The following is a 54,912-nucleotide window of genomic DNA, read 5'->3' as shown; positions in this document are numbered from 1 at the left end:
CTCCGGCGCCAAGAGATGGAGCCAGGCGAAGCGGCGCGCGTTCGCCAACGACCTCAGCCGCCCCGAGCTGGTCGTGGTGAGCCACTCCGTCAACATGGCCAAGGGAGGCCAGGGACCGCAGAGCTGGCGTCCGCCGCGTCGTGCCTACTGGTGCCGCTACGCGACCTCGTGGATCACGGTGAAGCACCACTACAGGCTCCTCGTGACCCGTGCGGAGAAGGTCGCCCTGCTCAACATGCTCCGCACCTGCGGCAGGTGAACGGACCTGGCGGCGCCGGCCGCGGGCCTGCCCCGAGGTCAGCCGCCGCTCGCGGCGCGGGCCTGCTGGATGACCTTGCGGAGGGCCGGCGCCGCCGGGCCGCCGCGTTCGGCCAGCAGGGCGATGCGCTGCTTGTGGGCCCGTCGTCTGGCTCGCGGGAGGATCGTCCCGAGCTCTCCCGCGGCGGCCAGGCCGACAAGGGCCGCCTCCCGATCCCCCACCCGGGAGACCGGGCCGTTGAGAGCGGCGGTGACCTGCGTCGTGAGCCGTTTCACCACACGCGTGTCGCGTACGCGTACGTGGCTCCTGTTGAAGATCAGGAACGGCTGGCGCAGCTCCACCCTGACCCAGCGTCCCGTCTCCAGTTCGTCGCGGACCGCCCGGACCGTCGCGCGGCCGTCCTTGCTGATCCAGTGCCGCCACGGCCAGGGCCTCGACTGGGCGATCTGGTGCAGCAGGCCGTCGAGGACCGGGTCGGCGAGCCGGTCCTCCGACACCACGCGCACCTTGCCCCCGTCGTCGGCGATCCGGCCGGCGAGTAGCAGATCGGTGAGCGCGGCCGCGCGCAGCAGGTAGGGGAAGCGGTAGTTCGTGACCACCCGCTCCTTGCGGGGGTCGTAGGCCAGCAGGTAGAGCTGGGCCGGCAGGGAGCCGGGGATCTCCACGGGACTGCCTTCCTCTCAGTCGTCGGGTGGGTCGGCGGTGGGAGCTTCCGGAGGCGGGGACTCCTTCTTGGCGGGCCGGCCGCGCCGGGGGATGCGGCCGGCGTTGCCCGGGAGCCGTCCCGCCTCCGACAGCGCCCGGCGCAGCAGGAACTCGATCTGGGCGTTGGTGCTGCGCAGCTCGTCACCGGCCCAGCGGGCCAGCGCGTCGTGCACCGCCGGGTCCAGCCGCAACAGGATGCTCTTTCTCTCGGTCGCCACAATCTGCTCGGTCGCCTACGGCCTAGTGGTACAGAGAGCCGGTGTTCACCACGGGCTGCACGTCGCGGTCGCCGCACAGGACGACGAGCAGGTTGCTGACCATGGTGGCCTTGCGCTCCTCGTCGAGCTCGATCACGTCGTGCTCGTCCAGGCGGGCCAGGGCGGCCTCGACCATGCCGACGGCGCCGTCCACGATCCGCTGGCGGGCCGCGACGACCGCTCCGGCCTGCTGGCGGCGCAGCATCGCCTGTGCGATCTCGGGAGCGTACGCCAGGCGGGTGATGCGCGACTCGATGACGCTGACTCCCGCCGACGCCACCCGGGCCTGGATCTCGGCCGTCAGGCGGCCGGTGATCTCGTCCGCGTTCTGACGCAGTGACAGCATGTCGTCGTGCCCGTCGTACGGGTAGCTGCCGGCGATGTGACGGACCGCGGTCTCGGTCTGGAAGGCGACGAACTCCACGAAGTCGTCGACTTCGAAGACGGCCTTCGCCGTGTCCTCGACCTGCCACACCACCACGGCGGCCATCTCGATCGGGTTGCCGTCGGCGTCGTTGACCTTGGCGACGTCGGTCTCGTGGTTGCGGATCCGGGTCGAGACCCGGCGCTTCTGCGTGAAGGGCACCACGAACCGGAGGCCGGGCGTGCGGACCGTGCCCACGTAGCGGCCGAGCAACTGGATCACCCGCGCCTCACCGGGGGCGACCGCGGTGAGCCCGGTCAGGACGACGAGGGCCGCCAGGAAGAGCAGCGCCCCGACGGCGATCAGGGCGGCTCCGGGGCCGCCGCTGCCGTCGGCCGCGAGGCCGGCTCCGATCGGGATCAGCGCGGCCGGGCTCAGCAGGCCCAGCAGGCCCAGGATCAGCATCGGCCACCCCGAGGCCGCTCGCGCCGCGCGCTCGTGGGTCTGGGGGGCCGGCATGTCGACGGCGATCTGCAGGTCAGTCATGTCTTCTCCTCGGTGTCTAGCACGAGACTAGCAAAGTGATATCACTTTTTGCCAGACCCCGAGGACCTGGGCCGCAACCGAGCCCTCAGTCGTTCCCAAGTGGGGATCGATAGCTTCCCGCCATGAGAAAGCGATCTGTCGCCGTGGCCGCGCTCGCGGGGCTGGCCGTCCTCGCCGCTCCCGCCGCTGCCTCCGCGGAAGCCCTGACCACCATCTCCGGCTCGTCGGCTTCGGGTTCCAAGACCTTCGCCTTCCGCGGGATGAACCTGAGGATCCCGGCAAGCTGGAAGGTGCACCGCAAGGGGGACGAGGTCGTGGTGACGACCGGCGCGTGCAAGCGGCCGGAAGCCTTCGCCACGAACTGCCGGTCGTTCTGGGTGCTCGGCCCCAAGGCGTTCACCGACGTGCCGGTCGGGGGTGGCTCCTTCACCTACACGGGCAAGTACCAGTGGTATCCCTTCAGTGGCCTGGTGCCCTGCCCGTTCGACGCCAAGACCGGCTGGAACACCGGGGACAAGGCCGGCGCGAGAGGTCTGTTCCAGATCGGGAAGGGTCACAAGGCGAAGTACGTCGCCTGGCCCAACGAGTGCGTGACGAACAACGGCGGCCGCCGGACGAAGAGCTTCACGGCACGGGAATGGTTCCTGCCCTCGTCCAAGATTCTGATCATCGACGTCTGGAACACGCCGGGGCTGTCGAAGGTGCTCAAGGGCGCGACCTGGAGCTGACCGCACGCCGCGTGCCGGACCTGGGCGTGCGGCACGCGGCGTTGCCCTCAGGCGTCGGTCTCCAGGCCGCCGCGCAGGAGCGCGGTGAGCCGCCGGGCGTGGGCCACGTCGGTTCCGGTGAGCGCCGCGCCGCCGACGAGGGCCAGCAGGTCGGTTACGGTGAGTCCGGGACGTACGGCACCGGCGGCCTGTGCTCGCTCAAGCAGGCGCGACGCGGTGGTGTGGATCGACGTGTGCCACTGGTCGAACAACGCGCTACGACGGCCGGTGGGGCCCTCCGTGGCCGTGAGGGCGAGCGGCCGCTTCGTCGCGACGTGCACGACGAACGCGTCGAGCCAGGAGAAGAGCGCGTCGGCCGGAGACGGATCCGCCAGCAGGTCGGCGCCCTGACGGCACAACTCCGCCACCTCGTCCGCATACACGGCGACGAGCAGCTCGGCCCGCGTGGGGAAGTGCCGATACAGGGTCGCGTTGCCGACGCCGGCGCGCCGCGCCACCTCGTCCAACGCGACGTCGGGCCCTGAACTGTCGATGAGCTCGCGCGCGGCGGCGAGCAGCAGCGCGGCGTTGCGTGAGGCGTCCGCTCTGCGCGTACGGCCGGGCGGTGCGGGCTCGGAACCACTCGACGTCATCCGCGCTCCCTTCCCTTGTCATCCGATCCCTTGCTATCTGGGGAGTTCCCCGTTTACGGTAACAGCTCGAAACGGGGAACTCCCCAGTTTGAGGAATGGTGGAAGACACATGCCCTTGACTCCCGATGACCGCACGGCCATCACGGACCTGATCAACCTGCACGGTCACCTGACAGACAGCGGCGACTTCGACGCACTGCACGAGGTGTTCGTGCCCGACGTGGTCTACGACGTCGGCGATCTCGGTGGTGGGGTGATCGTCGGGCTCGCGGCGCTGCGCGACGCCGCGCTCGCCCTGGGCGAGGCGAACCCCGTCGCGCATCACGTCACCAACATCGTCGTCACGGACGTGGCCGGCGGCCGGGCGAGGGCTGTGTCGAAGGGCATCGGGGTCAACGTGGACGGGACCACGGGCAGCGTGACCTACGAGGACGCGCTCGTGTGTGGCGACCAGGGCTGGCGGATCAGCCACCGCGTGGTCCGGGCCCGCCGGATCCCCCTGACTCGCTGAGGGGGTCACATCGTGACGACGACCTTGCCGGCGGGGTGTCCTTCGGTGAGGTGGCGGATAGCGTCGGGCGCTTCGCTCAGGGGATAGGCGCGGTCGATCAGGGGGGTGACGGCGCCCGACTCGATGAGCCGCGTGAGCTCCTCCAGGTGCTCGGCGCGCTCCCTGCTCATCACCGGGCGCAGCCGCTGACCGACGAACATCGACAGCAGTGGCGCCCGGAACGTGCGTCCCATGCCCCCGGTGAAGCGGTATGCCGTGTGCCCGCCGCCGACGATGACCAGCGTCCCGCGCGGGGTCAGGGCGCGGCGCAGCAGGGACAGCGGCCGGTTGCCGGCGGTGTCGACGACGACGTCGTAACGTGGCCCGTCCCGGTCGATCTCCTCGCGGGCGTAGTCGATGACGTCGTCGACGCCGAGCGATCGGACGAGCCCGGCCTTCGCCGCCGAGCACACGCCGGTGACGCGCGCGCCGTACGCCTTGGCGATCTGCACGGCGAACGACCCCACGCCCCCCGCCGCGCCGATGACCAGCGCCCGCTGTCCCGGCCGGACGCGGGCGACGTCGCGGACGGCCTGCAGCGCGGTCATGCCGGAGACCGGCACCGCGGCGGCCTGCTCGAATGTGAGACCGGCCGGCTTCGGCGCGAGGCGTCCCTGCCGCGCGCTCGCGTACTCCGCGAACGAGCCGCTCTCGCAGGTGCCGTACACCTCCTGGCCCTGCTGGAATCGGGTCACGCGGGCGCCGACGGCCGCCACCACCCCGGCCACGTCACGGCCCCGGACCGCGACCTTGGGCCGGCGCAGCCCGAAGCCCGCGAGGCGCATGAGGTACGGACGGCCGGTCATGAGGACCCACACGCCGGGATCCACCGCGGCGGCGCGGACCTCGACGAGCACCTCCTCGTCGCCGATCGAGGGGCGGTCGACGTCGCGCAGGCGGAGCACGTCGGCCGGGCCGTACGCGTCCTGGACGATGGCTTTCACGGCGTTCCTTCCGGAAGGTCGGGGTACTGGAACACGTCGTCGAGCGGAACACCGAACACCCGGGCGATCCTGAACGCCATCTCCAGAGACGGCGAGTATCGCCCCTGTTCGATGGCGATGAGGGTCTGCCTGGTCACGCCGATGCGTTCGGCGAGCTCGGCCTGGGTCATCTCGTCGTGGGCGAACCGCAGCGCGCGGATGCGGTTCGTCACGCGTGTGGGCTTCACCACTCCGGAAGGCTCCTGCGATAGACGATGATCTTGGTTATTCCGCCGAGGACCGCCGACAGCACGAAGCACAGGTAGACCACGTTCGCGATCCAGAACCGGTCCCACCCGGCCATGGCCATGAGCATCGCCGCGAGCGCGCCGATGACGACGAACGCCTGACCGGTGTGGTCGCCGAGCCGCCCGATCTCCCGGTCGCGGACGTCGGCGACCCGCGAGGCCCGGGGGTTGACGATCGACATCCCGATCTCGGCCACGATCGACGCGGCGACGGCTCCGCCGACCGACCACAGGAGGGCGGCGGTGTACGGCACGTCGGGTAACGGGCCTCCGTCCGCCCGTCTGAGCACGGCGACGACGTACGCGGCGTAGGCGAGCACGGCGACGACGAGCCTGATCCAGGCGCGCTTCTCCACGTGAGTCATGATCGATACCTTCCCGATGTACAAAATCTTTGACATCACAAAGGTAGCGAATCTTTGACCTCGTGTACAGAATCTTTTACATCGGCCGGACGGTCAGACGTCGGCGGACACCTGCTCGGCGCCGATGACCTTGAGGAACCGGAGGGACTCGTAGGCCGGGGACCCGGGCTCGGCGGTGAAGATGACCACCTGCTGCTCCTGGTCGGGCACGGTCAGCACGTCGAAGTCCAGCTCGATCGGCCCGACGCGCGGGTGCCGCACGGTCTGGCGCAGGTGGCGCTCGATGTGGAACCGCTGGGAGTTCCACAGGCGGGCGAAGTCCTCGCTCCCGGCCAGCAGCTCCTCGACCAGGTTCTTCAGCTCACGGCTCTCGGGATAACGGGTGACGGCGACGCGTAGGTAGCTGACCGCCGTGACGACGAACCGCTCCGGGCTGCCCATGCCGTAGTGCCGCCGCTCGGGGTCGGGGTGCAGGAAGTAGCGCCGGATGACGTTGCGCTCCTCGCCCGCGAGTGCGGAGAAGTCCTCGAACAGGGCCGCCGCCAGCGGGTTCCAGGCCAGCACGCGGCAGGTGTCGTCCACGACGATCGCGGCGGCGTCGGTCAGCCGGTTGACCAGGTTCATCGTGCTCGGCCGCACCTCGCGTGCGGGCTCGGCGGCGTGGCCGTCCTCCCGCTCCCCGGCCAGGTGGAACAGGTGGGCCCGTTCCTGGTCCGACAGGCGCAGGGCGCGGGCGATGCCGTCGAGCACGCGCCGTGACGGGTGCCGGCCCCGCGCCTGCTCCAGCCGCGTGTAGTGGTCCACCGAGATGTACGCGAGCTGGGCGACCTCCTCGCGCCGCAGCCCGGGGGTGCGGCGGCGGCGTCCCTCGGGCAGGCCGACGTCGGCGGGGGTGACCTGCTCACGCTTGCCGCGCAGGAACTTCGCCAGGCCAAGCTTGTCCATGCCTGTGACCGTACGTCGGAAATCGAACGCACGGACCCCGCAGCCATGGACTCCTGGTCCCTGGTTGTGCGGGACGGCCCGGGGCGACGGTGGGGTTGGCACGGACCGGCGAGCGCCGGTCACGGACCTCACGGAAGGCATACGATCATGCGGATTCTCATCACGGGTGCGAGCGGCTACGTCGGCGGAGTCGTGGCCGAGCACCTCGTCAGGGCCGGCCACGAGGTGGTCGCCCTGGCCCGCTCGGACAAGGCGCGTGAGCGGGTCGAAGGGCTGGGGGCCAAGGCGGTGCCCGGCAGCCTGCGGGACCTCGACGTCCTGCGCGGCGCGGCCGCGGCGGCCGAGGCCGTGGTCCACACCGCCGTGGACTACGCCGATCCTGAGATGGGCGACATCGAACGCGACGCCCTCGCGGCGCTGCTGGGCGGGCTGAACGACGGCGGCGCGTTCGTCTACACCAGCACCGGCCTGGTCTACCCCGACCGGCAGGGCGCCACGGTGGACGAGGACCACCCCGTCACCCCCGAGGCGTCGCCGCAGCCGTACAAGGTCCTCGGCGAGCGGCAGGTTCTGGAAGCCGGCCACGTGGCGGGCATGGTGATCCGGGCGGCGCTGGTCTACGGGCGCGGCGGGTCGGGCCTGCTCCAGGGGCTCATCGGCGCCGGCAGGCAGAACGGGACGGTGCCCTACATCGGCGACGGCGCCAACGAGTGGTCGTCGGTGCACGTCGACGACCTCGCCGCGCTGTACGTGGCCGCGGTCGAGCGCCGTGAGCCCGGGACCGTCGTCAACGCCGCCTCGGCCGAGCGGACCCCGTTCCGGCGGCTCGCCGAGACCGTCGCCGAGCTGACCGGCGCCCAGGCCGTGTCGCTGACGCTGGAGCAGGCGGTCGCCGCGATGGGGCCGCTCGCCGCTACGCTCACCCGTTCGGCGCCGCTCGACGCGTCACGGGCGCGGCGGCTGTTCGGCTGGAACCCCGTGGCGCCCGGACTGCTGGAGGAGCTGACGACCGGCTCCTACGCACAGTCCTGATCAACGGCGCAGGCGGCGCCGTACGCGGGGGCCGTGCCTGCGCCACCACGCCCACAGCAACGTCAGCGTCGCCGGCAGCGTCACGGTGAACGCCACCGCCAGGCAGGCCGCGGTGCCCGCGACCAGCAGCACCGCGTACGCCCTGAGGCTGCGGCGCTCCCGGCGCGGCAGGTCGGCGAGCGGATCGGGGGAGGGGCGGCGCAGCAGCCGCAGCGCCAGGTGGCGGGCGTAGGCGGAGGCGTCGCCGTACATGTTGCGGCACCCGGTCAGGTCCTGCAGCAGGAAGTAGACGTCGGTGCGCATGAACACGAGGAACTGCGTGGCCGGCATGCCGAGCGAGGTCAGCGCGACCAGCGACAGCGCGGGATGGCGCCCCAGGACGGCGGTCAGGAGGAGCGCGGCGGAACAGGCCGCCGCGTCCGTCGCCATCCCGGCGAGGTAGACCGTCAGGCGGACGCGCCGCCCGGCCAGCCACACCCCGGACACCTCGGTCTGGACGGCCAGGAACTGCAGCCGGATGCCGAGCCTGATCCTGTCCGGCACCCCGGCGGCCCTGGCGGTCGACAGGTGGGCCATCTCGTGCAGGAGGATCAGCGCCCAGCCGACGGCGATCTGCGAGGCGAGCACGAGCGATCCGCGCTCGCTCCACAGCAGGTCGCGCCAGCCCGGCAGCGTCCCCCGCCGCACGACCGCCGTCGCGACGCCGGCGGCGATCAGGCCGGCGACCAGCAGGTGGAGCAGCGGGTGCAGCGTCCACCGCACGTGCCGGGGGCGCAGCCAGGGAAAGGCCGGCGGCCCCGCGGGGGTGGCAGGCCCGCCCGGCTCCTCCAGGAAGCCCAGCTCGCCCAGGGCGCGGACGAAGTCGCGGACGTCGAGATCGGCGCCGGTCTCGGCGCGCAGTCGCCGTTCCGCCTCCTCGACCGTGGCGCCCGCCGACAGCAGCCTGATGGCCCGCATCCCCTCCTGCGGCACGGCGACGAACCGGTCCCCGTCCGGGCGGCCGACGATCCACTGGGAGCCGTCCCGCCGGAACGCGAGGGCGCGCAGCCGGACCACTGTCGCATCCCCCAACGTGGGCCTCCAGACGCGGGGTCAGGGGCGGAAGGTCCCGGTGTGGTGGGAGTAGCCGGGCAGGAGGCCGCGCGTCCGGTCGGAGATCACGGGCGGCGGCAGCGGGGCGACCTCCCGCTCGACGTACGCCCGCACGTCCTCTCCCCGGCCGTAGAGTTCCTTGATCGCGCTCAGGCAGGGGGCGACGAGGCCGGGATCGGTGATCCGCCGGGCGCCCACGTGGGCGCCGACCTCGTCGTACAGCACCTCGTAGAGCAGCGCGGGGCCCAGCACGACGATCTCGGGCAGCGGCGCGGTGTGCTCCAGCTCCCGCACCGCGTCCGCGTGCAGCACCCGGGGGCGCTCGCCCGCCGTCGCCCGTACGGCCAGGACGTGGAGCTCCCACTGGAGGTAGGGGGTGAGCGGCGTCTCCACGATGCGGACCCGGCGGGCCTCGGGCCGGGTCCGGTAGTAGTCGAGGAGGAACTCCCGCAGCTCCTCCAGCATGGCGAGCGACCCTTCCCAGTCGCCGGCCATCATCGCCCGCCAGCTCGCCACGTCGGGCTCGAAGAACTCCTGGGCGCGTTCGAGCTTCCACACCCCTTCCGAGGCCCGCTCGAACTCCTCGGTGAACTCGGCCTGGTAGGCGTCGGGGGACAGGACCCGCGCCTCGGCCTGCCGTATGTCGTCGAAGATGGTGCCGGCGTTTGCCACCCTTCCCTCCCTGGGCTCCGGAGATGGTGCTGGCGCTTCGTCAGTTGCCGACGCTGTTGCTGCTGGTCGTGGTCTCGATCTTGTCGAGCAGCCGGATGACGATCTTCGTCTTCGGCGGCACGGCGGCCTCGTCGACGGGTTCGATCTCGAGCTCGTTCGTGTTCATCCGGTTCCTCTCTCTGGAGGGGAGGGGACATGGATGTTCTCGCGAGAACCCGTTCATGATTCGTCCATTGATCGCAGAGAGTCAAGGCTTTCGTCATTCATTCAGCCGGCCTCTGTTTCGGTCATTCGCCGCGACGAATTGTGCTCCGGTCCGCCGGCCTGGGAGCGGGCCCGCGTCCCGCACACCGGGCAGCCGGGACGCGGCGGATGCCGGACCCACACGTGGTGGTCCGCGGCGATCAGGTTGACCCCCTGGATGGTGCCGACGGGCGGCACGGGCACGCCGGTCAGCAGCCCCAGCAACGCGTGGGCGACGAGCTGGCCGGACACGCCCGCCGAGGTGGCGATCACGCCGGGCCCCCCGAGGTCCACCGGTGTGCCGGGGCGGCGCCGCGCCTCCTCGCCGCTGCTGAGGCACTCGTAGCAGGCGCCCGCTCCCGGTGCGAAACACCCCACGGTGACCAGCGGCCCGCTGTATCCGCCGCCGGCCCAGGGGATGTCCGCTGCGGCGCAGGCGCGGTTGGCCCACACCCTGATGCGGTGCCCGCTCGGCCGGTCCGCGCAGAGGGCGAGCGCGTCGTAGCCCGCGATCAGGTCGTCCAGCTCGCGCCTGCTGCCGATGTGGCGGCGTTCGCCGGTGACGAAGACGTCGGAGTTGACGGTCCTGAGCCGCGCCACGGCCGCCTCCGCCTTCGGCCGCCCGACGTCGCACTCGCCGTAGAGCACCTGGCGGTTGAGGTTGGACAGCTCGACCAGGTCGGGATCGACACAGTGGATCGTGCCGACGCCGACGGCGGCGAGCGCCCAGGCCGCGTGGCCGCCCGTGCCGCCCAGGCCGAGCACCACGACCCGCGCGGCCTTCAGCCGGAGCTGGGTCTCCCAGCCGTGGGCGCGCGGCATGGCGTCGACCGCGCGGAAGAACGCGTGGTTCCTGCTGTAGCGGTCGAGTTCGCGCTCGCTCAGCCCGGCGGGCGGCACCGCCGCGGCGTCCTCCACGTATCGGGTGGCGACCAGTTGATCGACGATCGACGCGGCGTCCGGCAGCTCCGGATGGGCCAGGCGCAGCCGCTCGGCGATCTCGTCGCGAGAACGGGTGCCGTCCATCAGAGTGAGGGCCGTCCACACCCAGCCGTACGGGTCCGCGATTTCGGCGGCGATCCCGTAAATCTCACCGCCGATGCGAATGGTGCCGTCCTCGTACCGGTGGGGCCGGTGCTCGAATTTCACGCGGGGCAGTCGCACCTGATGACGATTACTGTGCCATAACTGGGCGAGTCAACACCGAATTGTGCGGGAGGGAGAAAAGGGGTCGGCCGTAAAACGTTCCCGCCTCGCCGGCGCCGCTTCGACGCGAAGAGGGCATGGAACGTCACCGCTGGGCATACGTTGGGGACGATGAACGATCAGCCTGCCGTGATCTCAACGCCGACGCCGCGCCGTACGGTGCTGGCCGCCGCGCTCGCCGCCGTGGTCGTCCCGCTCTCGGGCTGCGGGGGCTCAGTGGGCGAGGCCGCCTCGGTCGCTCCCTCGGCCGCTCCTCTCGGGAGCGTGACCGCGCCCGCGCCGGGACGCCCCTCCGCGAGCCCGGAGGGGCCGACGCCCGAGCCGTCCGCACGGGACCTCCCCGCGCCGGACGAGGCGATCCCCAAGGACCCCGAGCGCCTGGCCGACGCCCTCACCCGTACGGCGGGGCGGCTGCGCGACGCGATCGACGACTGGAGGCGTACGGGTGACCCCGCGAAGGGAGAGGCGCCCGAGCCGGTGGTCCTGCTGTCCCTGTACGAGCAGCGCGTCTACCGCTATCTCGCCCGCAATCCCAAGGTCGCGTCCCGCACGTACGGCAGGCTGCCGAAGGAGGCGGCCGCGCGGGCCCGGGACAACGTGACGGCCATCCGCGACCTGCTCTCCCTCGCCCATCCCGTCAGCGGGCCCATCAAGATCAAGGTCGAGTCGCCGGAGCCCGCCGACGCCCTGCTCGCCGACTTCCGGCGCGCCGAGCGCCGGTTCGGCGTCGAGTGGGAGGTGCTGGCGGCGGTGATGCTCGTCGAGACCAAGTTCGGCCGGGTGCGCTCGCCGAGCTACGTGGGCGCCAAGGGGCCGATGCAGTTCATGCCGGGCACCTGGAAGGCGTACGGCATGGGCGGCGACATCAACGACACCCGCGACGCCCTGCTCGCCGCGGCCAACTACCTCCACGCGTCGGGCGCGCCCCGCGACTACCGGCGCGCGCTGTACGCCTACAACCACTCCCAGGCGTACGTCGACGCGGTCCTGCTGCATGCGCGTCAGATGAAACAGGACATCAGGAACTACTACGCCTACTACACCTGGCAGGTCTACGTGATCACCACGAAGGGCGAACGTCGCCTGACCGGCCCCTGACCCGCACACCGGGCCGGCCGAAGCGTTTCTGGTCCGCAGGCGTCCGAGGACGAAGGTTCGGCACCCGCGCGGGCCGGGCGAGCGGTCCGGTGGAAGCGGACCGCCCGCCCGCGCTCCGCACACGCCACGCGACGGATGACATCAGCCCGATGGCCCCTGATGGGGACGCTGTTGCTCGGGCGGCCTCTGTTGGGGGCCCTGTTGCCCCGGGGGCCTCTGTTGGGGGCCCTGTTGCTCGGGGGGCCTCCGGTACGGGGTCGTATGCCCCGGGCTCGGCGTCTTCTTCGGGGTCTTCTGCGGGCTCGGCGTGACGCTGGGGCTCGGGCTCGGCGTGACGCTGGGGCCCGGGCTCGGCGTGACGCCACCACCGGGAGCCGGCGGCACCCCGCCCGGTGGGACTGCCGGTCCTTGCTGCGGCGGGATCGATTCCGCGCCGGCGCCGAGGATGACTACCGCCTTCGGCGGGTTGTCCCGGGTGCTGATCACCCGGACTTTGTCACCCGTCGCGATGTCCTCCAGTTTCTTGGAGTCCATACAGACTCGGGTCGTCCCGTCGATCACGTAGGTCTGGGTCGTGCCGTTGCCGCTGATCGAGATGGAGCCGCTCTGAACCGACGTCACGGTGCCGGTCCGGCTGTTGAGGGTCTCGTCCCCTTCTTGAAGTTCGCTCTGCCCGGCGCGGAGGGCCATCGCGTGTCCCGGCGCGGCGGGTGCGGGCTGGATCGCAGAGGGGACCTCCACGGCCAGGCCCACGCCTGAGGCGACCACCAATGCCGTAGTCGCCCGAAGCAGACAGCGGTGGCGGACCTTCCGCCGTGTTCGCCTGTCCAACGGGTTGCTCGATAACGAGCTGTGTTCGGAATCGGTCATCGGAGAGATCTCCCTTCGCTCGCCGACACGCAGCCGCTCGCTCGACCTGGCCATGGCGACACTGCACCGTCGCACGGCCTTGCGGCATGGACCACACGGCATGACGACTGGGCTCGCAGCCGATCAGATGAGGACCGTTCGCTGCGGCGGCTCATGGCCCGCGGTTCGACTGAGGTCACTCGCCATCTGGGCCCGGCCATAGAGGCCGGTGTGAACAGCATCTGGCGCGTGATAAGTCGGCACAGCCGGCCCTACCCCACGCAAACCAGGCAACTCATCGTTCCCCGGAAAGTTGGGGCACCAGGTGGGCCCGTCCGGTTCCGCCGAGGAGGCGATCCTGCACGACGCGAAGTGAGGTCGCGCCGTAACCAACGCCGCTTTCCACGCGACTCATCCTTTGGGAGTCGATCGCGGAGGGAGGTCGGCGGTGTGGCGGCTGACGAGTGGTGTGGGGACGGAGCCCGGTGCGGCGCGGATCGAAGCCGTGGTCCTGAAGAGCTTCAAAGGCGTGGTCCCCGGTGTGGTGGTGCTCGTCTGCGCGGTGCTCGTCTGCGCGGCGGCCCTGGGCCCGCGTCCGGCGCTCGCGGACGAGGTGGCCTGCGGGTTCGGGCCTCCGCGCTCCTCCTGGGTGGAGACGTCCGTGACCGTCGTGGAACGCGGCCACGACACTCCCGTGATGACGAGCACGACACGGGTCGGCGTGCCCCGCGACTGGCCGGGGGCCACGGCCCTGCTCGGCGACCGGAGCGCCGCCGGCTGCCTGCTGCCGGACGGCGGCACCCCGAGCGTCACGATGTCGGCCGACGGCGCCGAAGTCGTGGTCCAGAGCACCCAGGAGACCCGGCTGGAGCTGTACGACACCCCGTGGGGCGCGGAGTCCGCCGGGCTGTGGTCGAGCCGTGCGTCCGGCGGGACCCGTTTCGTCGCGCTGCTGCCCCCGCCCACGGGCCTGCCGTCCGGGCTGGCCGGAGCACGCTGGCGGACCGTGGTCGTCAAGCTGCCGGGGTCCGAAGTGCGCGGCGTGACGCCCCTGCCGTCGGAGGTGCTCCCCGGCGGCACCTATGTCTGGCGGGACGGTGCCGTCCCGCCGCGCGTCGAGGTCGCCCTGCCGTTGTCCGCGCGGGCGGCGTTCCAGCGCTGGACGGGACTGCGGGGGCAGAACGTGCTCACGGTCGCGACCTACCTGGGCTTCGCGCTGCCCTACCTGCTGCTGGCCGGGCTGCTCGCGCTGCTCCGTCGGCGTTCGGCCGACCGGGACGAGCGCGTGCTCGTCAGGATCACCCTCGGCGCCCTCGCGGTGATCACAGCGGCGGAGACCGTGCTGCTCGCCGGCGCGCTGACCGGCACGTTCTTCATGGCAGGCCTGCTCGGTGTGCTCGACACGCTGGCGATCCTCGTCGTGGCGGCACCGCTCTGCCTGGCGGTGTGGGGGCTGTCGCGCACCGGTCTCAGGCGGGGTGGTCCCGTGCTCGTCGCAGCGGTGCTCGCCGTCACCGGCGGGCTGGCGCTCCTGGCCGCCCGATACGTTCACGCCGACGAGCCGGGGCCCATGGGGGTCGCGCCGGCCGTCGCCACGGCGCTGCTACTCACCGGGGCGGCGTGGGCGATCGCGGCCCGCGCCGCCCGCGTGCGGGGCAGGACGCCGCGGGCCGTGCGCGTCCTGCTGTGCTGGAGCGTCCCCGGCCTCGCGCTGCTGACCCTGGCGTACGTGGCCCACGCGGCCGTCACCGGACTGCGCACGGGCGTCCTGCCGCAGGCGGCGACGTCGCCCTTCTTCCTCCTGCGCGGCCTCGCGTACCTGATGTGGCCGCTGGTGGTGCTCCTGCTTCTTCTGCTGCTGCGCCTGCACGGGCGGCGTACGGACTCCGTCGGGCCGTCCACCGTATGGCTCCTGGTGTTCCTGTTCGTCGTGGGCACGATCAGGTGGCTCAACACGTACGCGGGGATGCCCTTCCCGCTCGCCGGGCTTGTGGGGCTGGCCGCGCTGCCCCTGCTGCTGCGGCTCACGCGACGGGCCGAGGTCGCCGACCCGGGCGTGTCACGCCGCCGGCTCGCGATGATCGTGGACGAGTACCGGGACCTGGAGGAGAGGGAGAAGGGGCTGCGCCGGCGCTGGGCGGCGGGGGAGATCGACGACGCGGAACACACCAGGGAGAACGGGCCGGTCGTCGACCGCATCCGCCGGCTCCGGACGGAGATCGGCCTCGATCCCGACAGGGAGGACGGGCTCAGCCCGCTCGATGTGGCGCTGTCGCGCGGCCCGGGTGTGACGTGGTGGGCGAACGCGAGGCTCGCCGCCCGGTACGCGTCCTACGTGGGCGCGCCCGCCGCCGTGTTCCTCATCTGGGCCACCTGGAGCACCGACAGCCGGGGACACGACGGCTGGCTCGACCGGCTCCGCGACCCCAACGGCTTCTACGGCCTGGCCGGCGACCTGATCGGCGGGCTGCTGATCTGGCCGGTGGCGGGGTTCGTGCTGGGCGCGCTGTGGCGCCGCCTGCCCGGCAGGCGCGGCTATCTCAAGGGCGTCGTGCCGGTCCTGGCGTACGCCGCGGCGACGGGGGCCCATGCCGTGCTGAACAACGTCATCGGCCAGGCCCCCGTGCGCGGCTCGCTCGTGCGGGTCCTGCTGCTGTTCCTGGTCCTCACCGTCGTCGCCGTCCTCATGGACGCGCGCACCCTCCAGACCCGCCCGGGTGGTCTCGCCTCGCGCCTCACCCCCGTGGCCGTCGTCTACCGGCTCGGCACGGCCGGCAGCGGGATCGCGCTCATCGTCGCGCAGGCGGCGGCCGTCCTCGGCCTCTGGAGCCAGCTCAGGAACGGCATCGACATCACCTCGCAGGTGGACACCTCCGCCCAGGGGTCGCTTCCCGCCGACGCGCAGGTGCTCCTCGGGCGCGTGGACAGGTAGGGCTCACAGCGCGGGGTACGCGTTGTTCACCAGCATCACGAACTGCTCGTGGTGCCAGTCGCCCGCCAGCGGCGCGTTGGGGAGGGCGCCGGTCGGCCGGAACCCGTCCGACCAGGGCCTGAGGGAGCCGTTGGGGTCGCACGTGGGGTCGAGCAGCCGGTCGGAGCCCTCGGGCAGGATCGGTCCGCCCGCGCCGTCCGACTCGCCGGGCCGTTTGACCCATAGGTAGGCGTCGACGCCGGGGACGGGCGCGGCGACCGGGCGTGTCCCCAGCCCCGCGCCCTTCTGGTTGCACATGGCGTCCCGCGACGGACGCCGGTCGACGCGGCTCTGGTCCACGTATGTGTTGAGGTCGTGGGAGGTGCTCACCGCGGTGGGCCGGTCCGGCCCTCCCCAGCCGTCGCGGGAGGTGTCGACGACCACGCCCAGCGAGCTGGAGAAGCCCTTGGCGATCAGGGCGTCGCGTATCGCGACGGCGTAGTCCCTTTCGTTCAGGTACGGGTTCCAGTCGACGAACCTGCTCGAGAGGATCGACTGTCCGGCCACGGTCTGCTCCGGGTCGGTCAGGAAGGGCTCCTCCAGGGGGACGTAGTCCGCGACGTTCGTGGCGATGCCGTCGAGGCTGTTCAGGCCCGCCGTCGTGCCGCGCACGGTCTCGGTGACGGAGGTCGCGAGCGCGGCGAAGTTCGTCTCCCAGCCGGCCCATCCCGCGCTGCCCGCGTCGAGGTACGTGTAGACGTTGGGCAGGGGGGAGAGCCTGTCGAGGGCGTAGCGGATGCCCATCACGTACACGCCCGACCCCGCCGCCTGGTGACACGGGTAGGTGTCCACGCCTCCCACGATGAGGTCGGTCAGGGCCCGCGGCTCGACGACGGCCGCGACGCGCAGGTTGCGATACTCGGGCCTGGCCAGGAGGGCGGCGACGGGGTCCACGAACTCCGCCTTGTAGCGGTTGAGGCCGTTCTCCTGCTCGTGCAGCTCGGCGGTGGAGACCAGCGACCGGCAGTCGCGGTCGGGCAGGTCGTGGAGGACGAGCGTGATGTAGCCGGCACCCTGCTTGACAGCGGTGTCGAGGTGGTCCTTCAGCGTTCGGGCGACCCCCGAGCCACCGGTGACGTCCGCGATCCGGTTCAGCCAGACCGCGGTGGGCGTCTTCTTCAGGCCGCGCATCTTCTGCGCGGTCGCGTCGTCCACCTTCGCGGCGGACGACTCCACGTCGGCCGCCCAGTCCGGGTCGACGTACCCCTTGGCCCCGATGAACGGGTTGTCCACCGGGACGTCCCCGCTCGGGCTCGGTGACGGACCGGCGGTGCCGGGCGACGGGCTCGTGCTGGGGCTCGTGCTGGGGCTCATACTCGGGCTCGTGCTGGGGCCGGCGGACGGGCTCGGCGAGGTGCTCGGCCCGGTGACCTGGCAGGGCACGCCGTTGACGGCGAAGTCCGCGGGCGGCGGGTTGCTTCCGGTCCAGGTGCCGATGAATCCGAGCTGGAAGGACCCGCCGGACGCCACCGCGCCGTTCCAGGACTCGTTCTCGGCGACGACGTGGTCGGCGACCTGGGTCCACCGGGCCGACCAGCCCTGCGTGAGCTTCTGCGAGCCGGGGAACGTGAACGTCAGTTTCCAGCCGGTCAGCGTTTCGCCGGTGTTCCTGACCGTGATCCCGGCCGTGAAGCCGCCCGAATTCGTTCCCCACTGGGTGCTCGCGTAGGTCACCTGGCAGGTGACCGCGGCGTCGGCGGACGCCGCGCCCAGGACCGGTCCCGCCGCGGCCGGCGCCGCGATGGGGACGACCGCCGCGGCGGCCGTCAGGATCCTGCGGACAAACCGTCGGTGGCCGAAGGGCATGGGCGATCGTCTCCAGGGTGAGGTGACCGGCTCTGGCATGCCGGTGCCCATTCCGGTTCGCGCATGGGGGCCGACGCTCCCCAGATTCGGCAATCGCCCGGCCCATGTACACGATTCGCCGAAGTGGAAATATCCCTTTCCATAACAAATTTGCCGGAATCGTGCGGCACCTCGGGAAACGCCGTGCGAGATCGGCCGGCCGGCGCCGAATTCCGTGAAATATTCAGCGCCCCGCAGGGCTTCAGCAGCGGCTCGAACAGAGCCGCCGGCCGGCGGCCGGTTGGAGACTTCCTCGCGGACGGCCGGTTATGAGTCGTCGCCGAAACAGAGGTAGCCGCCGATCTGGGCAGCCATCTCCAGCTGGTCGTAGAAGAGCCGGTGGCTGAGGATCAGCCCGTCCTCCACCGTGGAGAAGCTGCACGAGCGCACGAGGATGGACCGGCCGGTCCCCTCGAGCACGTCCCCGCCGGGGACGAGCAGCGGCCCCTTGTGCGTGCCGCTGATGGTGAACTCGGCCGCCACCGTGTCCCCGAACATGGTGACCGACTGCGGCGTGATCACCATATTGGGGAACGCCTCCATCCACTCGCCGTAGTAGGAGGCGATCTCCTCCCTGTTCTCCGCGACGCCGTCCGGGGCCACCAGCACGGCCCGATTGTCGAAGCACTGCGCCAGGGCGTCGAGGTCATGGCGGTTGATGGCCTGTCTCAGCTTGTCCACGGCACGGAGCACTTCGGACATCGGACGTTCCCTTCCCCCGACGAGAGCGGCCGTACGGTGCGCCTGCGCCGTGACCGGTATGGCGAGGTCCGGACATCGGCGGCATTTTCACGATAACGCAGCTCACGGGGCTCTCAGCTGGCCGTGTGAGTTCCGTGACGGGACTCAGGGCTCGTCGGCGGGAAGGGCGAACATGCGGATGTACAGGGGCCGCGCGCCGGGCGGGGCGTCCTGCGCCCTGTGGCTGTCCCCGAGCAGCAGAGCGACGTAGGCGTCGAAGAACTCGGCGAACTCCTCCTTCGTCATCCGGCCGAGACCGCGCGAGCCCTTGGCCCAGTCGGGATCGCGCCGGCAGGCCTCGGGGAAGCGTTCCAGGAGCGCCCGATCCTCCTCGAAGCCGACGCGGTGGAACTCCTCCGGCACCGGGCGGCCGCCGCTGGCGAGCACCTCGGGCCCCGCGCCCGAGCAGGCGACGCCCACCGTGCCGGTGGACCGTCCGGCGCCGTGGGAGCCGGCCCCCGTGGTCCCTCTACTGGGGCCTGCTGCTCCCGTGACCCGGGGTCCGGCCAAGGCGGGCGAGGATCTGGTCGAAGCGGGAGGCCTCCGGGGCGGCGGGCACGCTCGGCGCGAACGCGGCGCCCGGCCTCTCGCGATACTCGCCGTCCGGCACCGCCAGGGCGATCGGCCAGGCGGCCTCGGCCAGGTCCGGGTCGGGGTCGTAGGCGATCCCCAGCGTGCGGGCGACGTCCCACCCGTGGACCAGGTAGTCGACGAAGTGGAAGCCGATGGCGTGCACGGCCGGGAACGGCGCGTCCACCCGCAGCTCGGGCAGGACGAACCCGCGGTCGAGCACCCCCTCGGCCGCGAAGGCGGCGGTGACGCGCTCGGCCGCCGCGGCGTAGGCCCAGACGGGGTCGGGGGCGGGCCGCTCCCGCCACACGTCGGGGTCGGCGCCTCGGCCCTCCGCCGCGGCGGCGAAGCCGAGGTGCTGGGCGGTCATGTGCGTGAGCAGGTCGGCCAGGGTCCAGCCCGCGCAGGGCGTCGGCCGCTCCAGGTCGCCGGGGCGCACCTCGGCGACCACGTCGACGCTCGCCTGCACGGCTCGCCGGTCCAGTTCCCGGATGTCCATCTCTCCTCCATACGATAAGCGCACGCAGACGATATGCACATGCTTATGTTCTGTCAATCCCTAAGCTGTGGGCATGTCCGACCGCCCCGATCTCGCCGCGATGACGGCTCCCCTGACCAGGGCTCTGATCGCCGCCGAGACCCCGATCCTGCGCGAGCACGGCCTGTCGATGTGGGCGTACGTCGTGCTCCTGGGCCTGGACGAGCGGCCGGTGCGCACGCAGGCCGCGCTGGCGGAGTCGATCGGCGCGGACAAGACGCGCATCATCCGCGTCCTGGACGACCTCCAGCGCAGGGGGCTGATCGAGCGGAGCCCGGACCCGGCCGACCGCCGCGTCCGGCTCCTGTCCATCACCCCGGAGGGCCGCCGCGTACGGGACGGGGCTCAGGCGGGCATCCGCCGGATGGAGGAACGTCTCCTCGCCCGGCTGCCCGACGGCGACAGGGAGGTGTTCGTGCGGGTGCTGCGGGCCCTGTCGGCCCTGCCCCCGCGGGAGTTCGGGCCGGACCCCGCTAGCGCGTCCCGCCCCGGCGGCCCGTGAAGCCGTGCCCGAGCGGCGGGCCCAGCCGCAGCTGGAGAGCCGGATAGCGGGGCGCGTCGAACCCGAAGGACTGATACAGCTCGATCCCGTACGACGTGGCGTTGAGGTCGATCGTCCGGACCTCGGTCTCCGTGCGGTACCAGCCGAGCAGCGCGTCGAGGCAGGCGCGGGCGAGGCCGAGGCGGCGACGCCGCGGGTCGGTGCAGATGTTGAAGACGTGGCCGTGCAGGCCGCTCGGGTTCGTCGGCCCGGGGGCGTGGGGGTCGCAGGTGCCCGCCGCGCAGCTCACGACGCCGAGCTCCGGGTCGTCCACCACGAACGCGGCGAAGTCCACCGGATCGCGCAGCCGCCGTTCGAACCACTTCTCGGCCGCCGCCCGCCAGGGCGCGCCCTCGTCCCCGACCTCCGCCCCCATGTCCTCCAGCATCACGGCACGCAGGCGGACGAGGGCCGCGGCGTCCGCCGCTCCCGCCCGGCGGACCGCGGTCCCCGAGATCGTCATGGTCCTCATTGTGGCCGGGCCTGAGGGCCGGCGCGCGCCCTCGATCAGGCCGTGGCGGCTCCGTTCTCCGCTGCTCCGTTCCCCGCTGCTCTTTGCTCCGTTGCTCTTTGCTCCGTGACGGCGCTCTCCGCGGCGGCCACGACGTCCCGCAGCCGGCCCATCGCGAGGTAGATGCCGAACACGTCCATGTAGTCGCGCGTCTCCACGATCTCGCCGTTCCGTACGCGCAGGGTCAGCAGGCCCGTGGCCCTGAAGGGCCGGCCGTCCGGGTCGACCCTGCCGGTGCCCTCCCACTCCCCGGTGACGACCTCGGGATCGGCCGCCTCGTGGACGACGACGTCGTGGATCTCGGCGAGCCGTACGGGGCTCGCGCCCCACGCCGCGCGGTAGAGAGCGCGGATCTCCTCCCGTCCCTCCAGGCGGGCGGGGAACAGCGGCGCCCGGAACGGGAACGTGTGGACGGCGTCGGCGGCGTAGAGATCGGCGAGGTCGTCGGCGGACCTGTCGACCATCGCCCGGTGATAGCGGGCCAGGACCTCGCGCGGGGTGGGTTGCATACGAACGACTCCATTTCACTCAACAGTTGTTGACTCAACGACTGTAGAGCGAATGGGCCGATATGGTCAACGCCGGTAGAGTCGTCGCGTGGAGGGGACGCCGACGAGCCGGGCCGAGCGCCGGCGCCGCACCGAGGAACGCATCCTGTCCGCCGCGCGGGCGATCTTCGCCGAGCGCGGCTTCCAGCGCACGACGATCCGGGCCGTGGCGGCGGCGGCGGAGGTCGATCCCGCCCTGGTCATGCAGTACTTCGGGTCGAAGCAGGAGCTGTTCGAGCAGGCCGTGCGGATCCCGTCGATCCCGCCGCTGGACGGCGAGCTGGAGCCGGTCGAGGAACTGCTGGGCAGGATCGGCATGAAGATGGGGCCGCTGCCCCAGGCGACGCTGGCGATGATGCGCTCCATGCTCACCCACCCCGACGCCGCCGAGGAGGTGCGTGGCAAGCTCGACGGCCAGGTGGCGCAACTGGCGGACGCGATCGGCCCCGACGACGCCGAACTGCGGGCGGCCCTGATGGTCAGCACGATGCTGGGCGTGACGATCGCCCATCAGCTGCTCGGCCTCACGGCCCTGCGCGGCGCGTCCCCCGAGCGGATCGCCGAGACGCTCCGCCCGTCCCTGCGCGCGCTCGCCGACGGCTGAGCAGGCCGGTAGGGCTACGCTTCGCGGGCGTCGAGAAGCTCCTCCCAGTGCTCCTCGGCCCATGCGCACATCGCGTTCAGCGGTTCGATCAGGCTGCGGCCGAGCGGGGTCAGCGCGTACTCGACCCGCTGGACCGGCCCGGGGTGGGCGGTGCGCAGGACGAAGCCGTCGCGTTCGAGGCCGCGCAGCGACTGCGTGAGCACCTTGGCCGAGATGCCCCGCAGCGGGACCCGCAGCTCGGAGAAGCGTCGCGGCCCGTGCTCCAGACAGCGAATGATCATTCCCGACCACTTGTCGCCGACCCGGATGGGCATCAGGTCGGACGGACAGAGCGGATCGAACATGTCCGGGTCGAGCGGTTCGGTCACGGCGACCAAACTAACCGGTGACCCGGAGGTAACCGACCACCCGGATACCGTCCGCTGCTGGGACCGGCCGCAGGGGCCGGTCCCGGTGGAGAGGGGTGCGCGTGAGCGCGATCGTGGTGTTCGGAGCGGGCGGCAGGGCGGGCCGCGCGGTGGTGCGGGAGGCCCGCGAGCGCGGGCACAGGGTGACGGCCGTGGTCCGCGACCCCGCCGCGCACGTCTTCCCGGAGGAGAGCCGGGGCCTGGAGCCGGACGAGGTCGTCGCGGGCGACGTCACGGACGCCGACGCGATCGCACGCATCGCCGCGGGTCACGACGTGGCGGTCAACGCCGCCGCCGACCTGGCCGTCCCGCCGATGGAGTTCTTCCCGGCGGCGGCCCGCGCGCTGCTCGGCGGGCTGGAGCGGGCCGGCGTCCTTCGGCTGATCGCGGTCGGCCTGGCCACCGGCCTGCGGACCGCGTCGGGCACGCTGCTGATCGACACGCCCGGCTACCCGCAGGAGTACCGCGAGTTCTGTCTCGGCCACGCGGCGGGCGACGCCGTCCTGCGCGAGGCCGCGACCCCGCTGGACTGGCTGGTGATCAGCCCGTCCGGGGACTTCGACCATGACGGGGCGCGCACCGGGCGGTACCGCGTGGCGCCGGCCGACGCCGGGAGCCGGATCTCCTACGCCGACCTCGCGGTCGCCGTGCTGGACGAGGTGGAGCGGCCGCGTCACCACCGTGTCCACCTCGGCGTCGAGCAGGCCTGACCACCGCCGAGATCGGTGTGACGGGCGTGATTAGAGCGACCTGCCGGGGGCAGTGCGGCTGCCGTGATCATCTCGGCTTTCCCCGGCGCTCGGCGAAGCGAGCGGGGGCTCTGTCCGGCCTGCGTACGTGAGCTGTTCGACTCGGCCGGCCGTCGGTACATGTATCCGCTCGTCTGCTGCGACGACTGCCGGCCGCCCGCCGCCGAGGCGCCCTCCGCCGTCCTGTGCGAGGACTGCGGACGGGAGTGCCGGGAGCCGGACGTCCGCAGGTCCGCGTCCGCCGCGACGGGCTGCGCGGCCTGCGGCCCCGGCCTCCGGTGGGAGGCGAGCACGGGCGCGGACGCGCTGGCGGCGGCCGTCGCGGCGATCGGGGCCGGGGGAGTGGCCGGCGTGCACGACCTGTTCGCCGACCAGGTCGTCTGCGACGCCGGATCGGAGCAGGCGCTGGCCCGCATGGACGGGGCCTCCGGCCCGGTCCGCGTGCTGGTCCGGAACGTCTCGATGGCCCGGGAGGTGGCGAACCTGTCCGGTCCCGACATCCGCGCGCTGGTCGAGCGCGCCGAGCGCGCCACGCTCGTACGGCTGCGCGAGCCGGTGCTCCCCCGGGCCGTACGGCGCGCGACGCCCGACGTCGACCTGTTCCTGCCCCGCACGCCGCTGCAGTATCTGCTCACCGCGCGCCTGGACAACCCGCTGGCCGTCTGGGACCGGTCGGGCGAGCGCGCGGACGAGTGGCCGTGCGACGGGACGCTGACCGTGAGCGGGCTGCCGCGCGCCGGGCGTCAGCGCTGGACGGCGGGGCTGCCGGCGCACCTGGATCTGGGCGGGGCCTCCTCTCCCTTCGTCAGGAAGGAGCCGGTCGCGAGCCCGGCGCCGTCGCCCATCAGCACCCCCTAGCGCGTTACGACCTGGTGCGGCACGGCGCGGGCACTGCCACGGCACCGCCACGCGGACCAGCCGGGACGCCTCTCCGGGCCCGGCCGGTGCCCCGTGCTCGGGGCGCGCCTGTGCGGGGAAGCGACTGCCGCGCCGGCGGAAACCGATCTACGATCGACGAATGCGCGATCGTCCCCAGAACGACCGCGATCACCCGAAGACGGCCACGGGCGGCCCGCAGGGCGCCCGGATCGGGGCGCAGGGGGCCTGGCTCGGCCATCCGGCGACCGTCGTGGCGGTCGGCGTGCTGATCGTCAACGACCGGGTGCTGAAACCCCTGTGGCCGGGCGTGGTCACCGGCAAGCTCAGCGACCTCGCCGGCATGCTCGTCGCGCCCCCGCTGCTGGCCCTGCTCGCCGCGTACGCGGCCCGGATCACGCGGCGCGTCCCGCTGGGGGACCGCACGGCCGCGGGGGCGATCGCGCTGACCGGGGCGCTGTTCGCCTGGATGAAGACGACGGGGACCGGCGCGGAGGCGGCGACCCGGGCGTGGGCGGTGCTCGTGCCGTCCTCGCGGGTGCTGGCCGACCCCACGGACCTGCTCGCCCTCCCGGCCCTGGCCGTCGCATGGCTGGTGTGGCGGCGCGCGGCTCGTCCGGCGGCCCGGGACCTCCGGCGGGCCCGCGCGCTGACGGTGCTGCCCGCCGCGGTCTTCGCCGTGACCGCGACCAGCGCGGTGCCCGCCTCGTCGTCCGCCCGGGCGGTGGAGGTGCGTCACGGGGAGATCGTGGTGGCGGTGGCCCCTGACGGCGCCACGATCGCCACCGGTGACGCCGGGAGATCCTGGCACGAGTGGAAGGGCTCGCCGTCGCCGTCTCCGGTGACCCGGGCGTGCGTGCCCGCCGAGCCGGGGCGCTGTTACCGGGTCACGCCGAACCGGCTCAGGGTCGAGCAGACCACCGACGGGGGAGCGACCTGGACGGTCGCCTGGGAGATTTCCAGAGGCAGGCAGGGCTGGCTGGACCGGGGCTACGAGAATCCCGATCCGTACGGAGAGCGCAGCGATCGGGCCGCTTCGACGGCCGTCGCGGTGCAGGCGGTGCCCGGCGGCCACGTCGTGGCCGTGGCGAACGGGACCGACGGGGTCGTCATGCGCGATGCGTCGGGACGGTGGCGGCGGCTGGGCTTTCCCGCGTACGACCCGGAGAGGGCACTGCTGTCGGAGGACGCCGCCGCTCCTCTCGCGTCCCCCGGGGAGCGGATCGGCACCGAGTTGGGGGTCGCCGTTCTCGTGGCGCTCGCGGCGCTGCTGGCGGCCCTCGGCACGAGGGCGGGAGCGCGCAGGTGGCCGGTCAGGTTCGGGATCTGCGCCGCGATCATGTGGACGAGCGTCCTGCTCGTCGTGACCGCGGACGGGATGGCCACCCGCCTCGCGTCCCTCGCGCTCTTCGTGCCCATGTTCGCGGTCGGCGCCGCCGGCGTTCTCGCCGTCTGGCTGCGGTCGCGGCCGAGGTGGACCCGCCTCCTGCTCGCCGCGCCCGCCGCGTTCGCCGCCGTCTGCCTGCCGTTCCTGGGCTGGAGTATGGGCCTGCCCGACGACTACGGCGTCGCGGTGCTGCTCGCGGTCCTGCTCTGCACGGCGGTTCTGGTCGTCGCCGTACGCGCCGCCGTATGGGCGCGGGCGCGCACGCGGAGGGAGCGGGCCCCGCACATTCCCCCCGCGTGACGATCCGCGTGATCCGATCAGGCGTTGGCGCAGATGGCGTAGACGCTGATGCCGACGGTGTCGTAGTAGTTCTGCCGGCCGAGCGCGATCCATCCGGTGCCGTCCGCGGTGGGGAAACTGCCCACGAGGACCGCGTCGTTGCCCTGCGCCTCGCCGCCGCCGCCCACGGCACGCTTGCCCTTGGGGCAGTACACGGTGCGCCGGGTGAAGTTCGGCACGTTCATGTTGGGCAGCGTGACGACCTGGTAGCCGTCGACGACGGCGCGGGACGTGGTCTGCGGGCCCGCGTCGGCCAGCGCGGTCGCGCCCGCTCCGGTGACCGTCAGCCCGGTGAGGACCAGCGCGCTCGTCGTGATTGCGTGAACAAATCGCACGTAAAAGCTCCGTTGTGTCGAAAATGACCGGATTTCGAACCGAAGAATCGGGTGTGATCGGCGCGAACGCCGTCCCCGCCGGTTCCGTCGCCACATCTACCCTTGATCGTCTCCGGTCACACTCGGCAATGTTGTGTTTACTCCTTGTATTTGAGACGTCTACTTCGCCATGACGTGAGGTCACGGACGTCCATGCGGGTGCGGCGCGGCGCCGAGGGCGGCGGTTCGCCTGTGGGTACGTTCCTGCTCGGGAGGATCGCCATGAGAAAGATCGTCGCTGTCGCCGTGCTCGCTGCGATGACCATGCTCGGCACGGTCGCCGCGGTCGCCTCGGTGGCCGCCGGGACCGGCGGCCACCCGAGGACCGGCCCGTGGGCCGGGAGTCCGCCGCAGGCGCCCGCGCCGCCCAAAGGGGGCGTGAAGCGGCAGGAGGTGAGCCAGAAGCAGTACGACATCCTCATCGGCCAATGCCGCTACCCGAAGACGTCCGAGGCGCGGCAACGCTGCCGCACGCAGGTGCGCGAGCAGTACAAGGTGGGCGCCTTCAACCCGAACCTCGACTGCCGCACGTACTCCGGGATCAGCGTCTGCGGCGTGCTCGAACTCAGCGCCGCGCAGCGCTCCTGCGTCGACGAGTCGGTGAGCGGCGGGCTGACCCGCCGGCGGGCCGAGGTGGAGTGCTACGCCTTCCGCTGAGGCCGCCCTTTTCGGCGAAATCTCCGGCCGAACCTAAATATTTGGCCAAACCGCAACTATCCGTGATCTACCCTGCGGGGGTGGACGCCAACAGTCAGGGTGCCGCCGAACTCCTGGAAGCGCTGATGCGAACGGCGGCGCGGTTCAGCGAGATGGGGCGGTCCGTCTCCCGCGACTTCTTCCCCCACGTCCGCGTCGAGCCCGTCTCCGACCTGGCCGGGCCCGCCGTACGGCTCGGCGCCGCGCTGGCGCTGCCGGGGCACGACCTCGTGTTCGAGACCGCCGTCGCGGTCGGCGGCGGGGCGTTCAGCGTGCGGGGCGACCTCGTGCTGGACGGCGAGGAGAAGATCCTGGTCCTGCCGCCCGTCGAGACCGCCGATCCGGTGGCGTGCGCGGCCATGCTGGACCGGTACGTCGACGAGCTGACGACACCGGCCCGCTGGCACGTGCAGCGGCTCCTGGAGTCGTGCGAAGCCGGCTCTTGAGAGCAGGGCGTCGTGCGGAGCCGGCTCTTGAGAGCAGGGTGTCGTGCGGAGCCGGCTCTTGAGAGCAGGGCGTCGTGCGGAGCCGGCTCCTGAGCGTTCACAGCGCCTGGAGTCCCTGGATCACCTCGCGGAGGATGCGTTCCTCGGGCAGCTGGGCGACCGTGGCCTGCGGCCGTGCGGTGATCAGCTCCTGGTCGCGCAGGTCGCTCAGCAGGATGCGCACGACGTTCAGCGACAGGCCCATCTCCGAGGCCAGGTCGGCCACGGAGGAGGGGATCCGGCACAGCTGCAGGATCCGCCAGTGCTCGGGGGCCAGCCCGGAGACCCCGCTGTACGCCGCGGGAGCCGTCCTGATGATGGTCATCAGGTCGAAGTCGGGCCCGGTCGGGCGGGTGCGGCCACGGGTGAGCGTGTAGGGACGCAGCAGCGGCCCGTCCTCGTGCTCGGTCACGAGTCCTCCTGGGCGCGTTCCCAGCCCGCCTGGAAGGAGGAGAACAGATCGCCCCGCTCCTCCTTGAGCTGCGGCGCCAGGTTGGCCTGCCGCACCCGGCGGGGCAGGGAGTCCCCGGCGGCGCCGCCGATCGGCGGCGTGAGGGCCAGGGCTGGGGGCGGGGTCTCCGGCTGGGCGAGGCGCTCGACCGCCGGTTCCCTGGTTTCGTTCTCCACCACGATCTCCTGCGGCAGCAGGAGCACCGCGCTCGTCCCGCCGTACGGCGAGGTGCGCAGGGAGACGCGGATGTTGTGCCGCCGGGCCAGCAGCCCGACGACGAACAGCCCGAGCCTGTCGCTGTCGGCCAGGTCGAACTCCGGTGGGTCGGCGAGCCGCGCGTTGAGGTGCGCCAGCTCCTCCGGGGGGATGCCGAGCCCGCGGTCCTCGACCTCGATGGCGAAGCCCCGGGCGACCATCTCCCCCCGGACCTGCACGCGGGTCTGCGGCGGGGAGAAGACCGTGGCGTTCTCGATCAGCTCGGCGAGCAGGTGGACGACGTCGGTGACGCTGCCGCCCGCGAGCGAGTATCCGTGCGGCATGTTCACGTCCACCCGCAGGTAGTCCTCCACCTCCTCGGTGGCGGCGCGGGCCACGTCGTACAGCCGGACCGGGTTGCGCCAGCCGCGGCCGGGCACGGCGCCGGACAGGATGATCAGGCCCTCCGCGTGGCGGCGCATGCGGGTGGTGAGGTGGTCGACGCCGAACAGCCGTTCCAGCAGGTCGGGGTCGGTGATTTCCTTCTCCAGGCCGTCCAGCATGCCGAGCTGGCGCTGCAGCAGCGACTGGCTGCGCCGGGCCAGGTTCAGGAAGACCTTGTTGACGCCCTTGCGCAGCTCGGCCTGGCCGACGGCCGCCTCGATCGCGGTGTGTTGCACAGAGGTGAACGCGCGGCCGACGTTCTCGATCTCGACGGTCTCGCTGGCCTGGACCATCGGCGGTGTCTCGGCCGCCACGTCGACGTCCTCGCCGCGCCGCAGCCGCCGTACGAGGTCGGGCAGCCGCCGCCCGGCCAGGTCGGCCGCGGCCCGGTGCAGGGTGCTCAGCTCGCCGGTGACCGTCCGGGCGAACCGGAAGGAGATGAACGCGGTCGCGAGCACGGCGGCCAGGCCGAGCGCCCCGACGATGCCGATGTTCCAGAGCACACCCTGGGCCAGCGGCACGGCGCGGGCGGCGGTGGCGTCGCTGGCCGTGTTGGTCGTCTCGGTGAGCTGGCGGGTCAGGGCCTGGGCCGTCGTCGGCCAGGCGATCGCCTCCGGCGGGAGCGGCTGGCCCGGCCGCACCCTGGCGATCACGTCGTCCTCCAGGGAGACGAACGACGTGTAGACCGCGCTGGAGTTCAGCGTGCCGAACTGCTTGAGGAGGCCGGCGTCGAGCTGGCTCGTGCCGAGCTGGTAGAGCAGGCGGCGCTTGCCGACCATGCCGGAGAAGGCGTCCCGCTCGTCCTGCGTCATCCGCCCGGACGCCTGCGCGCCCAGCACGAGCGCGGACTGCTGGCTCACCACCTCGCGGCTGCGGGTGATGAGGATCAGCGCCTTGGTCTGCTCGACGATGTCGATGTCGGGGGAGATCATCAGCCGGTCGTAGACCTGGTGGGCGGTCTCGACGACCGCGCTGTACTCCTCGATCGCGTCGAGCCGGGTGAGCCGCTGGTCGTCGATCTGGCCGCGCAGGACGTCGAGCCGGTCCATCTGCCTGAGCAGGTCCTGGACCCGGTCCCACATCGCGGGAGGCGTCTCGTCCCGGGCCTGCTCCGACAGGCGGGTCAGCAGGACCGCGGTGGCGTCGGTCTTGCGGCGCTGCACCTGGAGGTCGGTACGCAGCGTCGTCGTGCGCCAGGCGAGATAGCTCACCGACACGAAGCGCTCGCTCTGCAGCTCGTTGATGGCCTCACTGACGGGATAGACGATGTTGTCGTACACCTTCTGGATGCGCAGGAGCTGCTGCCCCTGCTCGATGGTCAGGGTGGCGGCGAACCCCCAGATCACCACCAGGGCGGTCACAGGCACCAGCAGGATCGCGAATATCTTGAAGCGGATGGACCGTTTCCGACCAGCCATCAGACCTGCCCGTCGGTTACACATGTGTTAACAGTGGCGAAACCATAGCAATCCGTGAGCTGGGCCACCAGGGATCGTTCCTAACGACTTGGGCCACAGCCCCATATCAGGACAGTCTCGACGTTCCGGAAGAAAGCTCTTGCTGATTGCTGTCTAATTGTCAGACAATCGATGCATGAACTCCAGATCGGGCCCGCTCGCGGTCGTCTCGGCGGCCGTGCTGTGGGGGACCGCGGGCGCCGCGGGCACCCTCGCCGCCGCGGGCTCCGTCTCGCTGGCCGCGGCCCGCCTCGTGCTCGGCGGGGCCCTGCTGGGCGCGTTGGCGCTGGCCACCCATCGTCGGACCCGCCATGGGAACGTTCCGGCGGCCGGAAACGCGACGCGCTGGGCGCTCGTCCTGGGAGCCGCCGCCGTCGCCGCCTACCAGCTGTGCTTCTTCGCCGCGGTCGGCAGGACGGGCGTGGCGATCGGCACGGTGGTGGCCATCGGCAGCGGCCCGGCCTTCACCGGGCTCCTGTCCTGGATCGTCGGGCACGAGCGGCCGAGCGGGCGCTGGGCGCTCGCCACGGCCGCCGCCGTCGCCGGATGCGCGGCGCTCGTCACCGGCGGGGGAGGGGGAACAGGTGGCGCCGACGCGGGAGGCGTCGCGCTCGCCCTCCTCGGCGGGCTCCTGTACGCCTTCTACGCGGTCGTGGCGGCCCGGGCCATCGGCGGGGGCATGGAGTCGGGGATCGTCATGGGCGTTCTCTTCGGCGGCGCCGCCGTGCTCATGCTGCCGGTCCTCGCGCTGACCGGGCCGGCCTGGCTCGCGCGCCCGGGCGGCCTGCTGACCGCGCTCTACCTCGGCTGCGCGACGACGGGGCTCGCCTATCTCCTGTACGGCAGGGGCCTGCGCACGACCCCGGTCGCCACGGCCGCCACGCTCGCGCTGGCCGAGCCGGCCGTCGCGGCCCTGCTGGGCGTCGTGGCGCTGCGCGAGCACCTGTCCCTCGTCTCGTGGGCCGGTCTGGTGCTGCTCGCCCTGGGGCTGGTCGTGGTGGCGCTGCCCGCCAGGACGCTCACGCCCGACGCCCCCGCACCCGAGACGCCGAAGGCGCCGTCCGGGAGCCGCCACTAGGCTCGGGTCCGTGACCACCCTGAGGCCCGTCTCCACCGTCGAGGCGCTCGCCGCCGCGCTGCGCGAGCGGGTGCTGTCCGGGGACATCGAGCCGGGGGCCGCGCTGCCCGAGCAGGAGCTGTCCGCCCGGTACGGCGTGGCCCGCCCCACCGTGCGGGAGGCGCTGGCGCTGCTCGTCCACGAGGGACTGCTGCGGCGCGAGCGCAACCGCAGCGCGTACGTCCCGGTGATCACCTCCGCCGACCTGGCCGACCTCATGTACGTGCGCGGGCCGCTGGAGGAACTGATGGCGCAGGCCGTCGCGGGGCGCCGGGTGACGGCGGCGGAGGAGGCGCTGGACCGCCTGTCCGGCCTGCCGCCGGGCGCGCCCTGGGCGGCCGTCGTGGCCGAGCACATGGCGCTGCACGAGGCGCTCGTCGCCGCCGCCGGAAGCCCACGTCTGGAGCGCCTGTACGCCACGCTCGCGGCCGAGACACGGCTCGGGCTGGCCGGGCTCAGGCACGCGTACGAGGAGGATCCCCGCGAGCTCGCGGCCGAGCACGCCGCGCTGCTGCGCGTCATCGCCGAGGGGCCGGCGGACGCGGCCGTCCAGGCGATGCGCGAGCACCTGCGGTGGCGGCACGCCTGAGCGCCCGCGGGAGACCTGCACGCGGATTCCCCTGCACGCGGATTCCCCTGCACGCGGATTCCCTTGCACGCGGCCGCTCCAAGTCGTCACAATCGCGCCCATGCACGGCAACCCAGTGCCGGACACCTATGTGTACGTCACCGAAGAAGGCGTGACGCGTCACTACGCCGACGGCAGCGTCGAGGCCCTCGCTTGGGAGGACGTGGTCGAGGTCCGCGTCGGCGGCCATGGCGACCAGGACCCGCCCGACCAGCCGGAGGACGTCTTCATCGTCCTGCTGGACCGTGAGGGCGAGGGCTGCGTGGTCCCGCACTCGGCGACCGACGCGAGCTTCCTGGCCCGGCTGCGCTACCTGCCGGACTTCGACCTTGACCGGCTGAGCACGGCGGTCGCGAGCGCGCGTTCCGACTACGTCGTCGTGTGGCGCAGCCCGGAGCCGCCGTCCCCGTTACCCGACCTCGAATACGACTGAGCGCCGGGCCCTATTCCTGAGCGCCGTGACGGCCCAGGCCTGCCCGGAAGCGCTCCACGCCGGTGAGACGGCCGGCTTCCAGCGAGGCCAGGCCGTGCCGGAGCTCGGCGGCCATCGCCTCCTCCTCCGTCATCCCCTCCTGGTCCAGCACGGACATCCGGTCGCCGCGCAGGCACGCCTGCGGCAGCGCCGCCAGTCGCCGGGCCAGCTCCCGTGCCGCCTCCAGCGCCGTGCCCGGCGGCACCACCCGGGTCACCAGGCCCATCTCCAGCGCCTCCCGCGCGGGCACGGCCCGCCCGGTCAGGATCAGGTCCAGCGCGCGGCCGGTGCCGATCAGGCGCGGCAGGCGCACCGTGCCGCCGTCGATCAGCGGCACGCCCCACCGCCGGCAGAAGACGCCGAAGACCGCGTCCTCGGCGGCCACCCGCAGGTCGCACCACACGGCCAGTTCGAGCCCGCCCGCGACGGCGTACCCTTCCACCGCCGCGATCACCGGCTTCGACAGGCGCATGCGGGTCGGCCCCATCGGGCCGTCGCCGTGGGGCTCCACCCGGTTGCCCCGGTCCGTGCCGACCGCGTGCAGGTCGGCGCCTGAGCAGAACGTGCCGCCCTCGCCCCACAGAACGGCGGCCGACGCGCTCTCGTCGGCCTCGAACGCGCGGAATGCCTCGGCCAGGGCGGCCGCCGTGGCCCCGTCAACGGCGTTGCGCACCTCGGGGCGGGACAGGATCACGATCGTGACCGGGCCGTCCCGGTCGACGCGTACGGACATGACGCCGAATGTATTGCGGCCCTCGCGGCGCGGTCATCCCCTGCTTCACCCGACATCGGCCGACGCCTGCTCGGAGGTGGCTGCGGAGCCCCGGACGCCGCCATTTCGGACGGACACGGAACGGCATAGTTTGGGGCCAATATTCCGAAAGCCGTAAAAGCTGGCATCATTGGACCGTTCCCGTCAAGTCATTTGGATGGTTCCACTGCGACCAAATGTGGACACGCGATCGTCGTTCCTAACGTAAGAGCCGCTCTTTAATATCGAAGCCGGGTACCAGCTCAGGAAGCTTCGTGCTTCACGTCAACCTGTGTGACGGAAGAGGCGTCAATCCTGCAAAGTCCGGCGACTAGGGGCGTGATCAATGGAGACGCGGTTGGGCCCGACCCAGACGCGAACTGTCCCCACGGATGTCGAGCAGCGGAGATATGCCAGCATGGCGACGGCGGCCTATTTCAGGCTGCTCATGGCCGGCGACCTGGCGTGCTCGGTTTTCGCGTTCTGCGTGGTCGAGGGGACTCGGCTCGCGCTGGGGGCGTACATCCCCGTGGTGGACCTGATCTTCGGCATTACCCTGACCCTCCTGTGGCCCGGCGTCATGCGCCTGGTCGGCAGCTACCGCAGGAGCGCGCACGGCGAGGGGACGGAGGAGTTCCGCGCCGTCACGCAGGGCGGCTTCGGGCTCGTGGCGACGGTCGCGATCGGGGCGTACGTCACCCAGACCACCGTGGCCAGAAGTTACGTCATGGCGATGGTGCCGCTCGCGACGTTCGTCACGCTGGTGTTCCGTCACCGGATGCGCAAGCGCCTGCACCGATCCCGATCCCGTGGCGAGTACATGCGCCGGGTCGTCGCGGTCGGGCACGGCGCGGCCGTTCTCGACCTGGTCATGCAGTTGCGGCGGCAGCCGTACCACGGGATGCGGGTCGTCGCCGCGTGCCTGCCGGATCCGCAGGACCACGGGTGGCGGCTCGACATCGACGACGTCCCGGTGCTCGGGGACTTCGGCGACGTGGCGGCGGTCGTCGACAAGGTGTCCGCCGACGCGGTGGCCGTCCTGGCCTGCCCCGAGCTGGACGGCGCGGCGCTGCGCCGCCTCGCGTGGGGCATCGAGTCGAGGGGAGCCGAGCTGTTCGTCGCCCCGGCGCTCATGGACGTCGCGGGCCCCCGGGTGAGCGTGCGGCCGGTGGCCGGTATGCCGCTGCTCCACGTGCAGCACCCCGACCTCGACGGCACGGGCCAGCTCGTGAAGAGCGCGTTCGACAGGGTGGTCGCGGCCGTCGCGCTGGCGATCCTGGTGATGCCGATGCTCGCCATCGCCGTCGCGATCCGCCTCACGAGTCCCGGACCCGCGCTCTTCCGGCAGACCAGGGTCGGCCGGCACGGCCGCGAGTTCGAGGTGCTCAAGTTCCGGACAATGGTGGTGGACGCCGAGAAGATGCGGCAGGTCCTCCTTGAGGAGAACGAGTCGGACGGGGTGCTGTTCAAAATCAGGAACGATCCAAGGATCACTCGCGTGGGGGCCGTCCTGCGCCGTCACTCGCTCGACGAGCTGCCCCAGCTCATCAACGTGCTGCGGGGTGAGATGTCCCTCGTCGGCCCGCGTCCGCCGCTGCCGTCCGAGGTCGAGCAGTACGGGGTGGACGTCCGCCGCCGCCTCGTCGTCAAGCCGGGCATGACCGGCCTGTGGCAGGTCAGCGGCAGGTCGGACCTGTCCTGGGACGAGTCGGTCCGGCTCGACCTGCGCTACGTGGAGAACTGGTCGCTCATGCTCGACCTGCAGGTGCTCTGGAAGACGTGGTCGGCTGTCACCCGCGGCGACGGGGCGTACTGACGTGAAGGCGCTCGTCCTCGCCGGCGGCTCCGGAACCCGCCTGCGCCCCATCACGTACACACAGGCGAAGCAGCTTGTCCCGGTGGCCAACAAGCCGGTGCTGTTCTACGGCCTGGAGTCGGTCGCGGCGGCCGGCATCCATGAGGTGGGCATCGTCGTCGGGGACACGCACGCCGAGATCGAGGCGGCCGTGGGTGACGGCTCCCGGTTCGGCCTGCAGGTCACCTACCTCCGCCAGGAGGCGCCGCTCGGGCTCGCGCACGCCGTGCTCATCGCCCGCGACTACCTCGGCGACGACGACTTCGTCATGTACCTGGGCGACAACTTCATCGTGGGCGGGATAGAGGGCCTGGTCGAGCGCTTCCGGTCGCGGCGGCCGAGCGCGCAGATCATGCTGACCCGGGTGTCCGACCCCCGGCAGTTCGGCGTCGCCGAGCTCGACGCGCACGGCCGGGTCGTCCGTCTGGAGGAGAAGCCGCGCGAGCCGAAGAGCGACCTCGCCCTGGTCGGGGTCTATCTCTTCACCCCGGCCGTACACGCGGCGGTGGCGGACCTCAAGCCGTCCTGGCGGGGGGAACTGGAGATCACCGACGCCATCCAGTGGCTCATCGACGCCGGCCACGACGTCGAGCCGTCGGTCATCTCGGGCTACTGGAAGGACACCGGGAACGTCGCCGACATGCTCGAGGTGAACCGGCTCGTGCTGGAGTCGCTGGAGCCCCGGATCGACGGCGACGTCGAGGACTGCGAGCTCATCGGAAGGGTCGTGGTGGAAGCCGGTGCCTCGGTGCGTCGCTCCCGCGTCGTCGGCCCGGTGGTGATCGGCGCGGGGACCGTCATCAACGGCTCGTACGTCGGCCCTTTCACCTCCATCGGCGCCGACTGTCTCATCGAGGGAAGCGAGATCGAGTACTCGATCGTGCTGTCGCGCGCCTCCATCAAAGGGGTGCGCCGGATCGAGGCCTCACTGATCGGGCACGACGTCGAGGTCACCCCCGCACCCGACGCTCCGAGGGCTCATCGTCTGGTGCTGGGGGACCACAGCAAGGTTCAGATCACCTCATGAGTAAATCGTCGCTTCGTCTTGGAGACTCCTGACGTGAGGCTATTGATCACCGGTGGGGCCGGCTTCATCGGATCCCAGTACGTGCGGACCGTGCTCACCGGGGGATATCCCGCGTTCGCCGGAGCGCGGGTGACCGTGCTCGACCGGCTGACCTACGCGGGCAACCTCGCCAACCTCGCTCCCGTGGAGGGGAGGTATGACTTCGTCCGCGGGGACGTCTGCGACGCGGACCTGCTTCGCGAGGTGGTGCCCGGCCATGACGTGGTGATCAACTTCGCGGCCGAGTCCCACGTCGACAGGTCGATCGACGGCGCGGCCGAATTCGTGCGCACGAACGTCCTGGGCGTGCAGACCCTCCTCGACGCCTGTCTCGACGCCGGCGTCCGCAAGGTCGTCCAGGTGTCCACCGACGAGGTCTACGGCTCGATCGACACGGGCTCCTGGGACGAGAGCGCTCCGTTGGCCCCGCGTTCGCCGTACTCGGCCGCGAAGGCCGGTGGCGACATGCTGGCCAGGGCGTACGCCGTGACCCACGGGCTGCCGGTGTCGATCACGCGGTGCGGCAACAACTACGGGCCGTACCAGTATCCCGAGAAGGTCATCCCGCTGTTCGTCACCAACCTCATCGAGGGCCGCCGGGTGCCGCTCTACGGCGACGGGGGGAACGTCCGCGACTGGATCCACGTGGCCGACCACTGCCGGGGCATCCAGCGCGTCGCCGAGGTGGGAGAGCCCGGCGAGGTCTACCACATCGCCGGGACGGCCGAGCTGTCCAACCTGGAGCTCACCGAGCGGCTGCTCGCCGCGTTCGACGCGGGCTGGGACCGGGTCGAACGGGTGGCCGACCGCAAGGGGCACGACCGGCGCTACTCGCTCGACGACCGGAGGCTGCGCGCCCTCGGGTACGCCCCCGAGATCCCCTTCGAGGAGGGCCTCGCCGCGACCGTCCGCTGGTACGTCGACAACCCCCACTGGTGGAAGCCGCTGCGGGCGGCGCGCGCATGAGGTGGATGGTGACGGGCGCCCGGGGCATGCTCGGCGCCGATGTCATGGCGGCCCTGAGCAGGGCGCCGGGCGAGGAGGACGCCACCGGCTTCGGCCGCGACCTCGACGTCACCGACGGCGGGGCCGTGGAGGACGCCCTGGACGCCCTCGCGCCCGACGTCGTCGTCAACTGCGCCGCCTGGACCGACGTCGACGGCGCCGAGACCCACCCGGACGAGGCCGTGGAGGTCAACGGCCGCGCCGTCGAGGGCCTGGCGCTCGCCTGCGCCAAGCGGGGTGCGCGGCTCGTCCACATCTCGACCGACTACGTCTTCGACGGCCAAGGCCGGGAGCCGTACGGCGAGGACGCCCCGGTGGGCCCGGTCAACGCGTACGGCCGGTCCAAGCTGGCCGGGGAGCGGGCCGCGCTCGCGCACGGCCATACGGTCGTGCGGACGGCCTGGCTCTACGGCGCCCGCGGCCGGAGCTTCCCGGCCACGATGATCCGCCTGGCCGCCGAACGGGAGACCGTGGCGGTGGTGACCGACCAGACGGGCCAGCCGACCTGGTCCGCGGACCTGGCCGCCCGCCTGGTCGAGCTGGGCCGCTCGGGTGCGCCGGGCGGGGTCTACCACGGCACGAACGCGGGCCGGGCGACCTGGCACGACCTCGCCCGCGAGGTCTTCACGTTGCTCGGCGCCGACCCCGGCCGGGTCGTCCCGACCACCTCCGCCGCCTTCGCCCGGCCCGCCCCGCGACCGGCGTGGAGCGTGCTGGGGCACGACCGCTGGGCGCTGGCGGGCCTGCCGCCGATGCGGCACTGGCGGGAGGCCCTGCGGGCGGCCTGGCCCTACCTGAGCGTGTCGTAGAAGGCGAGGCAGGCGTCGTGATCAGGCAGCAGTCCCGCCTCCCTCGCCTCCTTGAGCGAGGGGGCGGCCGCGTCCTTGGCCGACAGGATCGGCTCGACGTCCGCGGGCCACTCGATCCCCAGATCGGGGTCGAGCGGGTGAACGCCGTGCTCCCGCCCCGGCGCGTACGGCCGGGAGCAGAGGTAGACCACCGTGGCCTGCTCGCTCAGCGTGAGGAAACCGTGGCCCAGCCCTTCCGCGATGTAGAGGCCCCGCCGGTCGGCGTCGTCCAGCACCACGGTCTCCCAGGCGCCGAACGTCGGGGAGCCCACCCTGAGGTCCACGACGACGTCGAGCACGCTCCCGGCGACGCAGGTGACGTACTTGGCCTGCCCCGGGGGCACGTCGGCGAAGTGGATCCCGCGCAGGGCTCCCTTCCGGGAGACCGAGCAGTTGACCTGTGCGAGGTCCAGTCCATGCCCGGCGACCTCACGAAGGTCGGCGGCCCTGAAGGACTCGAGGAACGCGCCGCGCTCGTCGGTGTGAATGCGGGGGGTGTGGCACCAGGCCCCGGCGATGCTGAGCCGATCCATGGACGAAGCATGACATATAGGCAGGAAATCCCTGTCGTATTCCTGCAATCGACTTTCGCGGCAACCGGTTCTACGTCTCGTACGTCTTCCAACGGTAAGCATGTGACAAGGGAGCATTGATGACAACGTGCCGCTTATGCGGTTCGGCGGCGCTGGCGAGCATCGTCGATCTCGGCGCGACACCCCCCTGCGAGCGGTTCCTCACGCGGGAACAGCTCGACGAGCCGGAAATCACCTACCCCTTGCACCTGCGTCTGTGTACCGCCTGCTGGCTGGCGCAAATCCCTCCTCTGATCACCCCCGAGGAGACGTTCACCGAATATGCCTATTTCTCCTCATATTCGACGTCCTGGGTGGAACATGCCCGCCGGTTCGTGGCAGGCGCCGCCGAGCGGCTGAGGCTCTCCGCCGGCTCGTTCGTGGTCGAGGTGGCCAGCAACGACGGTTACCTGCTGCGCCACGTCGTGGAGCGCGGCGTCCGCTGCCTCGGGATCGAGCCGTCCGCCAACGTCGGCCAGGCGGCGAAGGACGCCGGGGTGCCGACGCTCACGGCCTTCCTCACCCCGGAGACCGGCGCCGCCGTACGGGAGGAGCACGGCCCGGCCGATCTCGTCGTCGCCAACAACGTGTACGCCCACATCCCCGACGTCATCGGCTTCACCCAGGGGCTGCGCGCCCTGGTCGCCGACGACGGCTGGGTGTCGATCGAGGTGCAGCACCTGCTCACCCTGATCGAGGGCACGCAGTACGACACCATCTACCACGAGCACTTCCAGTACTACACGGTCGCCTCCGCGATGCGGGCCCTGGCGAGCGGCGGGCTGGCCCTCGTGGACGTCGAGTCGCTGCCGACCCACGGCGGCTCGATCCGGCTGTGGGCGCGGCCGGTCGAGGCGGCGGGTGAGCCGGGCCCACGGGTGGCCGACCTGCTGGCCAGGGAGAAGGCCGCGGGCCTGCACGAGCTTTCCGGGTACGCCGAGTTCGCCGCCCGGGTGGCCCGGGTGCGGCGCGACCTGCTGGCCTTCCTCATCCGAGCGGCCGAGGAGGGCCGGACGGTCGTCGGCTACGGCGCGCCCGGCAAGGGGAACACGCTGCTCAACCACTGCGGCATCCGCCCGGACCTGCTGCCGTACACGGTGGACCGCAACCCGTACAAGCACGGCAGGTTCACTCCCGGCACCCGGATCCCCATCCTGCCGCCGGAGCGGATCGCGCAGGACCGGCCCGACTACGTGCTCGTGCTCCCGTGGAACCTCCGCGCGGAGATCACCGAGCAGCTGGCCCACGTTCGCGACTGGGGAGGCCGCCTGGTCTTCCCCATTCCCCGGCTGGAGGTCGTCTCATGAAGGTCGTCCTCTTCTGCGGCGGGCGCGGCTCCCGGATGCGCGGCGGCGACTTCGACCTGCCGAAGCCCATGCAGCCAGTCGGGCCGAGACCACTTATCTGGCACGTGATGCGCTATTACGCGCATCACGGGCACAACGAGTTCGTCCTCTGCCTGGGCTACGGCGCCGAGCACATCAAGAACTTCTTCCTCGACTACCAGGAGACCGCCTCCAACGATTTCGTACTGCGGGGCGGCAGGGTCGAGTTGCTCTCCACCGACATATCCGACTGGTCGATCTCCTTCATCCACACGGGCACCGACTCGGCCATCGGCGAGAGGCTGCGGCGGGTGCGCGAGCACGTCGAAGGCGAGGAGATGTTCCTGGCGAACTACGCGGACGTGCTCACGGACGCACCGCTGGACGAGATGATCAACCGCTTCGCGGCATCCGACGCGGGGGGCTCGATGATGGTCGTGCCGCCGCCGGGCACGTTCCACTGCGTCCAGTTGGGCGAGCAAGGGACGGTCGACAACATCACGCCCGTCGTCGAGATGCCGTTGTGGATCAACGGCGGCTACTTCGTCCTCCGTCAGGAGGTCTTCGATCACATCCCGCCGGGAGGCGATCTGGTGGCTGACGGCTGTGTCGCACTGGCCAAGCGAGGCAGGCTTCTCGGCTTCCCCTATCGGGGATTCTGGCGGCCCACCGACACGGTCAAGGAGCGTGCCCAACTGGACGAGGAGTACGCCAGAGGCGAGCGGCCGTGGGCGCTGTGGGAGGAGAAGCGGGATCTTGCGGCTCATCCCTGAACCGTGCGAGGAGATCGTCCTCCTCGGCGCGCACTGTGACGACATTCCGATCGGCGCGGGCGGGAGCCTTCTGCAGTTGTGCCGGGCCAGGCCGGGGCTTCGGGTGCGCGCACTCGTGCTGTCGGGCGCGGGCACCGTTCGCGAGAAGGAGGAGCGGGCGGCGCTGGCCTCCTTCTGCCCGAAAGCGGATCTCGAGGTGACTGTTCTGGACGTACCCGACGGGCGCCTGCCGGCGCACTGGGACCGAGCCAAGGACGCCCTGCACGCGCTGCGCGACGGAGCCACTCCCGACCTGGTTCTCGCACCCGCTCCGCACGACGCGCATCAGGACCATCGGGGCCTGGCCAGGCTCGCGCCCACGGTCTTCCGCGGGGTGCTCGTGCTCGGCTACGAGATCCTCAAGTGGGAGTCGGATCTGGCCCAGCCGAACGTCTTCCTGCCGTTGGCGGAGGAGTCGCTGCGGGAGAAGATCGAACTGCTCGACCGGCACTACCCCTCGCAAAGGGATCGGGACTGGTTCGACTCCGAGGCTTTCCACGGCCTGGCCAGGCTCAGGGGAATCCAGAGCCGGACCCGCTATGCCGAGGCATTCCACAGCGACAAGATCGTCATAGGCGTCTGACAGGGAGAGACATCGTGCGCGTTCTTCTGACTGGCCATCAAGGCTATCTCGGCACCGTGATGGGCCCGGTTCTGTCGGCGGCCGGTCATGAGGTGGTCGGGCTCGACTCGGGTCTGTTCGCCGACTGCGTCCTGGGTCCCGCCCCCGCGGACCCTCCCGGATTCGCCGTCGACCTGCGGGACGCCCGCCCCGAGCACGTGGAGGGCTTCGACGCCGTGGTCCACCTCGCGGCGCTCTCCAACGACCCGCTCGGTGCGCTCGAGCCCGAACTGACCTACGACATCAACCACCGTGCCTCCGTGCGCCTCGCGCGCCTGGCGCGGGACGCGGGCGTCAAGCGCTTCCTCTACGCCTCCACCTGCTCGGTGTACGGAGCCTCGGGCGGAGACGAACTGGTGGGAGAGGACGCTCCGTTGCGGCCCGTCACGCCGTACGCCGTGTCGAAGGTGCGGGTGGAGGAGGACCTCGTCGCTCTGGCGGACGCCGACTTCACCCCGGTGTTCCTGCGCAACGCGACCGCCTTCGGCTTCTCGCCCAGGCTCCGCGCGGACATCGTTCTCAACAACCTGGTGGGGCACGCGCTGCTGACCGGAACCGTGAAAGTGCTCTCCGACGGCACCCCGTGGCGTCCGCTGGTCCATGCCGAGGACATAGCGCAGGCCTTCGCGCTGGCGCTGGAAGCGCCGCGGGAAGCCGTGCACGCCAAAGCCTTCAACGTCGGCACGGAGGAGAACAACGTGACCGTGGCGCAGATCGCCGCGGAAGTGGTGTCGGCTGTGCCGGGCTCGGAGCTGGAGATCACAGGCGAGGCTGGAGCCGATCCGCGCTCCTACCGCGTCGGCTTCTCGCGTCTCCGCGAGGCGCTGCCCGGCTATCACGCCAAATGGACGGTTCGGGCCGGCGCGGCCGAGTTGGTCGACGCCTACCGGAGGTGTGGCCTGACCCAGCACGGTTTCGACCATCGCTTCACGCGTCTGGCCTGGCTCGCCGCGCGGCGTGAGGCGGGGACGATCGACGGCGGGTTGCGTCCGTGAGCCCCGGAGAGCGGATGCACGCTCTTGTGACGCGGCTGCATCCCCTCTGCCGCAGCAGAACGGGCGACGGAGTGCGCCGGACCCTGGAGATCATCGGGGAGCGCATCCCGCTGGAGATCCACGAGGTGCCTACCGGTACGCGGGTCCTCGACTGGGTGGTGCCGCGTGAGTGGAACATCAGGGACGCCTATATCAAGGACCCGGCGGGGCGGCGGGTCGTGGACTTCCACGCGTCTCCCCTGCACGTGGTCGGCTACAGCCTGCCGGTGTCGGCTGTCATGCGCCTGGAAGAGCTGAGACCCCATCTCCATACGCTCCCGGACAAACCCGAACTGGTGCCCTACAGAACCGACTACGAGGGTGAGACCTGGGGCTTCTGCCTGAGCCAGAAGACGCTGGACGGGCTGGACGAAGGACCCTACGAGGTGCTGATCGACTCCACGCTGGCCGACGGGCATCTCACGTACGGCGAGCACGTCATCCCGGGCAGCGGCCACGACGAGGTCCTCATCAGCCTGCACACATGTCATCCCGCGCTGGCCAACGAGACGCTCGCGGGCATAGCCGTGGCGGTCGAGCTCGCCGAGCGCCTCGCCGAGACCAGGCCGCGCCACACCTATCGCTTCCTTTTCGCGCCCGCCACGATCGGGGCGATCACGTGGCTGGCTCGCAACAGAGAGGGTGTGGGCAGGGTCGAACACGGGCTCGTCCTCGCGTGCGCAGGGGACCCGGGGCCTTTCCGGTACAAGCGCAGCCGTAGGGGGAACGCGGCGATCGACAGGGTGGCGGCGCACGTTCTGAGCACCCGGGAGCACACCGTCATCGATTTCGTCCCCTTCGGCTACGACGAGCGGCAGTTCTGCTCGCCGGGTTTCGACCTGCCCATCGGCCTGCTCACCCGGACGCCGAACGAGGAATTTCCCGAGTATCACACCTCGGCGGACGATCCCGGCTTCGTCACCGCCCATGCCATGGCCGACACCCTGGCGGTGATGGAGGAGATCGTTCAGGTGATCGAGGGTGACCGCGCCTATGTCAACCTGCAGCCCTACGGCGAGCCTCGCCTCGGGCCGCGGGGACTGTACAAGTCGCCGGTTACGCACACCGATCACCGGCAGTACCAGATGGCGATTCTGTGGGTGCTGAACCTCTCCGACGGAGAGCACAGCCTTTTGGACATCGCGGAGCGATCGGGAATCCCGTTCGCGGTCATCCGCGCGGCCGCCGCGGCCCTTGAGGAGGCCGCCCTGTTGGAGGAGAGAGCGTGAACTTCGTTGTGGGTGATTTGGTCGAGGTGCGCAGTGCGGAGGAGATCCTCGCCACGCTCGACGAGAACGGCGAGCTTGACGGCCTCCCGTTCATGCCGGAGATGCTGAAGTTCTGCGGCCGGAGGATGAGCGTCTACAAGGTCGCTCACAAGCTTTGTGACACGATCGAGCGGACGGGGCTGCGGCGCATGACCGACGCCGTCCATCTGACGGGCTCACGATGCGACGGCAGCGCGCACGGGGGCTGCCAGACCGCCTGCCTGTTGTACTGGAAGACGGCGTGGATCAGGAAGGTCACCCCTCAGGATCCGGAACCGGATCCCTCGCCTGTGCCGGTGGACGTGGAAATTCTGGAGCGCGCCACCACGAAGGAGCCGTTCCCGGACGGGGCGCCCCGCTACTCCTGCCAGGCGACGGAGATTCTGCGGGCCGCCCCCCAGGTCCTGCCGCTGAAGGACATGCGCCAGTTCGTCTGGGATGTGCGCTCCGGTAACTCGAGCGTCGGCGAGACCATGAAGGGTCTCTTCATCGGTCTGTTCGACCGGTTCCAGGCAAAGAGCAGGCGGGTCCTTCCCAAGCGGCTGTGGATCAAGGAAGGGCTGGAGTGGGGCTTCTTCAAGGGAACGGCCGTCGGTCCGACTCCCGTCGCCGATCTCGGACTGCGGCCAGGTGACCGGGTCAGGGTCAGATCGAAGGCGGAGATCGCCGCGACCCTCAACGAGCAACTGCGCAACAGGGGGATGGCGTTCGACGAAGGGCTCACCCGCTTCTGCGGCCGGGAGTCCCGCGTGCTCGGCAAAGTCGAGCGGTGTGTGGACGAAGCGTCGGGCCGAATGCTGGAGATGAAGACGCCCTGCATCCTGCTCGACGACTTCGTCTGTCCGGGCACGCACAGCCTCAACTGCCCCAGAGGACACCTGCCGTTCTGGCGGGAGATCTGGCTGGAACGGATCGGTGAGAAGTGAGGAGAACGACGCATGCCGGAGAATGAGAGCGATCGCGCCGGTTCGGCGGGACTGGGCCTTCGCTGGGGTCTGCTGGCGAGGGTGGCCACCAAAGTCGGCTCCTTCGCGATGAGCCTGATTCTGGCCAGGCTCCTGGCGCCCTCCGATTTCGGCGTCTACGCGGTCGCCCTGGCGGCTCAGCAGTTCCTCTGGCACGTCAACGACGCCGGGATCGTCGCCGCCATCGTCCAGTGGCGCGGCAAGATCGAGGATGTCCTGCCGACGGCGACGACGATGGTCCTGACGTTCAGCCTGACCGTGTACGGCCTGCTGTGGCTGTTCGCGCCGTACTTCGCCACAGTCGCGGGCAACCCCCGGGCCGAGGGCATGGTGCGTATGCTCGCCGTCCTCATCGTCATCGACGGCTTCGTCGGCGTACGCAGTGCCGTGCTGCTGCGCAGGTTCCAGCAGGGGAAGATCGCGAAGGCGAACATGGCCGGCATGGTGGTGCAGGTGCCGGTGGCCGTGGGGATGGCCGCGGCGGGCGCGGGGGCGTTCAGCTTCGCGGGCGGAGCCATCTCCTCCTCTCTGCTCGCCGGTGTCCTGATGATCGCATGGGCGAGGGAGCCCATCAGGTTCGGCCTGCGCCGCGAGGTCGTCGTCAAGCTCCTGCGCTTCGGACTCCCCCTGGCGGCCAGCCTCGGCGTCGAGGCCCTGCTGCTCAACGCCGACACCGTCATCGTCGGCGCGGTCTTCGGCGCCACCGTCCTCGGCTTCTACACGCTCGCGTTGAACATCTCCAACTGGGTGCCCGGGCTCGTCGGAGAAGCCCTCCGTCATGTGACGCTGCCGGGCTTCTCGCGTGTCGCCGACCAACGTCCCGAAGAGTTGTCCGCCAAAGTGCAGCAGATCATTCCGATGGTCGTCATTCTTGTGGTTCCGGTGGCCGTCCTGGTCGGCGTGCTCGCCCCGGCGATCGTGCCATTCCTGTACGGCGAGCGCTGGCTGCCCTCCGCCGCCGCGCTCTCCTTCCTGATGGTGTCGATGGCGGTGCGGATGCTCTCCGGCACCGTTTTCGACGTCCTCACCTCCGTGGGCGCCACCAAGAGCATCGCGATCATGAACCTGTGCTGGGCGGTGGTGCTGATCCCCGCCCTGTGGGCCGGCGCGCACATCGGCGGGATACGCGGGGTGGCCATCGCCCACGCTCTTGTGGGCCTCCTGCTCACCGTCCCGATGGGAGCGCTCTTCCTGCGTCGCATCGGGGTGCCGGTGGCGCCGATCGGTTACGCGTCCGTTCGGCCGTTGATCGGAGGGCTCGCCGCCGGCGTGGTCGCCTGGCTGGCCCTGAGGGCGACATCGGGGGCGATCCCGCTGGTGCAGTTGGCGGCCGCCGGAAGCGCGGGCCTGCTCGTCTACGTCGCCACGGGCATCTCCTCGTCCCGCTTCAGGGAGATGCGGGTGCTGGCGACGAGCTGACCGCTACTCCGCTCGCCCCCGGACGAGCCCGACGGCGACGTGGGCCACGTTACGGGCCATCGGGACGGCGTTGCGCCGAAGCCACGGGGAGAGGGCGGCATAGGCGCGGAGCCGGTCGCCGGGGCTGAGCGGGGTGTGGCGGATCGCACGCGCGAGCGCCGCCCCCTCGGCCACGTTGGGCAGGAAGAAGCGGGAGTTCTCCTCGGGCTTCTCACGCTTGCGGAAAGCCCGCGCATGGTTGGCCCTGCTCACGCTCTTGGCGTGGTTGCGATGCCGCAGCAGCGGATCGTCCACGGCCACCATGGGGCCGAGCAGCGCCATCTGCGCGATCAGCACCCGATCGCAGGCCACGATGGGCTGGAGCGGTAGCGCGCGTTCCAGGAGTGAGCGGCGCATGAGCCCGTAGAACTGCAGAGTCTCGTCGTAGTGGACGAGCTTGCTGTGGAGGCGCCGCACCGGGTCGGGATGGTCGGTCGGCGCGGTGTTGCGCCAGAGCTTGATGAGTTCGCCGTCGGCGTCGATCTCCTCAGCGCCGGAAAAGGCGATGGAGGCGCCGGGGACCGCGCGCAGCGCCGCGGCGAGCAGGGTCAGGCGGTCCTCTCGGTACTCGTCGTCGGAGGAGGCGAAGGAGAAGAACTCGCCCCGCGTCTCGTGGACGATCTGGTTGTGGTTGGCGATGACCCCGAGGTTGCGATCGCGACGTATGTAGCGAACCCGCGGATCCTTCCTTGCCGCCTCCCGGCAGATCTCCTCGGTCGCGTCGGTCGAGCAGTTGTCCGCGATCACGAGGTCGAAATCGCCGTCCTGCGCCAGGATCGAGGCCAGGGATCCCGAGAGGTAAGGCTCACCGTTGTAGACGCAGAGCCCGATGCCGATCTCTGGAGCCGCCCGGCCGGCCAGTGAGGGAGCCGGATGCGCCTGGGGCGCGACAGCGTCGGCGGTCATCGTGTCAGCCTCCGGAGGATTTCACGTATCGGGGAGCACCCTAGAGTCTTGCCTACTCGATGCACGGACGCAGCGCATTCGCCCGGGACTTCCGCGGGGTGGACGGTGTGGCAGGGGAAACGTAACGTGGAAGCGCCGGGCTCCGATCTAGATCTGCATGCCCCTGCGGGGCTGGGGCCTTGTATTACGGCGGGGGCGAGAGGGAAAGTATGGCATTCTGGCGCATTATTCTCAGCCTTCTGCGGCATAAGATCGTGGGTCCGGTAGCAATCGTCCTGTCATTGTCGCTGGCCGTCACCGCCTTCCTCCTGATCCCCACTCGCTACAAGGCGAGCACGTCGCTGGCCTTCTTCGCGCCTCCGTCCGGTGGCACGCTCTCGTTCGACCCCGACAGGCCGGAGGGTCTCACCAATCCCCTGCTCCAGTACAACGACAGCCTGCGAACCGTGGCGGGAATCCTGATCGTCAAGATGAACAGCTCCTCGGCCCTGCAGGAGCTGGGGATCACCGACGACAGCCCCACCAAGCTGGTGGTCGACGACGGCCGGTCCAACGCGGAACTGATGGGGATCGTCTCCAACGGCCCCTTCGTCCTCATCTCCGTAACCAGCAACAGCCGTGCGGCCGTGTCGGACATGATGACGCGGGTGGAGCGGCGCATGCGCGACGAACTGATCAAGGAACAGCGGGCGCTCGGCGCGCCCGCCGGCACCTACATCGCGATGAACCGCGTGGCCGTGCAGGAGCCCAAGGAGATCCTGACAGACAAGTTCCAGGGGGCGGCCGGCGCCTTCCTGGCCGCTCTGGTCATCACGCTCGGCCTGGCGTACGCCGGACGGAACCGGCGGACCGCACGCTCCGGTGCGGCCGGAACCGCGTCGGCCGTGGCGCCCGTATCCGCGTCGCCAGAACCACCGGTGGCCGTCTGGCCGGCCGACGCCGTCACCGGCCCCTCGCCTGTCCTGACCGAGGAGCCGAAGCAGGTGGCCGCGGCCGATACGGGCGACAAAGAGGACAAGCACGTCGTTCTCGTGGCCGACGAGAGCGAAGAGGACGAACCCGAAGACTGGTGGAGCAGCGAGGACACCATCGCCTTCGAGAGGGTCGAGTTCGTTCCCAACGGTTCCAAGGACGGCAAGCGGCCGGGAGCGGACGAGAACGGTTCCTGAGCCCCACCGCTCACCGGGAAGGACCCGGTGAGCGTCGCTGCCGGCGCCACGGCACCCCGCCCGCGACCGCAGTACTAACCGGCGGCGACCTCTCGGCATCGTTTGATGGCCGCCTGCCTCACCTCATGCGGTGTTCCCGACTTCGAGGAGATCAGCACGCCCATCGCCGTGGGGGGCAGCCGGTCGACGAACGCGGCGGCGCTCTCCATGGTCATGGGCGACTCGTCGGGGCTCTTGTGGCAGATCGTCGTGTCGGACGGCGGGCGAACGCCTGAGGCGCAGAGCACCTCGTCGACGAAGACGCCGTAAAGCATGAATTCGGAGACGTGGAGGTGGGAGCCGAACGCGTCGGCCCAGTGGCGGCCGGTCGTCTCGGTGAGGTGCCGCTGGAGCGCCCGCACGTTCGCCGGGTCCCAGAACGTCAGCGGGCTCATGTAGTCGGGCAGCGGAGGCCCGGGCGCCGGCGGGAGCTTGAGCAGCTTTCTCGCGGTCTGGTGCCATACGACGTGTCGGTCCATTCCCGGCAGCACGCCGTTCTCCAGACGGTGCAGCAGGAACCCGCCGTCCACGAAGGCGCGGCTCGCGTCGGTCGGCCGGACGAGCACGACGTCCGAATCCGCCACCAGGACCACGTCCGCGTCCGACGAGGCCGTCGCGGCCAGCTTGATGATCTGTTGCATGACCCATCCGCGCACAGGTGGCCACGGCCGCAGGAGGTTCGCCCACAACCCGAGGCGTGGCACTTTGAGGAAACGCCGGGGGATGAACTCGTTCACCACTCGGATACGGCAGCGCGGTCCCGCGTACCTGGCGAACAGATGCCGGTCGGCCCGGGGCACGATCACATGGTGGACGGTGTCACTGGGAGTGAACTCGAGGACTGATTCATGCAGGTCGGCGAAGAAAACAGCGTCCGGCCCGTAGCTGGGCGTGATTACAGCCAGGGTGTTCACCTGCGCATATCGCGGCCGGCGGATCACTCGTTACGAATCGAGGGTAACGCCGCGGATCAGCGGGCCGATTCCTTTAGGGATTGTCGGCGGATTCATTCGGGGGGCGTGTTGGACTTCTGGCGGGCCATCGGAGTCGTACTGCGGCGATGGTACGTCGCGATTCCGGCCCTGCTCGCGGCGTTCGGCGGGTCCTACCTCGTGTACGTCAGCATCCCACCGCAGTACATCTCGCAGAGCGTGCTCACCCTCACCGTCCCGACGACAGGGCCGGTCAAGCCCGGAGACCCGAACGCGCGCGTACAGCAGGCCAATCCCATGCTCAACTTCGACGGCGGGCTGAACATGGCGGCCTCGATCATCGTCCAGGTGCTCGGCACCTCGGAGGTGCGGACCGCACTGGGCGCTCCCCGCGGAGGGGAGACCACCTACGAGGTGAACAACGGGAGTTCGAACCCGGAGTTGCTCTTCAGCTCGCCCTTCGTGTTCATACAGGGCAGGAGCGTGCATCCGGAGGAGGCCCGGAAGATCGTTGTCAAGGTCGCGGAACGTGCCAAAATCGAGTTGGACAAGCGCCAGCGGCAGCTGAAGGCTCCGCCGGTGACCTTCATCGTCATGGCGGAAATGGTCGCGCCCACGGCGCCCATCTCGGAGCGCAGCGAGCGGACCCGCACCACGGCGGCCGTCCTCGTGCTCGGGGGGATCGCCGCCCTGTCGAGCGCGTTCATGGCCGAGAGCCTCGCGGCGGCGTCACGGAGGCGCGCGGCCTCACGAAGCCGTCCCCCTACGGAGGCCGATTGGCTGCCCGCCGAGCGGTCAGTGCTTCAGCGGTGAGCGCGGGACTCACCGCGGAGGCCGTCGAGCCTTCCGGACGCCGCGGGGCGGATGGAGCCACGATCGCGGCCCTGTTCGTCATGATCCTCATGCTCGTACCCGCCCGGCTGGTGCTCAAAGGCGTCCCGTTCGCCCTCACCCCCGCGGAGGCCGTCGGCCTGGTCGCGGTCGTGTGGTGGTTCTGCGCCCACCTGACGGATTCCCTGGGCGCGGCCAAGGGGTTCACACCGGTCCGCACGGCGATATACCTCTACGCCGTCGCCTACCTGATCACCTACGCCTACTCCGCGGCGGGCTACCTGCCCGAGCGGGAACTGGAGCTGGCGGACCACGTCGCCGTCATCGCGCTCGCGTTCGTCGGCATCGCCCTGCTGGCGTGCGACGGCGTCCGCGGCCGCGACCGCCTGGACCTCGTGCTCAAGGCCATCGTGGTCTGCGGCGCGATCATCGGTGCCATCGGTGCCGCCCAGTATCTGTTCTCCTTCGACCTGACCGAGTACATGAACCTGCCGGGAACCCGCATCAGGGGGACCGAGCCCACCATTCTCGTCAGAAACGGTCTCAACCGGGTCGCCTCCACCACGAGCCACCCCATCGAGTTCGGCGTCGTGAGCGCGATAGTCCTGCCGCTCGCGCTGCACTACGCGCTCGACGCCCGCGAGCGCCGGCTGCCCTCGCTGCGCTGGTGGTTGTGCTGCCTCCTGGTCGCGGCCGGGATGCTCTTCTCCGCCTCGCGTTCGACCGTGCTCGGACTCCTGGTAGGAGGGGCGGTCCTCCTGGTGGGGTGGCCGGCGGCCCGGCGCTGGCGGGCGCTTCTCGTCTTCGCCGGATTCCTCGTGGTGGTCCGGATCGCGGTGCCCGGCCTGCTCGGCGCGATCACGTCGCTCTTCGGCAACCTGGACAACGACTGGAGCCTCCGCTACCGGACCAACGACTACAGCACGGCATTCGCCGAGTTCGTCCTGCATCCGCTGCTCGGCCGTGGCTACGGCACGTGGTATCCCCCGTACTACCAGGTCTTCGACAACCAATACCTGCTCACGGCCGTGCAGGGCGGTGCTCTCGGCATTCTCGTCTTCGTCGGGCTCTTCCTGACCGCGATCTGGTCCGCCCTGCGGGCCAGGCGGCTGTCGGACGACCGCTCGATCCGAGATCTCGGCCTGAGCCTGGCCGCCTCGCTTGTCATCCCTCTGGTGGGCTCGGCCACCTTCGACCTGAACTCCTTCGAGACCACGAACGCCATGGCCTTCCTCCTCGTCGGCGTCGCAGGCGCATTGCTGCGGGCCGTGCACGAGGAGAGGAAGGCGACGAGTGACGCGGTGGCTGTTCCATGACCGACTCATCGACGGATTCCCCGTTGCCGGGGGAGATCTCGCGGTTTCGAGTGGGCGCCGTGGAGGTGATGGCCGTCGACGAGCCCTTCGTCGCCGATCACGTGGCCTCGGCCTGGAAACGGGACGAGGGTGGCTCGATCGTCACCGCCAACGTGGACATCGTCCGTCTGGCCACCCGCGATCCCGAACTGGCCGCTCTCGTCGACGGGGCCGACCTGGTCGTCGCCGACGGAATGCCGGTCGTCTGGGCGGCCCGGCTGGCGGGTCATCCGCTGCCCGGCAGGGTGACCGGCGCATCCCTCGTTTTCAGCCTCAGTGAGCGCGCCGCCCGGGAGGGCCGCTCGATCTTCCTCCTCGGCGGCGAGCGAGGAGTCGCGGACGAGGCGGCGCGAGTGCTCGTCGAGCGTTACCCGGGCCTGCGCGTGGCCGGCACCTACGCGCCTCCCTTCGGGTTCGAGACCACGAGCGAGGGGGTGCGAGAAGCCGTCGACCGAGTCCTGGCCGCAGCCCCTGATCTGGTGCTCGTCGGCCTCGGCTTTCCCAAGCAGGAGCGGCTCATCGCCGCGATCCGCGGCCGCTTGCCCGGTGCCTGGTACCTCGGATGCGGTGCGGGCATCCCCATGGCCGCGGGGCAGTTCCGCCGTGCGCCCGAGAGCGTTCAGCGGATGGGCGGGGAGTGGCTGTACCGCCTCTGGCTGGAACCTCGGCGTCTCGCCGGACGCTACCTCAGGCATGACCTCCCCTTCGCGCTGAAGGTGCTGACCGCCGCCGCACTCACCCGGCTCGCAGGCCCCCGGTCTCGGCCCTGACGGAAGAAGGGTTGGAACATGACTCTCGCGGTCGTCATCGTCACCTACGCGAGCGGCCAGGTCATCGAGGAGTGCCTGCGCTCGCTCGCACCGGCGCTGGAGGGGGCCGGTCCCGCAAGGATCATCGTGGTCGACAACGACTCGCCCGACGACACCGTGCAGCGGGTGCGTGCCTTCGGCCAAGGCGTCGAGCTCATCGAGACCGGACGGAACGGGGGCTTCGCGTTCGGAGTGAACGCGGGCATCGCCGCCGCCGAGGGGTGCGACGTGCTCGTGCTGAACGCCGACATCAGGCTCGGGGCGGGAGCCGTGGCACCACTGCGCCGGGCACTCGCCGAGCCGGGCGTGGGCATCGCCGTACCCAAGCTGCTCGACGCGCACGGTGAGCTCCACCTCTCACTGCGCCGTAGGCCCACCGTGCTCAGAGCCCTCGGTGAGGCGCTCCTGGGCGGCTACCGGGCCGGGCGGATATCGCGGCTGGGCGAACTCGTGGTCGACCCGGAGGAGTACACCAGGGCGGGCACCGCGGACTGGGCGACAGGCGCGGCGTGGCTGGTCTCGCGGGCCTGCGTCGACGCGATCGGCACCCTCGACGAGCGGTACTTCCTCTACTCCGAGGAGACCGAGTACATGCTGCGGGCCGGCGAGCGTGGTTTCGCCGTACGTTACGAGCCCGACGCCGTGGCCGTTCATCTCGGCGGTGAACAGGCCAATTCAAGCCCGCTGTGGACCCTTGCCGCCGCCAACCGGGTGCGGCTCCACAGGGAGAGGCACGGAAGGCCGCGCGGCGAGCTGATGCGGCTCGGAGTGATGCTCAACGAGGCCGTCCGCATGGTCGGCAGAGGAGGGGCGAGAGGCCGGCGCCACCGTGCCGCCCTGCGTGAGTTGCTGACGATGCGGCGCTGGCCCACCTTGCCGGGTCACACCGCGCCGCCCAGCGGGTATGTCTGCTTCTCCGCCCAGGACTGGTGGTACCACAACAGGGCGCACTCCGACTTCCAGCTCATGCGTCAGGTGGCGGCCCACCGCCGGGTCCTCGTCGTCAACAGCATCGGCATGCGGATGCCGATGCCCGGACGATCCACACACGTGGCGCGGCGCATCGCCCGGAAGCTGCGTAGTGTCGCGAAATTCATCAGACGGCCGATGCCGGACTTCTACGTGATGTCGCCCTTGCCCCTTCCCCTGTACGGCTCACGCCTGGGCAGGTGGGTGAACGCCACCCTCGTGAGGGTCCAGGTCAAGGCGGTCTGCCTGGCCCTCGGCCTGCACAGACCTGTGATCATGGTGACCTTGCCGACGGCCTGGGATGTGGTGCGACCCATGCGGAGGCACTCGCTGATCTTCAATCGCTCCGATCGGCACTCGGCCTTTCCGGAGTCGGCGGGCGAGGCCATCGAGTCGATGGAGCGCGAACTGCTGCGGCACGCCGATCAGGTGATCTACGTCAGCCGGACGCTGATGGCCGAGGATCGGGCGCTGGTGGGAGGCCGGGCACACTTCCTCGACCACGGCGTCGATCTGGAGCACTTCCGACGCGTCCCCCCGGAGCGGCTTCCCGCCGACCTGCTGGCCATTCCCGGGCCGCGCGTCGGCTTCTTCGGCGCGCTCGACGACTTCGTCGTGGACTTCGCCCTGCTCGAGCGCGTCGCCGAGGAGCTTCCCGACGTCTCATTGGTGCTGATCGGCGATGCCAATGGTCCCATGGAGCGGCTCACCGGGCATCCGAACGTCCACTGGCTCGGCTTCCTGCCGTACGAACGGGTCCCCGCCTACGGCTCGGGCTTCGATGTGGCGATCATGCCGTGGCTGGACAACGAGTGGATCAGGTACTCGAACCCGATCAAGCTGAAGGAGTATCTGGCGCTCGGCCTGCCCGTGGTGAGCATGGACTACGGCGAACTCGCCGCCTACGCGGACCGGGTCAGAGTGGCCACCAGCCACGACCTTTTCGTCAAGGCGATCCGGGAGAGCCTGTCGGAGGGTTTCCCGGCTTCGCCCGAGCAGCTACGTGCTTCGGTGCTCGACGCCGACTGGTCCGCACGTGCCGCCGTACTCATGAGGCTCGCGGAGAAGCGTCCGTGAGACGGGCTCGTCTTCCAAATGGAAGACATCCCGGGACAGGCGGCCGAATCACGGATAGCTTCGTGCCGGGCACTTCTTCGGCATCGACGAATCCCGTTACGTGGGGAGAGGTATGGCCGCGAGCCGGTGGGCGAGAAACGCACTGAGGGTCGCCGTGGTGCTGGGTGCGATCGGGCTGGGGTTCCTGGTCGTGAGCGCCAGCATGGACAGGAAGCCTCCGGAACTGGTCCTCCCGAGGGTTGCCTGGGAGGGTGGGCCTGCCTACTACAAGCGTTTCCCGGCTGCAGCTCAGGCGGGTTGGACGGATGCGTCGTTCTTTCCCATCGGTGTCTGGTTCGAGTCGGTCGTGGACGAGAAGGACGTGGTCACCGACAAGGCGGCGGGGCTCAACACCTACGTCGAGCTGACCGCCAACAGCAACGCCGACCTGCTGCGGAGACACGGCATGTGGGCGATCACCAGTAAGCCACTCCCCGGTGCGGGCCGGGAGACGGTCGGATGGATCATCGCCGACGAGGCCGACATGTTCGCCGGGCCAGGCGACGGCAAGTGGACGGGCAAGGTGACGGGCGAAGGCCCGCCCTGCGAGCCGGAGAAGCCGCCCTGCGGTTACACAGCCATGCGAACGCTGAAGGAGCGGCTGCCACGGGGCGATGGCCGCATGCACTACGCCAACTATGGCAAGGGCGTGGCCATGTGGGAGTCGGAGGCCGAGGCGGAGAAGTTCGTCAACGGCTACACGGATGTCATGTCGACGGACATGTACTGGTACACGGACCTCGGGATGTGCGAGGAGGCGGAGAACTTCCTCCGTCTGCCCCGGGACGAGTGCCCGGTGGCGGCCGACTACGGCATGCTCCTCGACAAGGAGCGCAGGCTGGACGGCAAGGACGGCAAACGGCAGCCCATTTACGCCTTCATCGAGGTGGGGTGGCCCGGCACGAACGGCGTGAAGGCGATAAAGCCGGAGCAGATACGTGGGGCGGTGATGAACTCCCTCATCCACGAGGCCAGGGGGATCATCTACTTCAACCACAACTTCGGCGGACCCTGCGTCAGCCAGCACGCGCTCCGGGACTGCTCACCGGAGACGAGGGTCATGGTGACGCGGGTGAACCAGCAGATCAGGCAGCTTGCCCCGGTGCTCAACACGCAGTCGTACGAGTTCGGCTTCTGCGCTGATCTGGACACGATGCTGAAAGGCCACGGCGGTTCTTACTACGTCTTCGCCATGGTGAGACGCGGAAGCGAGGTCGGCCGGCACACGCTCACGCTTCCTCCCGCCCTGGCCAAAGCGGGAAAGGTCGAGGTGCTCTTCGAGAACCGGACGCTGCCCATCTCCTCCGGAGGGCAGTTCACCGACACATTCGAGGCGGAATACACCTCGCACATCTACAAAATCACGCCGTGGGGGCGGGGCCCCCCGCCCCCCGGCCCCCCCCGGGCACCCGCTGGTGCAGGGGTGCCCCCCCCGGAGGAGGCCCGCGGGGCGGAGAGGGAAATCCACCCCCAGAAAAACCAAAA

The 54,912-nt window shown here is 70.9% G+C and carries 59 protein-coding genes (1 of these 59 only partly in view); 33 read left to right on the top strand and 26 right to left on the bottom strand.

The genetic code is table 11. From position 1 onward, the window contains the following. Positions 1-259 carry the end of an HNH endonuclease family protein gene (locus tag ABZ857_RS39465; RefSeq protein WP_357054442.1) on the top strand. It extends 350 nt beyond the left edge of the window, so the window shows 259 of its 609 coding nt (coding positions 351-609); the start codon falls outside the window, past its left edge; its stop codon occupies positions 257-259. Positions 260-297: 38 nt separating this feature from the next. Here ABZ857_RS39465 and ABZ857_RS39460 read toward each other — a convergent pair whose 3' ends face one another. Genes ABZ857_RS39460 through ABZ857_RS39450 form a run of 3 tightly spaced genes read right to left on the bottom strand, consistent with a single transcriptional unit; the run spans position 298 to position 2,131 of the window. After that, positions 298-924, bottom strand: a complete 627-nt coding sequence (locus ABZ857_RS39460; RefSeq protein WP_357054439.1) for a GPP34 family phosphoprotein — start codon at positions 922-924, stop codon at positions 298-300. A 15-nt stretch (positions 925-939) separates the two neighbouring features. Continuing rightward, positions 940-1,182 carry a hypothetical protein gene (locus tag ABZ857_RS39455; protein ID WP_357054436.1) on the bottom strand — a complete coding sequence of 81 codons (243 nt, stop codon included), beginning with the start codon at positions 1,180-1,182 and terminating at the stop codon, positions 940-942. A gap of 22 nt (positions 1,183-1,204) precedes the next feature. Beyond that, entirely contained in the window at positions 1,205-2,131 is a 927-nt protein-coding gene (locus ABZ857_RS39450; protein ID WP_357054433.1) for an SPFH domain-containing protein, read from the bottom strand. 122 nt (positions 2,132-2,253) lie between these two features. Between ABZ857_RS39450 and ABZ857_RS39445 the strand changes: the two genes are divergently transcribed. Then, a complete protein-coding gene (locus tag ABZ857_RS39445; protein ID WP_357054430.1) occupies positions 2,254-2,859 on the top strand; it encodes a hypothetical protein in 606 nt (201 codons plus the stop codon). Positions 2,860-2,906: 47 nt separating this feature from the next. On the opposite strand, the gene ABZ857_RS39440 is transcribed toward ABZ857_RS39445, so the two are convergent. Further along, positions 2,907-3,491: a TetR/AcrR family transcriptional regulator gene (locus tag ABZ857_RS39440; protein WP_357054428.1), complete on the bottom strand. Its 585-nt coding sequence runs from the start codon at positions 3,489-3,491 to the stop codon at positions 2,907-2,909. Between the two features lie 109 nt (positions 3,492-3,600). Here ABZ857_RS39440 and ABZ857_RS39435 point away from each other — a divergent pair, with 109 nt between their 5' ends. After that, on the top strand, positions 3,601-4,002 hold the full coding sequence (locus ABZ857_RS39435) for a nuclear transport factor 2 family protein (RefSeq protein ID WP_357054425.1): 402 nt from the start codon (positions 3,601-3,603) through the stop codon (positions 4,000-4,002). A gap of 5 nt (positions 4,003-4,007) precedes the next feature. Here ABZ857_RS39435 and ABZ857_RS39430 read toward each other — a convergent pair whose 3' ends face one another. From ABZ857_RS39430 to ABZ857_RS39415, 4 genes are all read right to left on the bottom strand, one after another. After that, a complete protein-coding gene (locus ABZ857_RS39430) occupies positions 4,008-4,985 on the bottom strand; it encodes an NAD(P)-dependent alcohol dehydrogenase (protein ID WP_357054422.1) in 978 nt (325 codons plus the stop codon). Next, on the bottom strand, positions 4,982-5,215 hold the full coding sequence (locus ABZ857_RS39425) for a helix-turn-helix transcriptional regulator (RefSeq protein ID WP_357054419.1): 234 nt from the start codon (positions 5,213-5,215) through the stop codon (positions 4,982-4,984). The genes ABZ857_RS39430 and ABZ857_RS39425 overlap by 4 nt, the downstream gene beginning before the upstream one ends. Beyond that, entirely contained in the window at positions 5,209-5,637 is a 429-nt protein-coding gene (locus tag ABZ857_RS39420; protein WP_357054416.1) for a hypothetical protein, read from the bottom strand. The genes ABZ857_RS39425 and ABZ857_RS39420 overlap by 7 nt, the downstream gene beginning before the upstream one ends. 93 nt (positions 5,638-5,730) lie before the next feature. Further along, positions 5,731-6,582 carry a helix-turn-helix transcriptional regulator gene (locus tag ABZ857_RS39415; protein ID WP_357054413.1) on the bottom strand — a complete coding sequence of 284 codons (852 nt, stop codon included), beginning with the start codon at positions 6,580-6,582 and terminating at the stop codon, positions 5,731-5,733. Between the two features lie 147 nt (positions 6,583-6,729). On the opposite strand from ABZ857_RS39415, the gene ABZ857_RS39410 reads away from it, so the two are divergent. After that, positions 6,730-7,614 (top strand): NAD-dependent epimerase/dehydratase family protein, encoded by an 885-nt coding sequence (locus tag ABZ857_RS39410; protein WP_357054410.1) that lies wholly within the window; start codon positions 6,730-6,732, stop codon positions 7,612-7,614. On the opposite strand, the gene ABZ857_RS39405 is transcribed toward ABZ857_RS39410, so the two are convergent. From ABZ857_RS39405 to ABZ857_RS39390, 4 genes are all read right to left on the bottom strand, one after another. Continuing rightward, a complete protein-coding gene (locus ABZ857_RS39405; RefSeq protein WP_357054407.1) occupies positions 7,615-8,685 on the bottom strand; it encodes a hypothetical protein in 1,071 nt (356 codons plus the stop codon). Positions 8,686-8,706: 21 nt separating this feature from the next. Next, complete coding sequence (locus ABZ857_RS39400; RefSeq protein ID WP_357054404.1) at positions 8,707-9,378, bottom strand: DUF6879 family protein; 672 nt, start codon at positions 9,376-9,378, stop codon at positions 8,707-8,709. A 40-nt stretch (positions 9,379-9,418) separates the two neighbouring features. Then, the gene (locus ABZ857_RS39395) at positions 9,419-9,544 is read right to left on the bottom strand and encodes a hypothetical protein (protein WP_357054401.1); all 126 of its coding nucleotides are present in this window, start codon (positions 9,542-9,544) and stop codon (positions 9,419-9,421) included. 101 nt (positions 9,545-9,645) lie between these two features. After that, entirely contained in the window at positions 9,646-10,785 is a 1,140-nt protein-coding gene (locus ABZ857_RS39390; protein ID WP_357054398.1) for a ThiF family adenylyltransferase, read from the bottom strand. 153 nt (positions 10,786-10,938) lie between these two features. Between ABZ857_RS39390 and ABZ857_RS39385 the strand changes: the two genes are divergently transcribed. Together ABZ857_RS39385 and ABZ857_RS39380 are read left to right on the top strand one after the other, a co-directional pair. Next, positions 10,939-11,925, top strand: coding sequence for a lytic murein transglycosylase (locus ABZ857_RS39385; protein ID WP_357054395.1), 987 nt, complete (start codon positions 10,939-10,941; stop codon positions 11,923-11,925). Between the two features lie 1,297 nt (positions 11,926-13,222). Continuing rightward, the gene (locus ABZ857_RS39380; RefSeq protein WP_357054392.1) at positions 13,223-15,706 is read left to right on the top strand and encodes a DUF6185 family protein; all 2,484 of its coding nucleotides are present in this window, start codon (positions 13,223-13,225) and stop codon (positions 15,704-15,706) included. 3 nt (positions 15,707-15,709) lie between these two features. Here ABZ857_RS39380 and ABZ857_RS39375 read toward each other — a convergent pair whose 3' ends face one another. From ABZ857_RS39375 to ABZ857_RS39360, 4 genes are all read right to left on the bottom strand, one after another. After that, complete coding sequence (locus tag ABZ857_RS39375; RefSeq protein ID WP_357054389.1) at positions 15,710-17,551, bottom strand: glycoside hydrolase family 6 protein; 1,842 nt, start codon at positions 17,549-17,551, stop codon at positions 15,710-15,712. Between the two features lie 306 nt (positions 17,552-17,857). Beyond that, a complete protein-coding gene (locus tag ABZ857_RS39370; RefSeq protein WP_357054386.1) occupies positions 17,858-18,292 on the bottom strand; it encodes a nuclear transport factor 2 family protein in 435 nt (144 codons plus the stop codon). A 144-nt stretch (positions 18,293-18,436) separates the two neighbouring features. Then, positions 18,437-18,751, bottom strand: coding sequence for a hypothetical protein (locus ABZ857_RS39365; protein WP_357054383.1), 315 nt, complete (start codon positions 18,749-18,751; stop codon positions 18,437-18,439). Positions 18,752-18,800: 49 nt separating this feature from the next. Continuing rightward, positions 18,801-19,400 carry a TIGR03086 family metal-binding protein gene (locus tag ABZ857_RS39360; protein WP_357054380.1) on the bottom strand — a complete coding sequence of 200 codons (600 nt, stop codon included), beginning with the start codon at positions 19,398-19,400 and terminating at the stop codon, positions 18,801-18,803. Between the two features lie 73 nt (positions 19,401-19,473). Here ABZ857_RS39360 and ABZ857_RS39355 point away from each other — a divergent pair, with 73 nt between their 5' ends. Then, the gene (locus tag ABZ857_RS39355; RefSeq protein WP_357054377.1) at positions 19,474-19,941 is read left to right on the top strand and encodes a MarR family transcriptional regulator; all 468 of its coding nucleotides are present in this window, start codon (positions 19,474-19,476) and stop codon (positions 19,939-19,941) included. On the opposite strand, the gene ABZ857_RS39350 is transcribed toward ABZ857_RS39355, so the two are convergent. Together ABZ857_RS39350 and ABZ857_RS39345 are read right to left on the bottom strand one after the other, a co-directional pair. Beyond that, positions 19,913-20,443, bottom strand: coding sequence for a GNAT family N-acetyltransferase (locus ABZ857_RS39350; protein ID WP_357054374.1), 531 nt, complete (start codon positions 20,441-20,443; stop codon positions 19,913-19,915). The two genes, ABZ857_RS39355 and ABZ857_RS39350, sit on opposite strands and share 29 nt — an antisense overlap. A gap of 44 nt (positions 20,444-20,487) precedes the next feature. After that, on the bottom strand, positions 20,488-21,000 hold the full coding sequence (locus ABZ857_RS39345) for a nuclear transport factor 2 family protein (RefSeq protein WP_357054371.1): 513 nt from the start codon (positions 20,998-21,000) through the stop codon (positions 20,488-20,490). Between the two features lie 88 nt (positions 21,001-21,088). Between ABZ857_RS39345 and ABZ857_RS39340 the strand changes: the two genes are divergently transcribed. After that, positions 21,089-21,643 carry a TetR family transcriptional regulator gene (locus ABZ857_RS39340; protein ID WP_357054369.1) on the top strand — a complete coding sequence of 185 codons (555 nt, stop codon included), beginning with the start codon at positions 21,089-21,091 and terminating at the stop codon, positions 21,641-21,643. 14 nt (positions 21,644-21,657) lie between these two features. Here ABZ857_RS39340 and ABZ857_RS39335 read toward each other — a convergent pair whose 3' ends face one another. Further along, the gene (locus ABZ857_RS39335) at positions 21,658-22,011 is read right to left on the bottom strand and encodes a helix-turn-helix domain-containing protein (RefSeq protein ID WP_357054366.1); all 354 of its coding nucleotides are present in this window, start codon (positions 22,009-22,011) and stop codon (positions 21,658-21,660) included. A 101-nt stretch (positions 22,012-22,112) separates the two neighbouring features. Here ABZ857_RS39335 and ABZ857_RS39330 point away from each other — a divergent pair, with 101 nt between their 5' ends. The 3 genes from ABZ857_RS39330 (at position 22,113) to ABZ857_RS39320 (ending at position 25,362) form a co-directional block, all read left to right on the top strand. Beyond that, positions 22,113-22,760 carry an NAD(P)H-binding protein gene (locus tag ABZ857_RS39330; RefSeq protein WP_357054363.1) on the top strand — a complete coding sequence of 216 codons (648 nt, stop codon included), beginning with the start codon at positions 22,113-22,115 and terminating at the stop codon, positions 22,758-22,760. Between the two features lie 63 nt (positions 22,761-22,823). After that, positions 22,824-23,657: a hypothetical protein gene (locus ABZ857_RS39325; RefSeq protein ID WP_357054360.1), complete on the top strand. Its 834-nt coding sequence runs from the start codon at positions 22,824-22,826 to the stop codon at positions 23,655-23,657. 160 nt (positions 23,658-23,817) lie between these two features. Beyond that, a complete protein-coding gene (locus ABZ857_RS39320; RefSeq protein WP_357054357.1) occupies positions 23,818-25,362 on the top strand; it encodes a hypothetical protein in 1,545 nt (514 codons plus the stop codon). Positions 25,363-25,379: 17 nt separating this feature from the next. On the opposite strand, the gene ABZ857_RS39315 is transcribed toward ABZ857_RS39320, so the two are convergent. Beyond that, a complete protein-coding gene (locus ABZ857_RS39315; protein ID WP_357054354.1) occupies positions 25,380-25,736 on the bottom strand; it encodes a hypothetical protein in 357 nt (118 codons plus the stop codon). 261 nt (positions 25,737-25,997) lie between these two features. Between ABZ857_RS39315 and ABZ857_RS39310 the strand changes: the two genes are divergently transcribed. Both ABZ857_RS39310 and ABZ857_RS39305 read left to right on the top strand, forming a co-directional pair. Next, complete coding sequence (locus ABZ857_RS39310) at positions 25,998-26,432, top strand: hypothetical protein (protein ID WP_357054351.1); 435 nt, start codon at positions 25,998-26,000, stop codon at positions 26,430-26,432. Between the two features lie 80 nt (positions 26,433-26,512). After that, positions 26,513-26,917: a hypothetical protein gene (locus ABZ857_RS39305; RefSeq protein ID WP_357054348.1), complete on the top strand. Its 405-nt coding sequence runs from the start codon at positions 26,513-26,515 to the stop codon at positions 26,915-26,917. A gap of 97 nt (positions 26,918-27,014) precedes the next feature. On the opposite strand, the gene ABZ857_RS39300 is transcribed toward ABZ857_RS39305, so the two are convergent. Then, entirely contained in the window at positions 27,015-27,368 is a 354-nt protein-coding gene (locus ABZ857_RS39300) for a DUF742 domain-containing protein (protein WP_357054345.1), read from the bottom strand. After that, positions 27,365-29,464 (bottom strand): nitrate- and nitrite sensing domain-containing protein, encoded by a 2,100-nt coding sequence (locus ABZ857_RS39295; RefSeq protein WP_357054342.1) that lies wholly within the window; start codon positions 29,462-29,464, stop codon positions 27,365-27,367. The genes ABZ857_RS39300 and ABZ857_RS39295 overlap by 4 nt, the downstream gene beginning before the upstream one ends. A gap of 175 nt (positions 29,465-29,639) precedes the next feature. On the opposite strand from ABZ857_RS39295, the gene ABZ857_RS39290 reads away from it, so the two are divergent. The 3 genes from ABZ857_RS39290 (at position 29,640) to ABZ857_RS39280 (ending at position 31,681) form a co-directional block, all read left to right on the top strand. Next, complete coding sequence (locus ABZ857_RS39290) at positions 29,640-30,581, top strand: EamA family transporter (RefSeq protein ID WP_357054339.1); 942 nt, start codon at positions 29,640-29,642, stop codon at positions 30,579-30,581. Between the two features lie 10 nt (positions 30,582-30,591). Continuing rightward, entirely contained in the window at positions 30,592-31,209 is a 618-nt protein-coding gene (locus ABZ857_RS39285; protein WP_357054337.1) for a GntR family transcriptional regulator, read from the top strand. A gap of 100 nt (positions 31,210-31,309) precedes the next feature. Continuing rightward, positions 31,310-31,681 carry a hypothetical protein gene (locus tag ABZ857_RS39280; protein WP_357054335.1) on the top strand — a complete coding sequence of 124 codons (372 nt, stop codon included), beginning with the start codon at positions 31,310-31,312 and terminating at the stop codon, positions 31,679-31,681. Between the two features lie 10 nt (positions 31,682-31,691). Here ABZ857_RS39280 and ABZ857_RS39275 read toward each other — a convergent pair whose 3' ends face one another. Then, positions 31,692-32,453 carry a crotonase/enoyl-CoA hydratase family protein gene (locus tag ABZ857_RS39275; protein WP_357054332.1) on the bottom strand — a complete coding sequence of 254 codons (762 nt, stop codon included), beginning with the start codon at positions 32,451-32,453 and terminating at the stop codon, positions 31,692-31,694. Positions 32,454-32,889: 436 nt separating this feature from the next. Here ABZ857_RS39275 and ABZ857_RS39270 point away from each other — a divergent pair, with 436 nt between their 5' ends. Genes ABZ857_RS39270 through rfbD form a run of 4 tightly spaced genes read left to right on the top strand, consistent with a single transcriptional unit; the run spans position 32,890 to position 37,206 of the window. Beyond that, positions 32,890-34,287 (top strand): sugar transferase, encoded by a 1,398-nt coding sequence (locus ABZ857_RS39270; RefSeq protein WP_357054329.1) that lies wholly within the window; start codon positions 32,890-32,892, stop codon positions 34,285-34,287. Position 34,288: 1 nt separating this feature from the next. Continuing rightward, positions 34,289-35,353 (top strand): glucose-1-phosphate thymidylyltransferase, encoded by a 1,065-nt coding sequence (locus ABZ857_RS39265; protein ID WP_357054327.1) that lies wholly within the window; start codon positions 34,289-34,291, stop codon positions 35,351-35,353. A gap of 33 nt (positions 35,354-35,386) precedes the next feature. Next, positions 35,387-36,358: a dTDP-glucose 4,6-dehydratase gene (gene rfbB / locus ABZ857_RS39260; protein WP_357054324.1), complete on the top strand. Its 972-nt coding sequence runs from the start codon at positions 35,387-35,389 to the stop codon at positions 36,356-36,358. Further along, entirely contained in the window at positions 36,355-37,206 is an 852-nt protein-coding gene (gene rfbD / locus ABZ857_RS39255; protein ID WP_357054321.1) for a dTDP-4-dehydrorhamnose reductase, read from the top strand. The genes rfbB and rfbD overlap by 4 nt, the downstream gene beginning before the upstream one ends. On the opposite strand, the gene rfbC is transcribed toward rfbD, so the two are convergent. Continuing rightward, entirely contained in the window at positions 37,188-37,778 is a 591-nt protein-coding gene (gene rfbC, locus ABZ857_RS39250) for a dTDP-4-dehydrorhamnose 3,5-epimerase (protein WP_357054318.1), read from the bottom strand. The genes rfbD and rfbC overlap by 19 nt on opposite strands. 119 nt (positions 37,779-37,897) lie before the next feature. Between rfbC and ABZ857_RS39245 the strand changes: the two genes are divergently transcribed. Genes ABZ857_RS39245 through ABZ857_RS39215 form a run of 7 tightly spaced genes read left to right on the top strand, consistent with a single transcriptional unit; the run spans position 37,898 to position 45,262 of the window. Beyond that, positions 37,898-39,124: a class I SAM-dependent methyltransferase gene (locus ABZ857_RS39245; protein ID WP_357054315.1), complete on the top strand. Its 1,227-nt coding sequence runs from the start codon at positions 37,898-37,900 to the stop codon at positions 39,122-39,124. Next, positions 39,121-39,915: a sugar phosphate nucleotidyltransferase gene (locus tag ABZ857_RS39240; RefSeq protein WP_147942661.1), complete on the top strand. Its 795-nt coding sequence runs from the start codon at positions 39,121-39,123 to the stop codon at positions 39,913-39,915. The genes ABZ857_RS39245 and ABZ857_RS39240 overlap by 4 nt, the downstream gene beginning before the upstream one ends. Continuing rightward, positions 39,899-40,537 (top strand): PIG-L family deacetylase, encoded by a 639-nt coding sequence (locus ABZ857_RS39235; protein WP_357054312.1) that lies wholly within the window; start codon positions 39,899-39,901, stop codon positions 40,535-40,537. The genes ABZ857_RS39240 and ABZ857_RS39235 overlap by 17 nt, the downstream gene beginning before the upstream one ends. Before the next feature lie 14 nt (positions 40,538-40,551). Continuing rightward, positions 40,552-41,571: an SDR family oxidoreductase gene (locus tag ABZ857_RS39230; RefSeq protein ID WP_147942662.1), complete on the top strand. Its 1,020-nt coding sequence runs from the start codon at positions 40,552-40,554 to the stop codon at positions 41,569-41,571. Positions 41,572-41,585: 14 nt separating this feature from the next. Further along, on the top strand, positions 41,586-42,839 hold the full coding sequence (locus tag ABZ857_RS39225) for a DUF4910 domain-containing protein (protein ID WP_147942663.1): 1,254 nt from the start codon (positions 41,586-41,588) through the stop codon (positions 42,837-42,839). After that, a complete protein-coding gene (locus tag ABZ857_RS39220; protein ID WP_147942664.1) occupies positions 42,836-43,804 on the top strand; it encodes a hypothetical protein in 969 nt (322 codons plus the stop codon). The genes ABZ857_RS39225 and ABZ857_RS39220 overlap by 4 nt, the downstream gene beginning before the upstream one ends. A gap of 12 nt (positions 43,805-43,816) precedes the next feature. Beyond that, complete coding sequence (locus ABZ857_RS39215) at positions 43,817-45,262, top strand: oligosaccharide flippase family protein (protein ID WP_357054307.1); 1,446 nt, start codon at positions 43,817-43,819, stop codon at positions 45,260-45,262. 3 nt (positions 45,263-45,265) lie between these two features. Here the strand turns inward: ABZ857_RS39215 and ABZ857_RS39210 are convergent, their stop codons facing one another. Next, complete coding sequence (locus ABZ857_RS39210; RefSeq protein WP_357054304.1) at positions 45,266-46,207, bottom strand: glycosyltransferase; 942 nt, start codon at positions 46,205-46,207, stop codon at positions 45,266-45,268. Between the two features lie 209 nt (positions 46,208-46,416). Between ABZ857_RS39210 and ABZ857_RS39205 the strand changes: the two genes are divergently transcribed. After that, positions 46,417-47,376: a hypothetical protein gene (locus tag ABZ857_RS39205; protein WP_147942667.1), complete on the top strand. Its 960-nt coding sequence runs from the start codon at positions 46,417-46,419 to the stop codon at positions 47,374-47,376. Between the two features lie 74 nt (positions 47,377-47,450). Here ABZ857_RS39205 and ABZ857_RS39200 read toward each other — a convergent pair whose 3' ends face one another. Next, positions 47,451-48,329, bottom strand: coding sequence for a DUF6492 family protein (locus ABZ857_RS39200; RefSeq protein WP_222709431.1), 879 nt, complete (start codon positions 48,327-48,329; stop codon positions 47,451-47,453). 105 nt (positions 48,330-48,434) lie between these two features. Between ABZ857_RS39200 and ABZ857_RS39195 the strand changes: the two genes are divergently transcribed. The 5 genes from ABZ857_RS39195 to ABZ857_RS39175 form a co-directional block, all read left to right on the top strand. Then, complete coding sequence (locus ABZ857_RS39195; protein WP_147942669.1) at positions 48,435-49,160, top strand: hypothetical protein; 726 nt, start codon at positions 48,435-48,437, stop codon at positions 49,158-49,160. Then, the gene (locus ABZ857_RS39190; protein WP_357054300.1) at positions 49,157-50,494 is read left to right on the top strand and encodes an O-antigen ligase family protein; all 1,338 of its coding nucleotides are present in this window, start codon (positions 49,157-49,159) and stop codon (positions 50,492-50,494) included. Before ABZ857_RS39195 ends, ABZ857_RS39190 begins: the two co-directional genes overlap by 4 nt. Then, complete coding sequence (locus tag ABZ857_RS39185) at positions 50,491-51,303, top strand: WecB/TagA/CpsF family glycosyltransferase (protein ID WP_147942670.1); 813 nt, start codon at positions 50,491-50,493, stop codon at positions 51,301-51,303. Before ABZ857_RS39190 ends, ABZ857_RS39185 begins: the two co-directional genes overlap by 4 nt. Before the next feature lie 18 nt (positions 51,304-51,321). Then, on the top strand, positions 51,322-53,388 hold the full coding sequence (locus ABZ857_RS39180; protein WP_357054297.1) for a glycosyltransferase: 2,067 nt from the start codon (positions 51,322-51,324) through the stop codon (positions 53,386-53,388). Positions 53,389-53,500: 112 nt separating this feature from the next. Then, the coding region (locus tag ABZ857_RS39175) for a hypothetical protein (protein WP_357054294.1) at positions 53,501-54,912 on the top strand (1,412 nt) is incomplete at its 3' end.

This window comes from Microbispora sp. NPDC046933 (assembly GCF_040644635.1).
In the GTDB taxonomy this organism is placed as follows: domain Bacteria; phylum Actinomycetota; class Actinomycetes; order Streptosporangiales; family Streptosporangiaceae; genus Microbispora.
This window is presented reverse-complemented; position numbering and strand designations above follow the sequence as displayed.

Bases quoted from the DNA above. Each gene is read 5' to 3' on its own strand.
- ABZ857_RS39360 (WP_357054380.1), bottom strand. From the start codon at position 19,400: ATGGACATCCGGGAACTGGACCGGCGAGCCGTGCAGGCGAGCGTCGAC.
- ABZ857_RS39410 (WP_357054410.1), top strand. From the start codon at position 6,730: ATGCGGATTCTCATCACGGGTGCGAGCGGCTACGTCGGCGGAGTCGTG.
- ABZ857_RS39280 (WP_357054335.1), top strand. From the start codon at position 31,310: ATGCACGGCAACCCAGTGCCGGACACCTATGTGTACGTCACCGAAGAA.
- ABZ857_RS39350 (WP_357054374.1), bottom strand. From the start codon at position 20,443: ATGACGATCTCGGGGACCGCGGTCCGCCGGGCGGGAGCGGCGGACGCC.
- ABZ857_RS39450 (WP_357054433.1), bottom strand. From the start codon at position 2,131: ATGACTGACCTGCAGATCGCCGTCGACATGCCGGCCCCCCAGACCCAC.
- ABZ857_RS39180 (WP_357054297.1), top strand. From the start codon at position 51,322: ATGACTCTCGCGGTCGTCATCGTCACCTACGCGAGCGGCCAGGTCATC.
- ABZ857_RS39185 (WP_147942670.1), top strand. From the start codon at position 50,491: ATGACCGACTCATCGACGGATTCCCCGTTGCCGGGGGAGATCTCGCGG.
- ABZ857_RS39440 (WP_357054428.1), bottom strand. From the start codon at position 3,491: ATGACGTCGAGTGGTTCCGAGCCCGCACCGCCCGGCCGTACGCGCAGA.
- ABZ857_RS39415 (WP_357054413.1), bottom strand. From the start codon at position 6,582: ATGGACAAGCTTGGCCTGGCGAAGTTCCTGCGCGGCAAGCGTGAGCAG.
- ABZ857_RS39345 (WP_357054371.1), bottom strand. From the start codon at position 21,000: ATGCAACCCACCCCGCGCGAGGTCCTGGCCCGCTATCACCGGGCGATG.
- ABZ857_RS39270 (WP_357054329.1), top strand. From the start codon at position 32,890: ATGGCGACGGCGGCCTATTTCAGGCTGCTCATGGCCGGCGACCTGGCG.
- ABZ857_RS39385 (WP_357054395.1), top strand. From the start codon at position 10,939: ATGAACGATCAGCCTGCCGTGATCTCAACGCCGACGCCGCGCCGTACG.
- ABZ857_RS39295 (WP_357054342.1), bottom strand. From the start codon at position 29,464: ATGGCTGGTCGGAAACGGTCCATCCGCTTCAAGATATTCGCGATCCTG.
- ABZ857_RS39290 (WP_357054339.1), top strand. From the start codon at position 29,640: ATGAACTCCAGATCGGGCCCGCTCGCGGTCGTCTCGGCGGCCGTGCTG.
- ABZ857_RS39420 (WP_357054416.1), bottom strand. From the start codon at position 5,637: ATGACTCACGTGGAGAAGCGCGCCTGGATCAGGCTCGTCGTCGCCGTG.
- ABZ857_RS39275 (WP_357054332.1), bottom strand. From the start codon at position 32,453: ATGTCCGTACGCGTCGACCGGGACGGCCCGGTCACGATCGTGATCCTG.
- ABZ857_RS39205 (WP_147942667.1), top strand. From the start codon at position 46,417: ATGGCATTCTGGCGCATTATTCTCAGCCTTCTGCGGCATAAGATCGTG.
- ABZ857_RS39245 (WP_357054315.1), top strand. From the start codon at position 37,898: ATGACAACGTGCCGCTTATGCGGTTCGGCGGCGCTGGCGAGCATCGTC.
- ABZ857_RS39310 (WP_357054351.1), top strand. From the start codon at position 25,998: ATGAGAAAGATCGTCGCTGTCGCCGTGCTCGCTGCGATGACCATGCTC.
- rfbD (WP_357054321.1), top strand. From the start codon at position 36,355: ATGAGGTGGATGGTGACGGGCGCCCGGGGCATGCTCGGCGCCGATGTC.
- ABZ857_RS39355 (WP_357054377.1), top strand. From the start codon at position 19,474: ATGTCCGACCGCCCCGATCTCGCCGCGATGACGGCTCCCCTGACCAGG.
- ABZ857_RS39320 (WP_357054357.1), top strand. From the start codon at position 23,818: ATGCGCGATCGTCCCCAGAACGACCGCGATCACCCGAAGACGGCCACG.
- ABZ857_RS39445 (WP_357054430.1), top strand. From the start codon at position 2,254: ATGAGAAAGCGATCTGTCGCCGTGGCCGCGCTCGCGGGGCTGGCCGTC.
- rfbC (WP_357054318.1), bottom strand. From the start codon at position 37,778: ATGGATCGGCTCAGCATCGCCGGGGCCTGGTGCCACACCCCCCGCATT.
- ABZ857_RS39370 (WP_357054386.1), bottom strand. From the start codon at position 18,292: ATGTCCGAAGTGCTCCGTGCCGTGGACAAGCTGAGACAGGCCATCAAC.
- ABZ857_RS39240 (WP_147942661.1), top strand. From the start codon at position 39,121: ATGAAGGTCGTCCTCTTCTGCGGCGGGCGCGGCTCCCGGATGCGCGGC.
- ABZ857_RS39210 (WP_357054304.1), bottom strand. From the start codon at position 46,207: ATGACCGCCGACGCTGTCGCGCCCCAGGCGCATCCGGCTCCCTCACTG.
- ABZ857_RS39375 (WP_357054389.1), bottom strand. From the start codon at position 17,551: ATGCCCTTCGGCCACCGACGGTTTGTCCGCAGGATCCTGACGGCCGCC.
- ABZ857_RS39435 (WP_357054425.1), top strand. From the start codon at position 3,601: ATGCCCTTGACTCCCGATGACCGCACGGCCATCACGGACCTGATCAAC.
- ABZ857_RS39215 (WP_357054307.1), top strand. From the start codon at position 43,817: ATGCCGGAGAATGAGAGCGATCGCGCCGGTTCGGCGGGACTGGGCCTT.
- ABZ857_RS39395 (WP_357054401.1), bottom strand. From the start codon at position 9,544: ATGAACACGAACGAGCTCGAGATCGAACCCGTCGACGAGGCCGCCGTG.
- ABZ857_RS39225 (WP_147942663.1), top strand. From the start codon at position 41,586: ATGCACGCTCTTGTGACGCGGCTGCATCCCCTCTGCCGCAGCAGAACG.